Genomic DNA, 56,371 nt, shown 5'->3' with positions numbered 1-56,371 from the left:
CGCGTCGAGCAGCGGGCCGAACTCGCCTTCGTAGCCGAGTTCCGACCACAACTGGAACGCGATGTGCGGCACCACCGGGTAGAGCACGCGCAGCAGCACGCCGAACGTCTCGTTCAACACGCCGACGCCTGCGTTCTTCGCGCCGTCGAGCGCGTTGAGCATCTTCATCGCGGCGGAAACGACCGTGTTGTACTGCAGGCGGCCGTAGTCGAAATCCGCCTGCTTGAGCACGGTGTAGATCTCGCGGCGCAGCGTTTTGTCGGCGTCGTTGAGCGTCGATGCATCGAGCTTCGCGTGCTGGCGCAGCGCATCGGCGTTGTCGTGGGCGAAGTGCCACACGCGGCGCAGGAAACGGCTCGCGCCCTCCACGCCCGCGCCCGACCATTCGAGCGATTGCTCCGGCGGCGCCGCGAACATAACGAAGAGACGTGCGGTATCGGCACCGTATTGATCGATCAAGGTCTGAGGATCGACGCCGTTGTTCTTCGACTTCGACATCTTCTCGACGCCCCCGAGCACGACCGGCTGGCCGTCCGCGTTCAGCGTGGCGCCCGTGGGGCGGCCCTTGTCGTCGTGCGCGACGGTGACTTCGAGCGGGTTGTACCAGGTCTTCTTGCCCGATGCATCCTCGCGATAGAACGTTTCGTTGAGCACCATGCCCTGCGTGAGCAGGTTCTTCGCGGGCTCGCCGAACTTGATGAGGCCCATGTCGCGCATGACCTTGGTCCAGAAGCGCGAGTACAAGAGGTGCAGAATCGCGTGCTCGATGCCGCCGATGTACTGATCCATCGGCATCCAGTAATCGGTGCGCTCGTCGACCATCGTCGTCGCGTCCGGCGCGCTGTAGCGCGAGAAGTACCAGGACGAATCGACGAAGGTGTCCATCGTGTCGGTTTCGCGCTTTGCCGCCGCGCCGCACTTCGGGCACGTGCAATTCAGAAACGCCTCGGACTTCGCGAGCGGATTGCCCGAGCCGTCCGGCACGAGGTCTTCCGGCAGCACAACGGGCAGATCCTTCTCCGGCACCGGCACGTCGCCGCAGCTCGGGCAGTGGATGATCGGAATCGGCGTGCCCCAGTAGCGCTGACGCGAAATGCCCCAGTCGCGCAGACGCCACGTGACCTGCTTGTCGCCCAGGTCTTTCGCTTTCAGGTCGACGGCGATCGCGTCGATGGCCTGCTCGGTCGTCATGCCGTCGTACTTGCCACTGTTGACGAGCTTGCCCGCGGTCTTGTCGCCGTACCACTCTTCCCAGGCGTCGGTCGAATAGGTCTTGCCCTCGACGTCGATCACCTGGTTGATCGGCAAGCCGTATTTCTTCGCAAACGCGAAATCGCGTTCGTCGTGCGACGGCACGCCCATCACCGCGCCTTCGCCGTAGGACATCAGCACATAGTTGCCGATCCACACTTCGACCTGCGCGCCCGTCAGCGGATGCGTGATGAAGAAGCCCGTGGGCACGCCCTTCTTTTCCATCGTGGCGACATCGGCTTCCGCCACGCCGCCGCGCTTGCATTCGTCGATGAACGCCTGAAGTTCCGCGTTGTCGCGCGCGAGGCGCGTAGCCAGCGGATGCTCTGCCGCGACCGCCGCGAAAGTGACGCCCATGATCGTGTCGGCGCGCGTGGTGAACACGCGCAAGAGCTTCGCTTCGCCGTCGATCTCATACGGGAAGCCGAAGTTCACGCCGAAGCTCTTGCCGATCCAGTTCTGCTGCATGACCTTGACGCGTTCGGGCCAGCCGAGGCCTTCCAGATCGTCGAGCAACTGGTCCGCGTAATCGGTGATGCGCAGGTAGTACATCGGGATTTCGCGCTTTTCGACGAGCGCGCCCGAGCGCCAGCCGCGTCCGTCGATGACCTGCTCGTTCGCGAGCACCGTCTGGTCGACCGGATCCCAGTTCACGGTGCCGGTCTTTTTGTACGCGATGCCCTTTTCAAGCATCTTGAGGAACAGCCACTGGTTCCACTTGTAGTAGTCCGGCGAGCACGTGGCGACTTCGCGCGACCAGTCGATGGCGAGGCCCATCGACTGCATCTGCTTCTTCATGTACGCGATGTTCTCGTACGTCCACTTTGCCGGCGGCACGTTGTTCGCCATCGCCGCGTTCTCGGCGGGCATGCCGAACGCGTCCCAGCCCATCGGCATCAGCGTGTTGTGGCCGTTCATGCGCAGATAACGGTACATCACGTCGTTGATGGTGTAGTTACGCACGTGCCCCATGTGCAGCTTGCCCGACGGATACGGCAGCATCGAGACGCAGTAGAACTTGGGCTTGGCCGACGTCTCGGTCGTCCGGTAGACGTCGTTCGCGCGCCAGTTGCTCTGCGCGGCGGATTCGACGTCGGCGGGTACGTATTTATCGTGCATGGTGTGGTTTGGCTTTCGGCAAATGCTGGGAACGGACCTCGGAACCTGCCGCTTTCGCTGTGAGCGGCGAGTCCTTGCGCGGCGCTAGTGTCATGACCCTGAGCGCTGACACGGCGCGGCGTCGGATTTCGGGTCTGCCTGGCTCGGGCAGGCCCGCCGAACGGGGAAATGGCGATTATACCGTCCCGTTTACCTGCGCTGTCGCGTGGTCCGGCCTTCAAAACGTAGTTTCCGCACGAACGCGAACATCGGCAATTCGGCCATTCGGCATAGGCCGAATCTGAGCGCAACGGGCGTCAGCGTGCCGGCTGCGCGCCTGCTGCCGGCTGCGTGACGAAGCCGATGCGCTCGAGCCCCGCCTGCTGGGCCACGGCCATCACCTGCGCGATGACGTCGTAGCGCGTGGCGCCCGACGCGCGCAGATGCAGCTCGGGCTTGCTGTTCGGATCGGCGACCTTGCCCGCGTCTGCGAAGCGCGCGCGCATCTGCTCGAAACTGACGGGCCTGTCGTTCCAGAAAAGCTTGCCGGCGTCGTCGATGGAAAGCGTGATGGTTTGCGGCGTCTCGCGCGCGGGCTGCGACGAGACCTTCGGCAAGTCCAGCCGGATCGCGTGGGTGAACAGCGGCGCCGTGATGATGAAGATGACGAGCAGCACGAGCATGACGTCGATCAGCGGCGTCATGTTGATGTCGGCCATGGGCGAGCCGTTGGGCTTCTTTTCGAGTCCGCCGAAGGCCATCGCCGCGCGCTCCTATTCGGCCGGGCCGCAGACGAACGTGTGCAGATCGTGCGCGAAGCCGTCGAGCTCCTCGGAAATCTGCCGCACGTAGCGGCCGAGAATGTTGTACGCGAGCACAGCCGGAATCGCGACGACGAGCCCGAACGCCGTCATGATGAGCGCCTCGCCGACGGGCCCGGCGACGTTTTCGATCATCGCCTGTCCGCTGGTCGCGATACTCGAAAGCGCGTGATAGATGCCCCACACGGTGCCGAGCAGCCCGACGAAAGGCGCCGTGCTGCCCACCGATGCGAGCAGAACCTGTCCGAATTCGAGTCGTCGTTGCGATCGGAGCAATGCCTGGCGCAGCGCGCGCAGGACACGCTCGCGATGTTCGACGCGCGCGAGCATCGCGCCGGGCATGTCGGCTTCGGACGCGCGCCACGCGGCTTCGGCGAGCGGCAGGAAAACGCGCTCGCGATCTTCGCGCTGCAAGGCGCCGATGCCGTCTTTCAAACTCGCCGCCTGCCAGAAACGCTGCAACGCCCGCGGCCCTTGCCACTTGGCGCGCGCGAGAATCCACGCCTTCACGAGCAGAAAGCACCAGCTCGCGAGCGACATCGCCAGCAGCAGGCCCGCGACCGCGTGCGTGACGGCGTCGCCGGATTGCAGGTAGTGGATGACGCCTGTTTCTGCCATCGTCGAAGAAACGATCAGCGCAGGCCGAGCACGTCCTGCATGTCGAAGAAGCCTTTGTCGTGCCCTTGCAGGAAGCGCGCGGCGCGCAGCGCGCCTTGTGCGTAGGACAGACGGCTCGCCGACTTGTGCGTGATCTCGACGCGCTCGCCGATGCCCGCGAACAGCACCGTGTGATCGCCGACGATATCGCCGCCGCGAATGGCGGAAAAGCCGATGGTCGACGGATCGCGCTCGCCCGTCACGCCTTCGCGCGCATACACGGCGCAATCCTTCAGATCGCGGCCGAGCGCCTTGGCGACCACTTCGCCCATCGCGAGCGCGGTGCCCGACGGCGCGTCGACCTTGTGCCGATGATGCGCCTCGATGACCTCGATGTCGTAACCCGTGGCGAAATGCTTCGCCGCGAATTCGAGCAGCTTCAACGTGACATTCACGCCGACGCTCATGTTCGGCGCGAACACGACGCCGATCTTCTCGCCGGCCTTGCGCAACTGCGCCTTCTGCTCGTCGGAGAAACCGGTCGTGCCGATGATCATCTTCACGTCGTGGCGCAGCGCCGCGTCGAGATGCATCATCGTGCCTTCGGGGCGCGTGAAGTCGATCAGATAGTCGGCGTCGGCGAACACGCGCTCGATGTCGTCGGTCAGGAGGACGCCCGTCGTCTTGCCGAGGAACGCGCCCGCGTCCTGCCCGAGTTGCGGCACGCCGGGCCGGTCGAGCGCGCCGACGAGCTGTGCGTCCGGATCGTTGAGAACGGTTTCGATCAGCATCCGGCCCATGCGGCCCGATGCCCCGGCGATGGCGATCTTCATGGCAGTCTCGTGTTGAACCGCGCGCCGAACGCGCGATGGAATGATACGGATGGCTGTGCGGCCGAAGCGGCGCCCGGTCGGGAAACCCGGCGCGGCTTCGGCCGCAAACGGCTGAACGGCTTACTGACTCTGCTGCGGCAGATAGAACTGCGCCTGACCGCCCGCGTTGGCCGGCGCCGGCGACGTGCCCGCCGGACCCACCGCGCTGCTGTCCGGAATGTTGATCGTCTGCGGCCGGCGCTTCAATTGAATCTGCGAATTGCCGCCGCTCTGCGCGCTCGACCCGGGCGCGCCGCCCGCGCTCTGCGGCACGTTCACGCGCACCGACGACTGACTGCGGCCCGTGGGCATCTCGACCTGCGCGGTTGCGCGGTTGGCGGCCTGCGCGGCTTCCTGATTGGCGTCGCCCGCGAATGCGGCTGCCGTGTTCGGCTGCGTCGACGGCTCGCCGACCGGCGCAGTCACCGCCGCCGTCGACGCCACCGGCGCCGATGCCGCCGCAGTCGCGACGGGCTTCGCGACCTTGACGCCCTTGTCGCCGTCGATTTCCGCGAGCAGTTCCAGGTTCGACGGCAGGTTCTCGCCGCCCGACCAGCTCACGACGCGATCGCTCGCGAAGTTCACGACGAAGTCACGCTGCTGCACGACGGAGGTCGATCCGCGCTTGAAATAGAACACGTAGTCCCAGCGTTCGGCGTGGAACATGTCGGTCAGAAGCGGCGTGCCCAGGAGTTGTTTCACCTGATCGCGCGACATGCCGACCTGCATCTGATTCGCCGCTTCCTGAGAAACGAAGTTGCCTTGCACGACCGTGATTCGATACGGTGTGATGCTTTGCGCGATCTTCTGCGTGACGCTGTCGTACGCCGTGCAGCCGGCGAGCAATGCGGCCAAGGTTGCTGCGATGACGGTTCCCCGCATACGACGGCTCTCCCTGCAATTCGATAAAGATTTTGAAAACATTTCACCTTTCACGCGAGGCGCTCCAAGGCCGCGCTTTGTTCGCCCGACTCGCCTCGAAACCGCCCGGGATGTCGGGAATCGTAAAAACGCATTACTATGAGAACCTTGAATTGTACTCTAGGGATGCCTAGCCATGACCAATCCCGCCGATCTCAAGAATATCGGGCTCAAGGCGACCCTGCCCCGCCTCAAGATTCTCGAAATTTTCCAGCACAGCACGGTGCGCCATCTGACCGCCGAAGACGTGTATCGAAGCCTGCTCAACGAAGAGCTGGATATCGGCCTCGCGACGGTGTATCGGGTGCTCACGCAGTTCGAGCAGGCCGGCCTGCTCACGCGTAGCAATTTCGAATCGGGCAAGGCCGTGTTCGAGCTCAACGAAGGGTCGCACCACGATCATCTCGTGTGTATCGACTGCGGCCGCGTCGAGGAGTTCTTCGACGCGGAGATCGAACGCCGCCAGCAGTCCATCGCGAAGGAACGCGGCTTCAAGCTCCACGAGCATGCGCTCGCGCTGTACGGCACGTGCACGAAGGAAAACTGTCCGCATCGCAAGCACTGAGCCGCGCGTGACCTCGCGCCGGCTTTGAGGCGCGCCGATGAAAAAAACCGCCGTCCATCGGCTTCGATGGACGGCGGTTTCGTTTCGCCTGCACATTTCGGGATTCGCTTCTGCGACCGGAACGCGGTCGCATGCCGATTCGCTTTTTACGCAGCGCGGGCGGACGGCCCGATCAGCGTATATCGTTCGGGCAGATCGATCTCGTCGCAATTCGGCAGATCGCCGCCGCGATCCACGACGATGAAATCGCCCGCCTTGTCGAGCACGATGAGCGGGTGATGCCACACGCCACGCGCATAGTTCACGCCCTGCCAGCCGCGTGCGAAAAACGCCCGCAGGCCGGCAGGATCGAACTCGCCCGCCGGCGCGACGACCACCAGATAGCGCACATCGCCGAGCGGCACGAACGCCTGAGACCCGAGCGGATGCCGCTCCATCATCGAGATCACGACCGGCTGCGGGCGCGGCTGGCCGCGAAACACGTTGATGAGCGGCCGCCCGCCGCTCTCGAAGCCGACCTCCACCGTCGCGAGATCGTGAAAGCGCTCAGTCGTGCCCGCGTTGATCGGGAAGTGGCGCGCGCCTTCGAGTTCGATGACATCGCCGAACGGGGCGAAGGCTTCGCGCGTCAGCGGTTCGAGTGTGAGCGTTTTCATTCGCGAGTTCATTCGATTTCCCCGAAGATGCGCAGCCGCGACACGCCGCCATCCGGATAGATGTTGAAGCGCACGTGCGTCACCGGCCCGAGCGCCGCGATCTCCTTCTCGAAGCGATGCACGTTGTCCATCGAGAGCTTCTGCTCGTCGAGCAGTACGGGCCAGAACATCGCCTGCGTGACGAGGGATTCATCCGTGCCGCCCTCCACGCGCGCCGCCTGCAGCGAGCAGCGGTCCGGATAGTTGCCCTTGAAGTGCGCAGTATCGACTTCGATCGCGCGGATCACGCCGGGATTCGCCAGCGCGACGATCGCCCAGTCGTTACCCGGCTCGCGACGCCGGCGCGTTTCCCAGCCGTCGCCCATGTTCACGCCGCGCCCGGGCATCAGCATTTGCGATGCCGGCCCGAAGTGCTGATTGTTCGCCGCGACGAGATACGCGCCGTTTTCGATCGCCGCGAGATCCAGCAGCGTGCCGCGCTCGACGCGCGAGAAATCCGTCTTCGGCTGGCCATAGACCCGCAGCCGCGCGATGCCGCCATCGGGATAAATGTTCACGCGCAGATGCGTGTAGGCGCGCGTGTCGGCGATCTCGAGATAGTGGTGATGATTCCCCTGGAGCGTCGTCGACGGCACGATCTCGCGCCAGTCGCCGTCTTGCTGCGGATTGGCGCTCTCGCTGTAGCACGCTTCGATCGACGCCGCCGGCGGAAAATTGCCGGTGAAGTGACTCGTGTCGATGTCGATGCCGTGAATCACGCCCGCGCGCGCCAGCTTGACGATGCAATAGTCATAGCCCGTCGTGCGCTTGCGGCGCGTCTCCCAGCCGTCCATCCACTTGCCGTGCTCGTCGTATTTGCCGGGGATGAACACCGCCGGCTGCGGCTCCAGCATGCGCTCCTTCGGCGCGAAGAATTCGTCGGTGGCGAAGAGCGCCTGCGCGCCGAGCCGCGGGTCCGCGAGGTTCATGTAGCGGCGGGCGAAAGCGGGAGCGTCTGCGTCGAGAATCGGGTTGGCCATTTCAGTTTCCTTCGGTTGAACGTGGTTCGATGCGTGGTTTGCTATGAATCAGAGTGCGTGCGCGCCTTCATGACCGTGCGAGTGCGACGGTTCCGGCGCGGCAGGCACGAAGCGGTATTCGGCGTCCTGGTCGAGCACGCGCTTGGCGCGCGCCCGGTCGATATCGTTCTCCCACACGGCCACGACCACCGTCGCCACGCAGTTGCCGATCAGATTCGTAACAGCGCGCGCGATGCCGACGAACCAGTCCACCGGCAGGATCAGCACGAGGCCGAGCACGGGAATCGCGGGAATGGCCGAGAGCGTCGCGGCGAGAATCACGATGGCCGAACCCGGGATGCCGTGCGCGCCCTTCGACGTCACCAGCGAAACGAGCACGACGACGATCAGGTCATGCATCGACAGCGGCGTGTTGGTCGCCTGCGCGATGAAGATCACCGCCAGCGTCAGATAGATCGAGAAGCCGTCGAGGTTGAACGAGTAGCCGGTCGGAATCACGAGACCGACGGTCGAATCCTTCACGCCCATCCATTCGAGCTTGCGCATGATCTGCGGCAGCACGGCGTCCGAAGAAGCGGTGCCGAGCACGATCGACAGTTCCTCGCGCAGATAGCGCACGAGCTTGAAGATCGAGAAGCCCGCGAGGCGCATCACGACCGCCAGCACGACGAATACGAACAGGAAGCAGCTCGCGTAGAACACCATCACGAGCAGACCCAGTTGCTTGAGCGACGCGACGCCGTACTGGCCGGTCGTGAACGCGATGGCGCCGAGCACGCCGAGCGGCGCGAGCTTGATGATGAACGCCATGATGCGGAAGAACACGTTCGACAGCTCTTCGATGAAGACCGTCACGCGCTGCGCCTTTTCACCGAGCATCGAGAGCGCCGCGCCGAACAGGATGGCGAACACGAGCACCTGCAGGATGTCGCCCTTCGCAAAGGCGTCGATCGCGGTGTCGGGGATGATCTTCAGCAGGAAGCCCGCGGTGTCCTTCAGGCTCTTCGCGTGCTCCGTGTAGGTGGAGAGCGAAGCGGCATTGAGCGTGTGCAGATCGATGTTCATGCCGACGCCCGGACGCGTGACCCACGCGAGAATCGCGCCGATCACGAGTGCGAGCGTCGTCATGATCTCGAAGTAGATGACAGCCTTCAGCCCGACGCGCCCCACTTTCTTCAGATCGCCCGCGCTCGCCATGCCGCTCACGACGACGCAGAACACGATCGGTCCTATCACCATCTTGATGAGCTTCAGGAAACCGTCGCCCAATGGCCGCAATGACTGGCCGAAATGCGGAAATAGCGCGCCCACCACAACACCGATGACCAGCGCAATCATCACCCTGCCGAACAGCGAATTCAGAAATCTCGACACGACCGTCTCCTCGTGTAATGTCTCAGGACCCGAGCAACTGTTCCGACTGGTCGGACCAGTGCTGTGATGGGGAATATTAGAAAGTCGATATACGCTCGTCAAGGAAGTGTTCGTACCGGTTTACCCTGTTCAGACCAGGCACGAAAATCGATGGAGAATGGTCGTTCACACGCGCGCGCGGCACGCGCATACAATGGCGGTCAGACCGGCCAATACTGTTTTCTTCCTATGAAAAACGTCCCGCACACCGTGACCGATGCCGCGATCGCGACGATTCGCGAGCGCATCGAATCGAGCATGTATCCGGTGGGGAGTCTGCTGCCGGCGCAGCGGCAACTATCGGAGGAACTGGCGATCAGCCGGGCGTCGCTGCGCGAGGCGTTGTCGACGCTCGAGGCGCTCGGCATGCTGCATATCCGGCCGGGCAAAGGCGTGTATGTCAGCAGCGCGCAGGCGAGCAACGCGCATCCGTGGCGTTTCGCGGATCAGGCTTCGTTGCCGGACACGTATCAGATGCGCTTCGCGCTGGAGGGCTTCGTCGCGCGGCTCGCGGCGCATTCGATCGGCGATGCGGATATCGACTGGCTCGACGACAACCTCGATTCATTGCACGGCGCGCTGATGGAATCCGCGCTCGAAGAAGCCGCGCAGCTCGACTTCGCGTTCCACATGCGCATCGTGAGTCTCGCGGGGAATGCCGCGATCGAATCGATCCTGCGCGGCAGCGCCGACATCATGAAGGAAAGTCAGCGCCTGCCGTTTTATCGGCGGGAGCTGGTGTTGTCGACGTATCACGAACACGCGGTGATCATCGAAGCGTTGAAAGCGCGCGACGGGGAAAAAGCCGGCAAGGCGATCGAAGGCCACATCGTCAACGCGGCACAGCGCGCGGGCGTGCATTTTCCGATTCCGCACAAGTAAAACCGGCACTTCCCGACGCATTCGCGGTCTCAGCAAGGGCCGTGAGTGCAGAAAATTTCTATCCGCTTGCGCTGCCCTGCATTTATCGAACATCAAGAGGAGCAGCGCCGATGGACATGCAACAACTCGTTTCGGAATTTCTCTCTTCGGAGCACGGCGCGCAAGCGACGCAAGCGCTGACCAACCAGGGCTTCAGTCCCGAAGACAGCCAGCAGATGCTCGGCACCGCCGCGCAAACCGCGCACGCGCACGCTGAAGAGCAAAACCAGGGCTTGCTCGGGGACCATCCCGGCAAGAGCTTCTTCGCCGCGTTCGCAGCAGGGCTCGTGCGAGGCGACGGTTTCCTGAAATCGATGGAGGAAGGCGGCGAAGGCATACTCACCGGGCGCGTCGCCGAATCGCTTGCGGTGCGCATGGGACTGGACCCGGCGACGGCATCGACAGTCGCGGCAGCCGCCACGCCTTACGTCGTGTCGTTCCTGCGCGAGAAGCTCGCGTAAGACAGCCGAGCACCAAAAAACAAAGCCGCTCCGAAGAGCGGCTTTGTTCATTTCGAGAGGCGTTGACGCTTACTTCGCGTTGGCGAGCGCCACTGCCGTATCCAGCATGCGGTTCGAGAAACCCCACTCGTTGTCGTACCAGCTCGACACCTTCACGAGACGGCCCGACACCTTGGTCAGCGTCGAGTCGAACGTCGACGAAGCCGGATTGTGGTTGTAGTCGATCGAGACCAGCGGCGCATCGTTGTAGCCGAGCACGCCCTTCAGCTCGCCTTCCGACGCTTCCTTCATGATCTTGTTGATTTCCTCGACCGTCGTGTCGCGCGCGGCGATGAACGACAGATCGACCACCGACACGTTGATCGTCGGGACGCGGATCGCGTACCCATCCAGCTTGCCGTTCAGTTCCGGCAGCACGAGGCCGACGGCCGATGCAGCGCCGGTCTTCGTCGGGATCTGGCTATGCGTGGCCGAGCGCGCGCGGCGCAGATCTTCGTGATAAACGTCCGTCAGAACCTGGTCGTTCGTGTACGCGTGGATCGTGGTCATCAGACCGTTCACCAGACCGATCTTGTCGTTCAGCGGCTTGACGAGCGGCGCGAGGCAGTTCGTCGTGCACGATGCGTTCGAGATGACCGTGTCCGAAGCCTTCAGCACGTTGTGGTTCACGCCGTACACGACGGTCGCGTCCACGTCCTTGCCGCCCGGCGCCGAGATGATGACCTTCTTCGCACCGCCCTTGATGTGCGCGCTCGCCTTCTCCTTCGTCGTGAAGAAGCCCGTGCACTCCATCACCACGTCGACCTTCAGCTCGCCCCACGGCAGTTCGGCCGGGTTGCGGTTCGCCAGCACGCGGATCTTGTCGCCGTTGACGACAAGGTAATCGCCGTCCACCGACACTTGCCCCGGGAACTTGCCATGCGCCGTGTCGTATTGCGTCAGGTGCGCGTTGGTCTTGGCATCGCCCAAGTCGTTGATGGCGACGATCTCGATGTCGTGCTTCTTGCCGTTCTCGTACAAGGCGCGCAGCGTGTTGCGGCCGATCCGGCCGTAGCCGTTGATTGCAACGCGAATCGTCATGGTCTATCTCCTGTGGCTAAAAAAAACCTTGCTTCGCTGACGTCAGTGCTTACGCGGCCAGAACGGACTTCGCCGTCTTGACGACGTTCTCCACCGTGAAGCCGAAATGCTTGAACAGCGCGCCCGCCGGGGCCGACTCGCCGAACGTGTCGATCCCGACCACGCCGCCTTCGAGGCCGACGTACTTGCGCCAGAAATCCGTCACGCCCGCCTCGATCGCCACGCGCGCGACGCCCTTCGGCAGCACGCGCTCGCGGTACTCGGCGTCCTGCTTGTCGAAGACGTTCGTGCAGGGCATCGACACGACGCGTGCGCCGATGCCTTCCTTCGCGAGCGCCTCGACCGCTTCCATCGCGAGCTGTACTTCCGAGCCGGTCGCGATGAGGATGATCTTGCGCGCGGGAATGTCGTCGTTCCAGTCGCGCAGCACGTAGCCGCCCTTCGCGATGTTGGCGATCTGGATGTCGTTGCGCGCCGAGAATTGCAGGTTCTGACGGCTGAAGATCAGCGTCGACGGGCCGTTGTGCGCGATGGAATGCGTCCACGCGACCGCCGTTTCGACGGTGTCCGCCGGGCGCCACGTCTGCAGATTCGGGATCAGTCGCAGGCTCGACACGTGCTCGATCGACTGGTGCGTCGGGCCGTCTTCGCCCAGGCCGATGGAATCGTGCGTGAACACGAAGATCGAGCGCGACTTCATCAGCGCGGCGACGCGGATTGCGTTGCGGCTGTAGTCCGAGAACGTCAGGAACGTGCCGCCGAACGGACGATAGCCGCCATGCAGCGCGATACCGTTGATGGCCGCGGACATGCCGAACTCGCGCACGCCGTAGTTGATGTGATTGCCCCACTGGATGCCCGCGTGATCCGGGTTCGCGTTCTCCGCGTCGCCGGCGGCGCGAACCGGTTTCGATGCCTTCCAGTTGGTGAGGTTCGAGCCCGTCAGATCAGCGGAACCGCCGAGCAGTTCCGGCAACGCGGCCGCGAGACCTTCGATGGTGTTCTGCGATGCCTTGCGCGTCGCGACGGTTTCGGCCTTTTGATTCGCGTCCTCGATGATCTTTGCTACCGCTTCCGTCCAGTTCGCGGGCAGTTCGCCGTTCATGCGGCGCGTGAATTCGGCGGCTTCCGTAGCGTACTTCGCCTTGTATGCGTCGAACGCCTTGTTCCATTCGCCTTCCACGTGCGTGCCTTGCTCCTTCGCACTCCACGCTGCATAGACTTCCTGCGGAATCTCGAACGGACCGTAGTTCCAGCCGATGGCCGCGCGCGTCGCCGCGATTTCCTTGTCGCCGAGCGGCGCGCCGTGCGCGTCGTGGCCACCCGCCTTGGTCGGCGCGCCCTTGCCGATGACCGTGCGGCAGCAGATCAGCGTCGGCTTGTTCGACTTCTTCGCTGCGGCGATGGCTGCATCGACCGCATCGACGTTGTGACCGTCCACGCCGCGGATGACGTTCCAGCCGTACGCTTCGAAGCGCTTCGGCGTGTCGTCGTGGAACCAGTGCTCGACGTGGCCGTCGATCGAAATGCCGTTGTCGTCCCACAGCGCGATCAGCTTGTTCAGCTTGAGCGTGCCCGCGAGCGAGCAGACTTCGTGCGAGATGCCTTCCATCAGGCAGCCATCGCCGAGGAACGCGTACGTGTAGTGATCGACGATCTTGGCGTCCGCCTTGTTGAATTCGGCGGCGAGCAGCGCTTCGGCGAGCGCCATGCCGACCGCATTGCCGATGCCTTGGCCGAGCGGGCCGGTGGTCGTCTCGACGCCCGCCGTGATGCCGTATTCCGGATGGCCCGGAGTCTTCGAATGCAACTGGCGGAAATTCTTGAGCTCGCTCATGGCCAAGTCGTAGCCGGTGAGGTGCAGGAGCGAGTACAGCAACATCGAGCCGTGACCGTTCGACAAAACGAAACGGTCGCGATCGAACCAGTGCGGATTCACCGGATTGTGCTTCAGATGGCGCGACCACAGCGCGACGCCGATTTCCGCCATGCCCATCGGCATGCCCGGATGACCGGAGTTGGCTTGTTGAACGGCGTCCATGGCAAGCGCGCGGATTGCGTTGGCCATGAGGGCGGTCTGGCTGGAGGTCGGGATCGTCATTGTCGAGTCTGGGGCAGGTCCTGAAATGATCCGCGATGCTTCTCATGCAGTACTTCTCACTCGAGCCGGACCCGCGGGACACAACGTTTTCAGGACCGGAACGACGAGAAACGACGAGGATCGGGAGGCCGTCATTCTAACAGACCGGTCCGATTGACACGTACCTGTAAGGCGCGCGTCCGGTGCGGCAGACAGTCCGGCGCGCGGGCATGTTCCGTGCAAAAGACGGGCGGCGATTCGCGGGAACATCGCGGCGCCGCGTGCGTCGCAAGCGTTACAGCAGTGTCACGACATCGTGACAACGCGTGACGTTACACGGGAATGCGCGCCGTCGACGGACGTTCATACGGCGAAATCCGACCGGCGCGCCGACTGATTTGCAAATTCCTTGCCGGTCCATTGATCGTACGGCTTCATGGCAAAATGTTCTTCAATCCGCAGCAGCAAGGTTTCAAGGAGTGCTTTCGATGACCGACCCTCGCCCCGCCAATGTGCCCTGGCTGACTCCGTATCTCACGGTGCGCGACGCGCGCGTGAGCATCGCGTTCTATGAAAAGGCGCTTGGCTTCGTGGTGCGCGACAGCGTGAACGACGACGGCACGATCATCCATGTCGAGATGACGTATCACGGGCAGTTGATCGTGATGTTCGCACCCGAAGGCGCGTACGGCTCACAGGCGCGCACGCCGAAGAGCGCCGGTCTGATGGCGCCGCAGTCGTTCTATTTGTATGTCGATGACGTCGATACGATCTTCCGGCAGGCGCTCGCCGTCGGTGCGAAGCCGCTCATCGAGCCGCAGGACCAGTTCTGGGGCGACCGTTTCGCACAGATCGAAGACCCGGACGGCTATCGCTGGGCGATCGCGCGGCATCTGAGCTGAAGCGCCGCACCGCCCGCGCCGCCGTTACGTTACGTTACGTTACGCATCACCACTATCCGCGGGCAGGACGTCCGCGATCGATCACTCATGCCACGTTTCTATGTCGACGGTCCGCTTTTCGTGGGCCAAACCCTCCCCCTCCCCGACGACGTCGTGCGCCACGTGCACGTCCTGCGCCTGCAAACCGGCGATTCGATCACGCTCTTCGATGGCCGCGGCGGTGAATATCGCGGCGAGCTCGTCGATATCGCGAAGCGCGCGGCGACGGCGCGCATCGACGAACACAGCGATCGCGAAGCGGAGCCGCCTTATCGCGTGACGCTCGCGCAAGGCGTCGCGGGCGGCGACAAAATGGACTGGCTGATCGAAAAGGCGGTGGAACTCGGTGTCGCGGGCATCGCGCCGATTACCGCCGAGCGCGGCGTCGTGCGTCTCGCCGGCGAGCGCGCACTGCGGCGTCAGGCGCATTGGCAGGCGCTCACGCGCGCCGCCTGCGAGCAGTGCGGACGCAATCGCGTGCCCGATGTCGCGCCGCCGCGCGATCTCCACGCCTGGCTCGCCGACCTCCCCGCCGCCACCGATGGCGAATTGCGCCTTCTGCTCTCGCCGCGCGCCGACGTGAGCTTCGCGTCGCTGCCCGCCGATGCGCCGCGCGGACCGGTCACGCTGCTGATCGGACCCGAGGCGGGCTTCTCGCCCGCCGAGGAAAACGCCATCATCGACGCGGGATTCGCCGCGCTCGGGGTCGGCCCGCGCGTGTTGCGCACGGAAACGGCGGGCATCGCGGTGCTCGCGGCGCTGGCCGCGCGCTGGGGCGGATGGTGATTCCCCGGACGCACCAACGAAAACAGCCCGATGGCCGCGCCTTTCGGCTACGCCCATCGGGCTGTTGCATGTTCTGACCGGCGCGCTCGCGCCGGCCGCGCTGATTCAGACGAACGAATAGAACACGCGGAACGCCACTTTCCGTTCGGCCCAGAATTCAGCCGCATCACGGAAAACGTCGAGCAGCACTTCGCGGCCTTCCTTGTCGAACTTCTGCGCGATCGGCAGTTGCTCGAGCACGATCACGAAACCCGGCTGCGAGCCGGCCTTGTGAACGAGATCGGTGAGCGAATCGTACAGCGCGTCGTAGTTCTTGCCGAAATGCTTGGGAAAAAGGAACGAGAGGGCGATCGTCTCGAGCACTTCCTGCTTGCTCTGCGCCTGTCCGAGATAGGCGTAGAGAAAATGCTGGCCGAGACGATTGGCCTCGTCCGCGAGATCCTGCACGCGGAACGCGCGGATCGACTGCACGATATTCGGCCGGACGGTGGCGAACAGCGCTTCGTCACCCTCTTGCGGATGGAACTCTTCAGGCCTGGTCTCGTCGTCGGGTCTGTTGTCGTGTTCTGTCATGCGTAGCCGCAATACTCGCTGGAACAGGTTGCCATCGCCGGTGGCGAAAAGATCACTCGCGACGCTGTGGTCGTGCGCGTAGATGTTGTCGCTCATGCCGTTAATCCCGTAGTTAATCCGCAATACGCTTGAAAGTGGTGTAGTGGTCGTCTGTGTAGTAGCAATCGCCGGTCTGCCTCTTCGGGCCGCCGCATACGATCCGGCGCGCGCCGCGGTTCCTCGCGCGAGGCGTGGGAACAGTGTATTCGTGGTAATAGCCGCGTGGATGCCGCGGAAGCAAACGCTCGCGATTGCCGAACACGACGCCGTCCTTCTCGAAAGGGAAAGGGCCGCCCGCCTCGATCAGCCGCAATGTCGCGACCGCCTGCCTGGGCAACTGGCCAATGTGGACGGTGGCCAGCCCGTCACGCTCCTGCGCGCTTGTCGCGTCCGGCTGCCGTGCCTGCGCCTCCCGAACCGCTTCCGCCGGCGAGACCGGTGCGGGACTCGCCGCAGCAACCGGTTCCTGCACGCCGCCACGAGGTTCATCCTTGCCGCACGCGCCCAGAAGTACGCCCAAGGCGACGAAAAAGGAAAGAACCCTCGCGCGCATCACCAAACGGTTAACCTCGCGGACACCAAAATCCGACCACCGTGAAAGATGTAAGGGTATCGCTAATGACAGGGCGAAGCAACGTTACGCGAAAATTCGGAAATTTTTTCTCAGTTTGATCGAACCGTGCAATTTCTGGCGGGCGTCCATCGTTAAATTTAGCCTAAATCTGAGAGATTTTTATCTCGAACAGGATAATACTTTGCCCGTGGAATCCCGAAGCCGCTGGACAGGCCGCCTCACCTGTCGCCAGCTTCACGGCAACGCGCTCTGCCGCCGATTCCGCGTTTGTAGGCAAAGGCGACCCTCTCTCGTTGCCTTTTTTCTCGGGCGTGCCGCTGAACCGCGGCACGCCATTTTTTTGCCTCGAATAAAAAACGCGGCGGAGAGCCGCCGCGTTTCCTGACGCCGGGAAGCTGCTGTCAGCGCGCCGCCGACGCATCCGCCACCAGCAAAGCCGTCATATTCACGATGCGCCGCACCGTCGCCGATGCGGTCAGCACGTGCACCGGCTGTGCCGCGCCGAGCAGGATCGGCCCGATCGCGATGTTGTTGCCCGCCGCCGTCTTCAGCAGGTTATACGAGATGTTCGCCGCGTCGATGTTCGGCAGGATCAGCAGGTTCGCGTCGCCCTCGAGCGTCGATTCGGGCAGCACGCCCTTGCGCAGACGCGCATCCAGCGCGACATCGCCGTGCATTTCGCCATCGACATCCAGATCCGGCGCGCGCTCTTTCAGGATCGCGAGCACATCGCGCATCTTCTGGGCGCTCGGCGCATTGCTCGTGCCGAAGTTCGAATGCGACAGGAGCGCGATCTTCGGCATGATGCCGAAGCGCTTCACCTCTTCCGCCGCCATGATCGTGATTTCGGCGAGCTGCTCGGGCGTCGGATCCACGTTGACGTGCGTATCGACCAGGAAAATCTGGCGGCCCGGCAGCACGAGCGCGTTCATCGCCGCGTACACCTTCGCGCCTTCCTTCTTGCCGATGACCTGATCGATGAAGTGCAGATGGCGATGCGTCGTGCTCACCGTGCCGCAGATCATGCCGTCGGCTTCGCCCTTCTTGACGAGCATCGAGCCGATCAGCGTCGTGCGGCGGCGCATTTCGAGCTTGGCCATCTGCTCGCTGATGCCCTTTCTCGCCATCATCTTGTAATAGGTCTGCCAGAAGTCGCGATAGCGTTCGTCGTGATCCGTGTCGACGACCGTGAAATCGGTGCCCGGATTGAGGCGCAGGCCGAACTTCTGGATGCGCTGCTCGATGACCGCCGGCCGGCCGATGAGAATCGGCTTCGCGATCTTCTCGTCGACGGCGATCTGCACCGCGCGCAGCACGCGCTCTTCCTCGCCCTCCGCGAACACGATGCGCTTCTTCTCCGGCTCCACGTTGCGCGCGAGCTGGAACACGGGCTTCATCGTCGTGCCGCTGTGATAGACGAATTGCTGCAAGTGCTGCTCGTACGCTTCCATGTCTTCGATCGGACGCGTGGCGACGCCGCACTCCATCGCCGCTTTCGCGACAGCCGGCGCGATCTTCACGATCAGGCGCGGATCGAAGGGCTTCGGAATCAGATATTCCGGACCGAAGGACAAGTCCTGAATGCCGTAAGCCGTCGCGACGATATCGCTCTGCTCCTGACGCGCCAGTTCGGCGATCGCGTTCACCGCCGCGATTTCCATTTCCTTCGTGATGACGGTCGCGCCGACATCGAGCGCGCCGCGGAAGATGAACGGAAAGCAGAGAACGTTGTTGACCTGGTTCGGGTAATCCGTGCGGCCGGTGGCGAGCACCGCGTCCGGACGCACTTCGAGCGCCAGTTCCGGCAGGATTTCCGGCGTCGGATTCGCGAGCGCGAGAATCAGCGGCTTCGCGGCCATCTGCTTGACCATGTCCTGCTTGAGCACGCCGCCCGCCGACAGGCCGAGGAACACGTCCGCGCCTTCGATCACTTCGGCGAGCGTGCGCGCGCTGGTTTCGCGGGCGAACAGTTCCTTGTCCGGATCCATCAGTTCCGTGCGGCCCTTGTACACCACGCCGGCCAGATCCGTCACATAGATGTTCTCGCGCTTCATGCCGAGATCGACCAGCAGATTCAGGCAGGCGAGCGCCGCCGCGCCCGCGCCCGACGCGACGAGCTTCACTTCGCCGATGTTCTTGCCGACGACCTTCAGACCATTGGTGACCGCCGCCGCGACGACGATGGCCGTGCCGTGCTGGTCATCGTGGAAGACCGGAATCTTCATGCGCTTGCGGCACTCGCGCTCGACGATGAAGCAGTCCGGCGCCTTGATGTCTTCCAGATTGATGCCGCCGAAAGTCGGCTCGAGTGCCGCGATCACATCGACGAGCTTGTGCGGATCGGTTTCGTTCAGCTCGATATCGAACACGTCGATGCCGGCGAACTTCTTGAACAGCACGGCCTTGCCTTCCATGACCGGCTTCGATGCGAGCGGCCCGATGTTGCCGAGGCCCAGCACGGCCGTGCCATTCGACACGACGCCCACCAGATTGCTGCGCGCGGTGAAGCGCGCGGCGTTCAGCGGGTCTTCAACGATCGCTTCACACGCGAACGCGACGCCCGGCGAGTACGCGAGCGCGAGGTCGCGCTGGTTGATCATCTGCTTCGTCGGCGCGATCTGGATCTTGCCGGGAACGGGGAATTCGTGATAGTCGAGCGCGGCTTCGCGCAGCTTGGCATTGGCGTCGGAGGTCGTCATAAGGCGGGCTAGCAGTGCGGGATTTAGAATGGATATTCGAACGCATTGTAGCGCCAATCAGTGTCAGTTTCGGACCGGTCTCCATGCATTTCGGCTACAGGTGCCGTGACTGGAAAACGTCTGATCGCCCGGCGGGGCAAGGCTCGCGGCGCGTCGTTCGTTATTTTTCGATACAGGATGCGGATGCTTTCGCGGCCCTTGCCGCGTGCAATACCGTTATCTTGCAGCGCACAAAACCACCACCATTGCCGACGATGCTCTCCGAGTTCTCCCTGATCGACCGCTTCTTCGCACGCCGCGCGACGGCGCCATCGCCACGTCACGACGACGAAGCCGCGACGCCGCTCGGCATCGGCGACGACTGCGCGCTCATCGCGCCGCCGCCGAAGCATCAGCTCGCCATTTCGACGGACATGCTGGTCGAAGGCCGGCACTTCTTTGCCGATGTCGATCCGCACGCGCTCGGGCACAAGGCGCTCGCGGTGAATCTGTCGGATCTCGCGGCGATGGGCGCGAAGCCGCACGCGTTCACGCTCGCGCTGGCGTTGCCGCGCGCCGACGAAGCGTGGCTCGAAGCCTTCAGCGACGGTCTTTTCGCGCTCGCCGAACGTCACGACTGCGCGCTCGTCGGCGGCGATACGACGAGCGGGCCGCTCAACATCTGCATTACGGTGTTCGGCGACGTGCCGCATGGTGCGGCATTGCGCCGCGACGCCGCGAAGCCCGGCGACGACATCTGGGTATCCGGCACCCTGGGCGATGCCCGCGCGGGTCTCGGCGCGCTGCGCGGCGAATGGCGCGCGCCGGACGATGCCGTCGCGGTCGCCTGGCGGCGCGCACTGGAGCGCCCCGAACCGCGCGTCGCGCTCGGTCTCGCGTTGCGCGGCGTCGCCCACGCGGCGCTCGATATCTCCGATGGCCTCGCGGGCGATCTCATGCACATCCTGAAGCGCTCGGGCGTGCGCGCCGTCGTCGATGCCGATGCCGTGCCGTGCTCGGACGCCGTGCGCGCGCTGCCCGGCGCCGCGCGCCGCCAGTGCACGCTCGCCGGCGGCGACGATTACGAACTCTGCTTCACCGCGCCTCAGTCGGCGCGCGCCGCGCTCGCGGATATCGCGACGAGCGTGAATGTGCCGCTGACACGCATCGGTACAATCGAATCATCCGGCGCGCCCGCGATCGCCTGGCGCGATGCCGCGGGCGCCCCGCTCTCCCTGACGTTGCAAGGCTTCGATCATTTTCATGCAGACTGACCCGACTCTCGCGGGCGATGCCAACGCGCCGCGCGCCAAGCCACGCAAGGCGAGCGCGCGCTTCATGCTCACGCATCCGCTCCATATTCTCTCGCTCGGCTGCGGCAGCGGGCTGTCGCCCATCGCGCCCGGCACGGTCGGCACCCTGTTCGCGTGGGTGTCGTTCGTCGTGTTCAACCAGCATCTGACGGTCGCGGAATGGGGCGCGCTGATCGTCGCCGGTTTCATCGCCGGATGCTGGTTCACCGGTTTCACCGCGAAGAAGATGGGCGTCGCGGACCCGTCGCCGGTGGTGTGGGATGAAATCGTCGCGTTCTGGCTCGTGCTGCTGCTCGTCACGCCCGCCACGTTCACGGGCCAGTTGTGGGCGTTCATCGTGTTCCGCTTCTTCGACATGGTGAAGCCGCCGCCGATCCGCTATTTCGATCGCCATTTGAAAGGCGGCTTCGGCATCATGTTCGACGATCTTGTCGCGGCATTCTTCACACTGTTCGTGATCGCGCTCTGGCGCATGACCATCTGAATTTCATCTCCATTCTTTCGAGAACACCGCCATGGCAACCGACAGCGTCGTTCACCAACTCGCAATTCGCGTCAGCAACAAGCTGCGCGACGAACGGCTGATGCTCGCGACCGCCGAATCGTGCACGGGCGGCATGGTCGCGACCGCGATCACGGATATTTCGGGCAGCAGCGCGTGGTTCGAACGCGGCTTCGTTACCTATTCGAATCTCGCGAAGACCGAGATGATCGGCGTGCCCGCCACGTTGATCGAACAGCACGGCGCGGTGAGCGAACCCGTCGCGAAGGCGATGGCCGAAGGCGCGCTGCGCAACAGCCGCGCGCAGGTCTCGATCGCGATCACGGGCGTCGCGGGACCGGCGGGCGGCAGCGAGGCGAAGCCGGTCGGCACGGTGTCGTTCGCGTGGAGCAACCGGCTGCATACCGGCGTCGAGACGCAGCATTTCAAAGGCGACCGCGAGCAGGTCCGCACGCAGGCGGCCGCGCACGCGCTGCGCAAGCTGCTGGAGTTTCTGGAACAGCGCGAGCGGTGAGCCCGCGGATTCATGAACAATCGACAAAACCGCGCACCCGATCGGACGTCGTTCAGCAAGGATCAGGTGGCACGCTGGATGGGCCCGAAAACATTCGACAAAGCCCACGACTACGTTCATGCCGTCCGCGATATCGGCTGGACGGGCGACGTCCTGCGCGCGCGCGTTGCAGGCACGCAGCCCGAGCCGTACTCGGTGGATATCTCTTTCAGAGCCGACGAGCCGCAGGGCTATTGCTCGTGCCCCGTCGGTTACGCGTGCAAGCATGTGGCCGCCACGCTGCTCGCTTATCTGGAGCATGAGGAGCAGGCCGACCGTACCGGCGTGAGTCTGGAAGTCTCACAGTGGCTTTCGCGATTTCGCGCCAGGGTGGAGGCAACGCGGCAAGCTCAGGCAAAAGCGGCCAGACCCGCGGCCGGCGTGAGTCACCGGATTCTCTACGTGCTCTCGCCTTCCGTGTACGAGACCTTGTCATTCGAAGTGACGATGCTCAAGGCCCGGCTCGGCGTCGACGGCGCGATCCGCGCGACCGAAGTCTGGTATCCGAACTACGCGGCCTGGAGCAACCCGCCCAAATTCGTCGACAAGGACGATGAGGCCATCGTTCGAACGCTCAGAACCGAGCGCGGCTTTTCAGGCGATCGCTTTGCATTGCGCGGCAAGAAGGGCGCAGCCGTCTGGCAAATGATGCTCGCGACGGGCCGTCTCTACTTCGAGACGAACCCGCGCGCCGTCGAACTCGTGCAGCCGTTGCGCGAAGGCGCGCCGCGCCGTGGAAACATCGAGTGGATTCCGCACGACGACGACATGCTCTTCGCGTCGCTCGAAACCGAGCCCGAAGCCAATGCCGTTCTGCCGACGGAGCCGCCCTGCTACATCGATCTGTCCACAAACGAAACCGGAACGATAGACGCGCCCATTCCCGACGATCTCCTCGCCGACTATCTGGCGATGCCCGTTCTCACGCTCGAAGAGGCGGACGCGGTGCGGGCGGCGCTCGGCGAATTCGCGCCCGGGCTGCCCGCGCCGCCCGCGAACGGCGACACAGGAGTACGCACGCTCGACGCCGCGCCGGTGCCCGTGCTCACGCTGGACACGCTTCAGATCGACACGCCCCGCAAGCTGAACGCGCCCGCGATGGAGCTCGACATCGCCCTGCTCGACTTCGACTACGGCGATATCACGATCGCGGCCACCAGCCCCCAAGGGCTCGTGCGCCTCGCGGATGGCCAGCTCGCCCGGATCGCGCGCCGCGGCGATCTGGAGGACGCATGCTTCGGGCGCCTGCTGGAGGCCGGGCTGAAATCGGTGTCCAGCGCGCCGGTGAGCCGTGACGAGTCGCCGTACGCGGGCGGTTTCATCATGCCCGGACGCGATGCGTGGCCGGCATTCATTGCCGCGCAGGTGCCGGCGCTGCGCGAAGCAGGCTGGCGCGTCGTCATCGCGCCCAATTCGCGTTTCGATGTCGTCGAAATCGATGAGATCGACGCCGCTGCGCACGCTGAGGGGAATGGCTGGTTCGACCTCGAACTCGGCATCGCGGTCGAACAGGAACGCGTGCGTCTCGAGCCGCTTCTCGCCGAACTCTTCGCGCGCGACCGCCGCTGGCTCAACGGCGCGATCGATACCATCGACGACGCCCATGCCGTCGAGTTCCGCACCCGCGAAGGCAGACGCTTCATCCTGCGCGCCGGGCGGATCAAGCCGCTCGTGCGCGCTCTGATCGATCTGTTCGACCGCACCGTCTGGGAACCCGATACTCCGTTGCGGCTGACGACGCTCGAAGCCGGCCGTCTCACGGCGTCGGACGAAAAGTTGCGCTGGCAGTTCCACGGCGATGCCTCCGTCATCGAGCTCGCACAGCGGCTACGCAACGCCGCCGCGCCGCTCAAGATCGTCCCGCCACGCGGCCTGAAAGCGATGTTGCGCGATTATCAGCGCGAGGGCGTCGACTGGATGCAGTTCCTGCGCGAACACGATCTCGCCGGCGTCCTCGCCGACGACATGGGCCTCGGCAAGACCGTGCAGACGCTCGCGCACATCCTTGTCGAAAAGGCGGCGGGCCGTCTCACGAACCCGGCGCTGATCGTCGTGCCGACGACGCTCGTCAACAACTGGCAGGAAGAAGCGCGGCGTTTTGCGCCGGAACTCAAGGTGCTCGATCTGCACGGACCGCTGCGTCGTGAGCGCTTTGCGCACATCGCCGAACATGATCTGATCGTCACGACCTATCCGCTCGTCTGGCGCGACCACGAAGCACTGGCCCGCCATGAATATCACCTGGTGATTCTCGATGAAGCGCAGCATGTGAAAAACGCGTCGAGCAAGGCCGCGGGCGCGATACGGGCGCTACGGGGACGGCATCGGCTGTGCCTCACCGGCACACCGCTGGAAAATCATCTCGGCGAGCTTTGGTCCCAATTCGACTTTCTGCTGCCCGGTTTCCTGGGCACGCAAAAGGAATTCGCCTCCCGCTGGCGCAAGCCGATCGAGAAGCAGAACGATCGCGCACGCCGCGATCTGCTCGCACGCCGCATTCGCCCATTCATGCTCCGTCGCCGCAAGGACGATGTCGCGACCGAATTGCCGCCGAAGACCACCATCGTACGCAGCGTGGAGCTTGCGGACGCACAGCGCGATCTCTACGAAACCGTGCGCGCGGCGATGCAGAAAAAGGTGCGCGACGCCATCGCGACGCAAGGCTTCGCGCGCAGCCACATTCTGGTGCTCGACGCACTCCTGAAGCTGCGGCAGGTCTGTTGCGATCCGTCGCTCGTCAAATTGACGGACGCGCGGAAGACGGAGGGTTCGGCGAAGCTCGCGCTTCTGCTCGATATGCTTCCGAACCTGATCGAAGAAGGACGGCGCGTGCTCGTGTTCTCACAGTTCACCGGAATGCTCGCGATCATCGCGGCCGCGCTGGACGACGCGGGTCTGGGGTATGTCACGCTGACCGGCGATACGGTCGATCGCAAGACGCCGGTCAAGCGCTTCCAGGCGGGCGAGGCGCCCATCTTCCTGATCAGCCTGAAAGCGGGCGGCGTCGGCCTGAATCTGACCGCCGCCGATACCGTCATTCACTACGACCCGTGGTGGAACCCGGCCGCCGAGAACCAGGCGACGGATCGCGCGCACCGCATCGGGCAGGAGAAGCCGGTGTTCGTGTACAAGCTCATCGCCACCGGCAGCATCGAAGAGAAGATTCTCGAGATGCAGGAGCGCAAGGCCGCGCTCGCGGCCGGCATCCTGTCGGCGGACGCGCGCGCCGTCGAGAAGTTTTCCGCCGAAGACCTCGACGCGCTGTTCGCGCCGCTTCCGCTCAATTGAGCGGCGCGCTTAACGATACTGATTGATCGAATCGCGCGTCTTCTTTGCCGCTTCCGCCGCGGCTTGCGCGTAGTCGTCGCCCTTGCCGGCGTAGATGATCGCGCGCGACGAGTTGATCAGCATGCCCGCGCCGTTCGCGGTACGGCCCGCGCGCACGGTCGCTTCGACATCGCCGCCTTGCGCGCCGATGCCCGGAATCAGCAGCGGCATATCGCCGACGATGCCACGCACCGTTTCGATTTCCTTCGGAAACGTGGCGCCGACGACGAGCCCGAGCTGTCCGCTCGCGTTCCACTTTTGCGCCGCGAGGGTGGCGACGACCTGATACAGCGGCTTGCCGTCGGTCGTGAGAAATTGCAGGTCGGAGCCGCCCGCGTTCGAGGTGCGGCACAGCACGATCACGCCCTTGCCTTCATGCGCGAGGTACGGCTCGATCGAATCGAAGCCCATGTACGGATTGACCGTCACGGCATCGGCTTGATAGCGCTCGAACGCTTCCTTCGCGTATTGCTCGGCCGTGCTGCCGATGTCGCCGCGCTTCGCATCGAGAATCACGGGAATGCCGGCGTGTTTGTCGTGGATATGCGCGATCAGCGCTTCGAGCTGATCTTCCGCGCGATGCGCCGCGAAGTACGCGATCTGCGGCTTGAACGACGATGCATACGGCGCGGTTGCATCGACGATGGTCTTGCAGAATTCGAAGATCGAATCGGCGCGGCCTTTCAATGCGCCGGGAAATTTGGACGGCTCGGGATCGAGGCCGACGCAGAGAAGCGATTGCGTGCGCGTCCACGCGGCGTTGAGAGATTCGATGAAGGACATGGCGGGGAGAGTCTGAGAACGTCGATGCCATGCATTTTAACGTGCACGGCATCGCTTCCCTTGCCGCATCAGCGCGATGCACTCCGTTCGCGCGCCCTCGCACCCGCCCGCGTGCGCGGCCTTGCGCGCCGCGCAGCCTCCCCCGTGCGCTCGACAGTGAATCGAAACTCGCGCGACAACCGCTCCCCCGGTTCGAGCACCGTCATCCCGTTCGCCTCGCCGCCGCCCGGCAGATTCACGGCGTTGATCGGATGATCGACCGGCTCGAAGCAGAAAAAGCCTTCGCCGGGCGGCGCATACAGCACGTAGTAGTCGGTATCGGCGGCGATCGTCAGCGACAGGCGCCGCTTCGGCCACAGCACGCTCGTGCGGCCGCTCCATCCCGTGAACGCGTTGTTCACCATCTCCGATGGCATCGGATACGCGACGCCGAACTGCCACGCGGGCGGCGTCGGCACGTGTCGCACCGGAAGCCAGTCGTCGCCGCAAAGCCAGACGCCGCCCGCCGCCGCCGACAATTCCGTATCCGCCTCGCGCATCAGAAACGGATGCAGCCCGAGGCCGAACGGCAGCGCTTCGTTGCCGGTGTTCTGCACGTCGAGGGTGACGATGAGCGTCGCGTCATCGAGCGCGTACGTCTGCGCGGCGCGGAACGAATACGGCTCGCCGCCGCTGCGGTCGAGCGTCAAACGGGCGCGCCCCGCTTCTTCCTCTTCGACTTCCCACACGCCGAGCCAGCCGTCGCCGTGCAGCGGGAGCGGTTCGCCCGGGCGGTTGCACGGCACGTCGATGGAACGTCCGGAGAACTGAAAACGCCCGTCGCCGATACGGTTCGAATACGGCAGGAGCGGATAGCACGCGAGCTGGTTCGGATCGGTGTCGGGGCCTGGCTCGACGCATGGCCGGAAGATCGGCACCAGCGTGCCTTCGTGACGCCAGTCGAAACGCGTGATGCCGCCGCCGAGCGACGGCGCGAGTTCGAGCCGCAGATGCGCGTTGGCGAGCGTGATGCAGCCTTCGACTTCCGGTCCGCCGATCGCGACGGCGGCCGTCGAAGGTCCTGGCCGGATGGGCGGCTCGGCCGCGGCGGCCAGCCTGGAGCGGCGGGCGTTCGCCTGCGCCGTGGACGTCGAAACAGGATTCGGTCTTTGCTCTGTGCGCGCGACTGCCATGACTCGTGCTCCATCGAGAGGCGAAAGACCCGGCGCGGCCGGGGCGTGTCGGGCGGTGCGTCGTTGCGCGCCGCCTCGGTGTTGTGTGCGTTACGCCTTGCCCGCGAATACGGCTTCCGCGATACCGCGCGCGCCGGGCGTCGCGGCGAACACGCCGCCTGCGTGCGCGTCGCACTTCAGCGTGTCATCGTCGAGGCCGATGCGCGCGCTCGTCACGTACAGCGTGCCGAAGTCCGCGCCGCCAAACGCGACGCAGCTCGGCTGCGCGGTGGGCACGTCGAGGCGCGCTGTCTCGCGGCCGTCGCGCCCGTAGCGCACCACGCGCGCGCCGCCCCACTGCGCATTCCACAGGCCGCCTTCGGCATCGACGATGGAGCCGTCGGGCACGCCGCTCGCATCCGTCAGCTCGACGAACACACGGTCATTCGCGAATGTCGGATAGTCGCACACGCGGATCTGGCGCGTCGGCGAATCGCAGTAATACATCGTGGCGCCGTCCGGCGTAAAGCCGATGCTGTTCGAAATTGCGCAGTTCCCGAGCGGCAGCCGTTCGAGCGACAGGTCACGGTTCAGCCGATAAAACCCGCCGATCGCCTCCGCATCGTCGACATCATGCTTCGTGCCGAACACGAAACGGCCTTCGCGGTCGCAGCGGCCGTCGTTGAGGCGCGTCGGCAGACCGGCTTCGACTTCCATGATCGTGTCGATGTTGCCCGTCGCGATCTCATAGAACGCGAGCCGCGACGCGAGACCGAGCAGCAGGAATCGCGCGTCGGCGCACGGCGTGAAGCAGGCGAGCCGCTCGGGCATCGGGAACGATTCGCTCTTTTGATCGCGCGAATCGTAGCGCCATAATTTCTCGCCTTCGATATCGGTCCACCAGAAGCGGCCGCTCGCGGCGCACCATGTGGCGCCTTCGCCGAGCGAGCATTGGCTGTCGATCAGAAGTTGCGCGCGAGTCGAGTTCATCAGGCCCATCCTCCATCGACGATCATGTCCTGCGCCGTGATCATGCTGCTGTCGTCCGAGGCGAGAAAGAGCGCCGCGCGCGCGAGATGCGCGGGCAGCAGTTCGCCGTCGATGCACTGGCCCTGCTTGATCGCTTCCTTTCCGGCATCGTCGAGCCACAGACGTTTTTGCTTCTCGGTCATGACCCAGCCGGGCACGAGCGTATTCACGCGGATGCCGAACTTGCCGAGGTCGCGCGCGAGGCCGCGCGTCATGCCCTGCACGGCCGATTTCGACGTCGTGTAGACGGGGAAATTGCCTTGCTTGAGCATCCAGCTGATCGAGCCCAGATTGATGATCGAGCCGCCGCCCAGTTGCTTCATGTCCGCGATCACGGCCTGCGCCGCGAAGAACTGATGGCGGATGTTGACCGCGATGCCCGCATCGTAGGACTCGGGCGTGACGTCTTCGATGGCGTGGCGCTTGTCGTTGGCCGCGTTGTTGACGAGCACGCCGATCGGGCCGAGCGCGGCTCTTACGTCTGCGATGCCTTTTCTCAATGCGTCGATGTCGGTGAGGTCGACATTGAGAAACATCGGGCGGGTCTGGTCCTGGCGCAACGCCGCGCCGAGGCGGTCGGCGAGGGATTCGCCAGCGTCGGTGTCGATGTCGAAGAAGGCGACTTTCGCGCCTTGATCGAAGAAATGTTCGACGAAACCCGCGCCGATGCCGGTTGCACCGCCGGTGATCAGGACGGTCTTTCTTGCGAGGCTGGGATATCTTGCGAGGTTCTTGTCGATGGTGGCCATGGTTTTTCGTCTCTGTGCTTTTGGGCTTTCGCCGGATCCCAATTTCGCGTCGGTTTATTAGCGTTGCCCCTGTGCGGGGCGGCAGTCACTTTCTTTGCTGCTGCAAAGAAAGTAACCAAAGAAACAGCTATCCCCATCCAAAGTACTTCACACCGGCCCCGGCACAGAAGCACTCTCGTGGACCGGCAGTAGCGAGTGCCCTCACAAAACTCTCCGGGCTTGGATCGCGCACGGTCTGTCACATCGCACCACTTGACTGACTGGTAAGGCGCCAAATAGCTCCGGCCCGCTTCGCGGCCGACCGGTCCATCGGGTCGGCACACACGTCCTTGCTAACGCTTCTATCTCACTGCATTGGCCGTAGCTTGGTTTCCCTTGCATACCCGTCGGCAGCGCGTAGCGCTGTGCCGGAGCTATTTGGTGCTGAACCAGCGCCCTTAATGGTCTAGCTTGTCAGACCGTGCGCGGTCCATGCCCGGTTAGGCCTATGAGGGCACTCGCTACTGCTGGACCACGTGCGAAGTTCTGTGCCGCGGCCGGCCTGAAGTGCTTAGGCTGGGGAAAGCTGTTTCTTTGGTTACTTTCTTTGCAGCAGCAAAGAAAGTGACTGCCGCCCCGCACAGGGGCAGTGCAAATAGACCGACGCGAAAGCGGGATTCCACGAAGGCCCAAGCGCACCACCCGAAACCGAAAACCTAATCCCGCGCTCCACGATTCTTCAACTGATCGAGCAAGACAGCAGCAAGCAAGATAGCGCCCCGCACGAGGTACTGATAGAACGCGTCGATATTGAGCAGGTTCATCACGTTCTCAACAGTACCCATGATCAAAACACCGATCACGACGCCGGAGATCGTGGCCCTGCCGCCGAGCAGCGAAACACCCCCCAACACGCAAGCCGAAATCACGTTCAACTCGAAGCCCTGCGCCGCGTTCGGCTGCCCCGACGTGATACGCGAAGCGAGAATGACCCCGGCCAGCGCAGTCACCGCGCCCTGGATCAGAAAGATCCACACCCGAGTGCGCTCGACATTGATCCCCGCAAGCCGCGATGCCTCCGGATTCCCACCGATCGCCAACGTGTTACGCCCATAAACCGTCTGGTTGAGCAATACGCCAAAAACGATGAAGCACGCAAGCGTGACCCAGATAGGCAGGGAAATCCCGAGCATCGACAAGCCGCCGAGCGCAATGAACGTATCCGACGACACGCCCACCGCCTGCCCGTGCGACACGATGAATCCGAGCCCGCGCACGATCTCCATCGTCGCGAGCGTGGTGATCAGCGCGTTGATGCGCAGATACGCGATCACCGCGCCGTTCACGAAGCCGATCACCGCGCCCGCCGCCACCGCCGCGATGATCGCGATGAACGTGTTGTCGGTCGCGTTCAGCACCATCGCGCACAGCACGCCGGCAAACGCGATCGTCGAGCCGACCGAAAGATCGAAGTCGCGCGATGCGAGGCAGAACATCATCGTGCACGCGACCATGCCGATCTGCGAGATCGACAGCGCAAGGCCGAGCATGTTCTCGATCGAGAAAAAGTGATCGACGGTCAGCGACATCGTCAGGAACATCACGATGAAGATCACGATCAGGCTGTATTCCGTGATCTGCTGCCACCACTTCTGCTTGTCGCCCTTTTGCGGGATCAGCACGTTCGCGACGGTTTCCGTCGCCTGCCCCACGATGTTTTCTCTTGCTTCCATGATTCGCTCCTCTTTTTTTACGCCGCCTGCGCGACGGTCTCCGCCTGCGGCAGCGCGAGACTCAGCACCGCCTGCTCGCTCGCCTTCTCGCGCGGCAACTCGCCCGCGATACGCCCCTGCCGCATCACGACGATCCGGTCGGACACGCCGAGCACCTCCGGCAACTCCGACGAAATCATCACGATCGCGCAGCCGCGCTCGGCAAGCTGATAGATCACGTTGTAAATCTCATGCTTCGCGCCCACGTCGATGCCGCGCGTCGGCTCATCCAGAATCACGACTTTCAGATCCGGCTCCGCGAGCCAGCGCGACAAAATCGCCTTCTGCTGATTGCCGCCCGACAGAAAGCGGATGCGCTGCCTGCGGCTCGGCGTCTTGATCTTCAGCAGCTGAATGAAGCGCTCGGCCGTCTGCGCCTCCTTCTTGCGATCGAGAAAAATTCCGCCGCGCAGATAGTGACGCCGGCACGAGATGTTGATGTTCTCCGCGACCGTCGCCATCGCGACGATGCCCTCTTCCTTGCGATCCTCCGGACACAGCACGATGCCGTAACGGATCGCCTCGCCGGTGCTGCGGATCTTGATCGGCTGGCCATCGAGCGTGATGTCGCCGCCCTTCTTCTTGTCCGCGCCGTAGACGAGATGCATCAGCTCGCTGCGGCCCGCGCCGACGAGCCCGAAAAACCCGACGATCTCGCCGCGCTTCACATCGAAGCTCGCGGGTGCGGAGAGCGCGTCGCCCTGCACGTTCCTGACCGAGAAGCGCACCTCGCCCAAAGGACGCGCGCGATAGTTGTAGATATCGCTGATCTCGCGGCCGACCATCTCCTGCACGAGCGTCTCGCGCGGCACGTCCGCGAGCGACAGATGCGACGCGATCTTGCGGCCATCGCGGAAGATCGTGCACGCATCGCACAACTCGTAGATCTCGTCCATGCGATGCGAGATGTAGATCAACGCGCGGTTATCGGCCTTCAGATCGCGCACGAGCTTGAAGAGCACTTCCGTCTCGCGGTGCGAAAGCGAGCTCGTCGGTTCGTCGAGCGCGATCACGCGCGCATTGCGCAACAGCGCCTTGCAAATCTCCACCATCTGCCGCTGCGCGATGGACAGCCTGCGCAACTTCGCGTTCGGATCGAGATCGACGCCCATCGCCGCGAGCCTTTCGCGCACGTGCTTCTTCGCCGCGCGCTTGTCGACCCAGCCGAGCCGGTTCGGCAGCGCGCCGAGCAGCAGGTTCTCGGACACGGTCAGGTCCGGCACGTACTGCAATTCCTGGTGAATCACCGCGATGCCCGCCGCGATCGACGCGCCCGCACTCGCGAAATGCACTTCCTTGTCGTCGATGAGCACGCGCCCCGAATCGGGCTGATACTCGCCGCCGAGAATCTTGAGCAAGGTCGATTTGCCGGCGCCGTTCTCGCCCATCAATCCGTGAACTTCGCCGGCGTTGACGTCGAACGACACGCCGTCGAGCGCGCGCACGCCTGGAAACACCTTGCCGATATTGTCAAAACGCAGCGTCGCTGACACATCGCCTCCTATTTCCGCGCGGGCCGCGCTTCGTCGGCACGGCCCGCCATTGCACTTTAGTTCGATGCCAGTCCCATCTGCTGACGCACCGACGCCACGTTGTCACGCGTGGCCAGCATGCCGGACGTGAGCGTGAGCGCCGGCGGCGCCTTGCCGTCCTTGATCCATGCGTACATCAGCTCGGCCGTCTCTTCGCCGTGGCGCTTCGGGCTGATGATGACGGTGCCGTAGAAGCCCGTCGGGTTCGGCTTCTTGAACTCGTTCAGCGCCGAATCCGATCCGCCGATGCCGATGCCGATCATGTTGTCGGCCTTGAAGCCGCGGCCTTCGGCGGCGCGCACCGCGCCGAGCACGGCTTCGTCGTTCAGGCCGTAGGCGACCCAGTGCTTGAACTGCGGATTCTTCGTGAGCGCGATGTTCGCGGCGTTAAACGCGTTCTCGGTGTCGGTCTTCGCCTGCGGCGCCGCGATGATGTTCGCCTTCGGGAAGCCCGCGGCGACGAGCGCGTCGGTGGCGCCCGCGGTGCGGTCATGCGCGGTCGGCAACTGCTCGTAGGTCACGTCGATCGCGCCGACGTCCTTCATGTCCCAGCCGCGCTTCTTGATCTCGGCGGCAATGCCGTCGCCCACCTGCTTGCCGATGTTGTACGCCGAAATGCCCATGTGCGGCACGGACTCGATGGGCTTGCCCGAGCCGTCGACGAGGCGGTCATCGACCGTCATCATCTTGAGCTTGTCGGCCTTCGCCTTCGCGACGATGCCCGGTCCGAGCTTCACGTCGGGCGTGCAGATGATGAAACCCTGCGCCTTCTGCGCGGCCAGATTGTCGATCGCGCTCATCACCTTCTCGCCCGACGGCGCGCCGATCTTCACGAGCGTGAAGCCCTTGTTCTTCGCGGCGATTTCGGCGAACTTCCATTCGTCCTGGAACCACGGCTCTTCGGGCTGCTTCACGAGGAAGCCGATCTTGACGTCGTCGGCGGCCTGCGCGACAGGCGCAGCGATCATGGACGCGCTCGTTGCCGTGGCGGCGGCGATCAGCGTGAGGAACAGTCTGCGTTTCATCTTTTGTCTCCCGACCTTATCCGTTGTCTCAAAATGCCCGCGCGCGGGCGATACGAAGGTGTGTGGCCGCTTTCTTGTCGATTGATGCCGCACAGCGGCCAGTGCGTCATTCTTCTGTGTTCAGTCGTGATAGAGCGCCGAGCGCCCGCCATCCACGGTGATGCAGCTCGCATTGATGAACGGCGCCTCGTCGGATGCGAGGAAGACCGCCGTCATCGCAACCTCCTCCGGCTGGCCGATGCGTTTCATCGGCTGGAGATCGAGCGTCGCCTGGCGCGCGGCCTTCGGGTCGGGCTGCGCGTTCCACCAGTCCAGCGTCAGTTGCGTTTCGATGTAACCCGGCGCGATCGCATTCACGCGCACATGGTTCGGCGCGTATTCGATGCCGAGCGCACGCGTGAGGCCGATCACGCCGTGCTTCGCCACCGGATACGGAAAGCAGCCGGGAATGATCTTGAACGCGTGCGTCGACGCGATGTTCACGATGCTTCCGCGCCCGCGCCCGACCATGCCCGGCAGCACCGCGCGGCAGCCGTTCCACACGCCGTCGAGATCGACGGCGAAGCAGCGCCGCCAGTCGTCGTCGGTCATCGTGAGCGGATCGCAGAATACGTTGATGCCCGCGTTGTTCACGAGGACGTCGAGCGGTCCGATGGAAGCTTCGATGTGCTCGACCGCCTGCTTCACCTGCGCGCTTTGCGTCACGTCCGTCGGCACCGCGATCACGCGCGCGCCGCTCACTTCCGACCTGATGCGCTCCGCCGTCGCGTTCGCGGTGTCGATGTCGAGCTCCGCCAGCGCCACCGCTGCGCCCTCGCGCGCGAACGCCAGCGCGATCGCCGCCCCGATGCCGCGTCCCGCGCCCGTGACCATCGCGACTTTGCCGGCGAGGCGGTTCATTGGCTTTCGCCTCGCGCGGCCGCGAGGCCGTCGATGAACGCCTTCGCGTGCGACGCCGTCACCTCCGCGCTCTGCCCCGGCTTGTACAACGCGGAGCCGAGGCCGAAGCCGTTCGCGCCCGCGGCGAGAAATGGCCCCATGTTGTCCGGCGCAATGCCGCCGACCGGCACGAGCGGCACGTCCTTCGCGATCACCGCGCGCCATGCCTTCGTGATCGTCGGGCCGAGCTGTTCGGCGGGGAACATCTTCAGCACGTCGGCGCCGTTCTTCAGCGCGAGAAACGCCTCGTTCGGCGTCGCGACCCCCGGCGCGCACGCGAGCCCTTGCGCCTTCGCGGCGCGCACGACATCGGCGTCGCTGTGCGGCATCACGATCAGCTCGCCGCCCGCGGCCTTCACGCTCTCGACGTAACTCGGATGCAGCACCGTTCCCGCCCCGACGATGGCATCGGCCGGCAGCGCCTGACGGATCGCCGCGATGCTGTCGAACGGCTGCGGCGAATTGAGCGGCACCTCGACGATGCGAAAGCCCGCTTCGTACAGCGCGCGGCCGTGATCGGCCGCTTCGGCCGGCGTGACGCCGCGCAGGATCGCGATCAGCGGACACGCGGCGAACGCCTTCGCAAGACCGGCGTGCATGCCGTACGGCGCGGGCAGATTAATGGGAGGCTGCATCGTTTTCGCTCCTGTTCAGGCGGCGCGCACGGGCGCGTGAGGTTGCGGGACGAGCCCGGCCTGTGCGGCGATTCGGTAAAGGCCGCGCTCGGTGGCATGAGCGACCGTCGCGGCATCGTGGCAGCCGAAGCGCGCGAGCGCGGCGCGATAGCGGTCGCAGAGCGCATCGTTGCCGATCAAGCGCAGCGTTCTGCCCGTGAGCGACGACTGCTGGCGCGCGAGCACTTCGTTCAGCCCGCGCAATTCATGGCCGATCAACAGCCCCGACAGATAATCCGCCTGCTGCTCCGCCGATAGCTGGCCGGTCAGGCCGAGCGTGCGCGTGCTGAAGATCGTCGCGAGCACGCCGGGATGACCGGCATCGCGCGCGGTATCGACGCCGCGCTGGAAGGCCGCCTCATCGTGCGTCGCGCTCGGGTGCATCGTGCGGCCGAGAATCGTGTGATCGCGCAGCGCGCCGAAGGCCTCGCCCGTCATGAAGGTGTAGAAGCGCTCGATGCGCGCATCGCTCACGAACGCCCATTTCGCATGCGTGCCCGGCAAACCGATCAGCGCGCCGCCTTGTCCCTGAAGCGATGCATCGCTCGCGAGCGCGCCGAAGATCTGCGTTTCCTCGCCGCGCATCACGTTGGGGAGCGCGCCGCGCTCCAGCACGCCCGGCACGACATGCACCGTGACGCCGCGCGCTGTCTTCACGTTGACGATGCCCGCGACGAGCGCTTCCGCGCCAGCGGGCGTTTCCACATACGGCGCTTCGATCCAGCCCTGCGCGCTGCCGACCATGCCCGCTGCAATGACGGGCAGTTGCGCATGCACATCGAGCCATGCGCCGCAGGTTTCCTCGAACGCCTGATCGAAGCCGCCCGTTGGCAGCTTCATGATGCCCGCCGACGAGGCCCGCGTATCGAGCGCGAGGCCGTCGGCGCCGAGCAGATAGGCGCGCAAAGAGGTCGTGCCCCAGTCGAGCGCGATCAGTGCCGGCGTGGATGCGGATGATGTCATCGCTTGATCCTGCGCGATGCCTGCGGCGCACGCCAGCCGAGTTCCTCGGAGATCGAGCGCGCCTCGCGCTGCACGACCGGAATCAGCTCTTCCATGCGCTCATGCGGCATATAGGGAATCGTGCTCGCCACCGATAACGCCGCGACGATCGCGCCCGACGCATCGCGCACGGGCGCCGCGACGCAGCGGATCGACGCTTCGTTCTCTTCGAGATCGAAGGTGAAGCCGCCTTGCGAGTAGCGTGTCATGCGCTGTTGAAAGGTGTCGAAATCGGGACGGTTGTCCGGCTTGAAGCTCGTCTTCGCGAGCGCGCGGTGCGACGCTTCGAGCAGCTTCTTCCACGCGTTCGCTTCGAGGTCGAGCATCATCGCCTTGCCGATGCCGGTGGACGCGAGCGGCATGCGGTGGCCTACGCGCGAGCGCATCTCCAGCCCGCGCGTGCCGGGAATCTTGTCGATGTAGAGGACGTCGTCGCCGTCGCGCACGCCGAGGTGGATGGTGTCGTGCGTGTGATCGGCGAGCGCCTGCAAGTGCGGGCGCGCGACTGCGGTGAGCGGCATCTGCTCCAGCGCGATCGTGCCCAGCTCGATCAGCTTCGGCCCGAGCAGATACCCGCCCTGCACCTGCCGCAGATAGCGCGCCTGCACGAGCGAACTGACCAGCCGATGCGTCGTGCTGCGCGTCGTGCCGAGCGCCGCGCCGAACGCTCGCAGGTCGCGCGCGCCGTTCGCGGCGGCTTCGAGAATCGCGAGGCCGCGCAGCAGCGTCTGCGTGCCCGCCTGCTGCGGCGTGATGTCGACGAGCGCGCTCGGCAAGGCGATCGCGTCGGGATCGGGCGTGTGCTTCGAAGCCGTCGCGCCGTTGCTTTTTGCGCGCGGGCCGGCCGCGCGCGCGGATTGCGCTTCGGCGGCGTCCGTTTCGGGATTCTGGAGTTTGCTCATGGCACGGGCCTCCGGGCGGTCACGATGCGCGCCGGGCAGCGCATGCGGGCGCTGCCGCGCCTGTTGTCGAACCAGCGTGCGAATCGTGCGAATCGTGCAATGAGGCCCGCGAGCGCGGGCGAGCGATCGAATGCATCACGTGTCTCCTTGTTCTGGTCGTGCGCGCCGGAGGCTCTCTCGGTCGACGCGCGCATGTCCCGTTTTCGGGCTTGGTCGGATTGTAGTTCCGCCTCTCAAAATTATTCAATATGTGATCGCACTGTTCAGATAATGGGAAGAAGCCTGACAGCCGAAAGCATTCTGAAAACAAAAAAGCCCTGATAAATCAGGGCTTTGCATTGTTTAGCTTCGCAAACTAAATTTCATTGCGGCAGTTCCGCCGCCCCCATCCGGCGCGCGATGACACCCGCTCGCTGCGACAGATACGGCACGTTGCGATGATCGTCGAAATACTTGGGCCGCGGCAGCATCACGGCGAGCCGCGCGCTCTGCCAGGCGGTCAGCTTCGCCGCCGACGTCTTGTAGTAATAATGCGCGGCCGCTTCCGCGCCATAGACGCCGTTGCCCCACTCCACCGAATTCAGATAGATCTCGAAGATGCGTTCCTTGTCCATCCAGAATTCGAGCATCGCCGTGATGACGAGCTCCTGCGCCTTGCGGATATAACTCTTTTCGCGCGACAGGAAGAGATTGCGCGCGAGCTGCTGCGTGATGGTCGAACCGCCTCCGACGATCTTCCCGCGCGCCTTGTTCTTTTCCCACGCCTGAAGAATGGCGTCGGTTTCGTAGCCGTTGTTGTTGACGAAGTTGGAATCCTCGGACGCGATGATCGCGCGCTTCAGGTTGCGCGAAATCTGGTCGTACGGCACCCACGTGCGCTGCAGCGTGACGCCGGGATGCGTCTTCGCGAGCGTCCACGCATCGGCGCGCATGAACGCGGTCGGGCCGGGATTCACAACCGTCCAGATGCCGATCTGCGCGAAGAAATAGAGCTGCGTCGCGATGAACGCGATGCCGAGCACCGACACGCCATACGCGATCCAGCGCGCCGGTCCGAGCCGCACCGCTTTGTGCACGCGCGGCGTGCGGCTCCCGATCGGCGCGGTGGTCATCAGGCTTTCGCCGCCAGCATCTCGCGCAATTCGCGCAGCACCGCGCCGCCGTCCGGACGCACGCCGCGCCAGATGAAGAACGATTCGGCGGCCTGCTCGACGAGCATGCCGAGACCGTCCGATGCGCGCGCGCCGAGCTTCGACGCATGCTGCATGAAGACGGTCGCCTGCGCGCCGTACATCATGTCGTAGGCGAGCGTGCCCGCGCCGAACGCGCTGTCGTCGCAATCGGGCAAGGCGGCGTCGAGGCTGCCGGCGGTCGCGTTGACGATGACGTCGTAACGGCCCGGCTCCACGCTGTCCGCGCCGCCGCCCGAGAGGCGCACGCCGCATTCGGTTGCGTTCTGCGCGAACTGGTCGACGAGCTGATGCGCCTTCGCCGCCGTGCGGTTGACGATGGTGAGCGCAGCCGGCGCGCGATCGAAGATCGGCAGCACGACGCCGCGCGCGGCACCGCCCGCGCCGAGCAGCAGAATGCGCGCGCCCTTCAGACTCACGCCGAGATTCACTTCGATGTCGCGCACGAGCCCGAAACCGTCGGTGTTGTCGCCGCGCACGCCATCGGGGCCGAAAGCCAGCGTGTTCACCGCGCCCGCCGCCGCCGCGCGCGGCGACAGCGAATCCGCGAGCGCGTGCGCTTCGAGCTTGAACGGCACGGTGACGTTCATGCCGCGTCCGCCCGACGCGATGAACTGCTTCACTTCGCGGTCGAAGCCATCGAGCGGCCCGAGAATGCGGCCGTACTCGATCGGCTCGCCGGTCTGCTCGGCGAACTTCGCGTGAATCCACGGCGATTTGCTGTGCTCGATCGGATTGCCGATCACCGCGTATTGGTCTTTCTGGCTCATGATCCGGTCGGCTCGGTGGATTGCTTCGCGTCGCCGGACTGCTCCGGCTGCGGTTCGGTGGATGCTTCGGCGGACGCTTCGGCTTGCGCTTCCGCTTCGCTTTCGGCGGAAAGATCGGTCGTCTCGATGATTTCCTCTTCCGCTTCGTCTTCCTCGGCCGGCGCGCTCGCGGAAGGCGCGTCGATCACATGCAGCAGCCGGCACGACGCTTCGACCGTCAGCTCGTCGATCGACACGACTTCGAGCATCAGGCGCGTGCCGCGCGCATGCACGCCCAAACCGGGCACGTGCAGGATCAGCGGAATTTCTTCCAGACGCACGAGATCGTCCTTGATGACCGACGCCGGAACCTGCTTCTTGTTCTCCTGCTTCAGCCAGCGCAGGCACCAGAAATATTCCATGCGGCGCTGATGATCGGCGTAGGCGGTGTACGTATCGTCGAAGCCCTGCACGACGGCGAAGAGATCCGCGTCCTTCGGCTTGAACGGCGCGGCGAGCTTGGCCGTCACGCCGTGCTGCACGCACGCGAGCAGTTGCCACTGATTGACGAGGTCGACATACCGGCGCAGCGGCGACGTGCTCCACGCATATTGCGCAACGCCCAGACCTTCGTGCGGCGCGGGCGTCGTCTGCATGCGCGTGCGCTTCGGGCCCGGGCCGCCGAAGCCGCGCTGCGAGCGATAGATGCCCGGCACGCCGTGATCGTTGAGGAACGCACCCCACGACGAATTCGCGAGAATCGCGAGCTCCGCGACGATCAGATCGAGCGGCGATCCGCGACGGCGCGGCGTGATCGTGATGTGCTCGCCATCGACATAAAAGTTGAAGTCGTTGTTGCGCTGCACTTCGCGCTTCAGGCCGTACGTGGCGCGCGCCTGCTGACGCTTCTCGAAAAGCGCCTGCGCGAGCGGCCACAGCACCGCGATGTCTTCCTTGTGCGGATACTCGCCCGTGCCGGCGGCGAGGCTTTCCTCGGTGACGTGCTCGTCGAGATGGTTGTGACGCAGGTTGCTCTTCACGAACACGCGCTCGGCGCGCGTCTCGGTCGCGACGATGTCCTGCGTCTCGCGATTCACGATGATGTACAGCGACAGCGCCGGGCGCAGCCCGCCTTCGCCGAGCGTGAACACCTCGACGACGTTGTCGGGCAGCATCGTGATCTTGTCGCCGGGCATATAGACGGTCGACAGACGCCCGCGGGCGATCGCGTCGATGGCGTCGCCGCGCGCGATGCCGAGCGCCGGCGCCGCGATGTGGATGCCGATGCGCACGCGGCCATCGGAAAGATGCTCGACGGAGAAGGCGTCGTCGATTTCGGTCGTGGTGACGTCGTCGATGGAGAAGGCTTCGACGTCGGCTTCGGGCAAATCATCGGGCAACGCTTCCGGCTGCACCGACGGAAAGCCGATCCCATGCGGAAAGTACTCCGACAGAAACTTCGCTTCATGCAACTGACGCGGCGACGCGATGCCGCCGCATTCGAGCATGAGCCGCGCCTGCGAGATGCCGCGCGCCGCCGCCGCCGCTTCGAGCGCCTTGTATTCGATGGAATTCTTGTCCGGCTTCGTGAGCAGGCCGATCGCCTTGCCCTTCAGCGCCTCGGGCAGTTTGCCCGCCTTCAGTTCCTCTTCCCAGCCCTGCTGCACGAGCGCCTGCTGGCGCTTGCGCTCCAGCGAAGCGAGCGCCATCTGCAACTGCTCCTGCGGCGCGCGCTGATACTGGCCGCGCCCCTTGCGGCGGAAGTAGACCGGCGCGCCGTGCATGCGCAGGACGAGCGCCGCGCGCTCGGTCGGGCCGAACTTGTCGCCGAAATAATCCGCGCCGAGCGCGGCGAACGGAAACTCATCGTCGGGCGCACATTCCCACAGGAAGTCGAGATCGATTTCCTGCGCGATGGCATCGGCTTCCTGCATCAGGTCGCCGGCGGCGGGCTTGTCGAACTCGATCAGCACGTCTTTCGCGCGCACCTTCGCGCGCCGCCCGCCCGGCAACTCGACCTGGAACGCGTCGCCCTGCTTGGACAGCACCGATCCGGCCTTGAAACTACCCGATTCCTCGAAGAAAACGTTCACTCAATACTCTCGTAAAACGGTGGACCGGATCGCGCTCGGTTGCAGCACGCGCGCCGGTGGTTGAATGGGCTCGACGCCGGACTCACGCGACGGCCGGCGCGACGAGCGCGGGCGGCGCCTGATCGCAGAACGCGATGACATCGGCAAGATAGGCCGGAAAATCGCTGATCGCGTGATCGCCGCCCTGGATCAGCGTGGTCCGCACGCCGGGATAGTGGTCGAGCATCGTGCGGTAGTCGAGCACTTCGTCGCCCGTCGCCGCGATCAGATAGTAGCGCTCGGGCCGTGTGATCGACTCGACCGCGAGTTCGCGCAGTTCATCCAGATGCCGCGGCAGCACGGTGATACTGCCGCCGCCATGCCATAAAGGCTGCTCGCCGAGAAAGTGGCTCAGATCGCGCTGCGGCACGACGGCGGGATTGAGCAGCACCGCGCGCCAGCCGTGCTTTTCCGCGAGATACGTGGCGTAGTAGCCGCCGAGCGAGCTGCCGACGACGGTGACATCGCTCTTCTTTTCACCGGCCGCGACCGATTCCGCCAACGCGACGGCTTCGCCGGGCGAAACCGGCAGCGTCGGGCACTGCCATTCGCCGAGCCGCCCCAGTTCCGCGAGCCGCGCGTGCATCACGCGCGCCTTGAACGATTGGGGAGACGAGCGAAAGCCGTGCAGATAGAGAATCACGAATGTCCTCCGGCGTCACGCGCCGAGAGCGCGTCGAGCAGTTTCTGGTGGACGCCGCCGAAGCCGCCGTTGCTCATCACGAGCACGTGGTCGCCGGGACGCGCGGCGGCCGTGACCGCCTTCACCAGGGGTTCGATCTCGTTGAATGCCCGCGCCTTGTCGCCGAGCGGGCACAGCGCCTCGGCGAGATCCCAGCCGAGCTTGTCGCGGCCATCGCGCGCGCCGTAACCGAATACCAGATCCGCGCCCGCAAGACTCGCGGGCAACTGCGCCTTCATCGTGCCGAGCTTCATCGTGTTGGAGCGCGGCTCCAGCACGGCGAGGATGCGCGCGTCGCCGATGCGCGTCCGCAGTCCGGCGACGGTCGTATCGATCGCGGTGGGATGATGTGCGAAGTCGTCGTAGACAGTGACGCCGTCGACGCTGCCCTTCACTTCCATGCGCCGCTTGACGTTGCGGAAACCCGCTAGCGATTTGACCGACTGCGCCGCCGGCACGCCGACCGAGCGCGCCGCCGCGATCGCCGCGAGCGCGTTCATGCGATTGTGCTCGCCCTGCACCTCCCAGCCGACGACGCCCTGACGCTCGCCTTCCCAGTACACGGCGAACTGCTCGTCGACGGTTGCGCCTGCCTCGACGGGCAGCGCCTGCCAGCCGCCCTCGACGCCGAAGCGCTCGACGCCCGACCAGCAGCCGCGCGTGAGCACGCGCTCGAGCGCCGCCTCGCGCCCGTTCGTGACGATGCGCCCGACACCGGGCACCGTGCGCACGAGGTGATGAAATTGCGTTTCGATGGCGGCGAGATCGGGGAAGATATCGGCGTGATCGAATTCGAGATTGTTGAGCACGGCCGTGCGCGGCCGATAGTGAACGAACTTCGAGCGCTTGTCGAAGAACGCGGTGTCGTACTCGTCGGCTTCGATGACGAAGAAGCTCGAATCGGTCAGGCGCGCCGAAATGCCGAAGTTGAGCGGCACGCCGCCGATCAGGAAGCCCGGGTTCATGCCGGCGTCCTCGAGCAGCCACGCGAGCATGGAGCTCGTCGTCGTCTTGCCGTGCGTGCCGGCGACCGCGAGCACCCATTTGCCGTTCAGCACGTGCTCGCCGAGCCATTGCGGACCGGACGTATACGGCAGGCCGCGATCGAGGATGGCCTCCATCAGCGGATTGCCGCGGCTCACCACGTTGCCGATGACGAACAGATCCGGCTCGAGCGCGAGCTGCTCGACGCCATAACCTTCGATCAGCTCGATGCCCTGCGCTTCGAGCTGCGTGCTCATCGGCGGGTAGACGCCCGCGTCGCAGCCGGTGACCTTGTGGCCCGCTTCGCGCGCGAGAACCGCGAGCCCGCCCATGAAAGTGCCGCAGATGCCGAGGATGTGGATGTGCATAAAACGTGTCGCGCCGCGCGGGCGATTGAGATGCGGAAAACAGGGAACGGCGCCGTACGGGAGACCTTAGGGCAAACCCGTGCAGAAAGGCGCCTGAAGGCGCATATTGTAACCGAGCAGGCTAAGCGTTCTTTCGCCCGTGCAAGCGTGCGGAGCGCTGCCCCGAAAAGGGCCGTCCGACGTTATCTAGTATCATTCCGGCATGGTTCGCAAATCACATTTCGATCCGCAGCGCGTGCGCGAGGAAATCGCGATTGCGGCTGCGCGGATGATCGCCGAGGATGGCCTCGACTACTCCACCGCCAAGCGCAAGGCCGCGAAGCAGGTGGTCGGCGAGGCGAAGATCGGCGGCGAGTTCCTGCCCGATAACGACCAGATCGAAGAGGAAATCCGCGAGTATCAGGCGATTTTCCAGAGTGACAGCCAGCCGGCGGTGCTACGCCGCATGCGCGAAGTTGCGCTCGAATGGATGGAGCGGCTCAAGGCGTTCGGTCCTTATCTCACGGGCGCGGTGCTCAATGGCACGGCGGGCGAGCATTCGGATATTCATCTGCAATGCTTCTGCGACAATCCGAAGGAAGTCGCGATTTATCTGCTGAACGCGAACGTGCAGTACGACGTATCGGAGACGCGGCATTTCGCCGGGCGCGGCTACGTCGAGACGTTGAGTTTTCTGCATCGGTTGCCCGGCGAGGAGCCCATCGGCGTGCATATCGCGCTCTACGGCACCGACGACCTTCGCGGCGCCGTGCGCGCGGATGGCCGCGGCCGCCTCGCCCGCGCGAACGCAGCAGCCGTTCGCTCGCTCCTCGATCATCCCGATGCCCCGCCGCTCGAAATCGGCGGCTGATCTTTCTTCTGGACGCTCATGAAAAGCACACGCATTCTGGCGGCCCTCGTGGTCGCGGTCGCTGCGACCGTCGGCGGCTTCTACGCGGGACACGTGTTCACCGGCAGCGATACCGTGGCCGCGACCCAGGCGAGCGGGAACGCCGTGGATCAACTCTGGAAGTCGACGCCGCCCGGCGCCTCCGGCACCGCGCAACCGCTCGCCGCGTTCAAGGGCAAGCCGGTCGTGGTGAACTTCTGGGCGTCGTGGTGCGGGCCGTGCGTCAAGGAAATGCCGACGCTCTCCGCCATGCAGCGCGACTACGAGAAGAAGGGCGTCACGTTCATCGGGCTGGGGGTCGATAGTGAAAAGAACGTCAACGACTTCCTGAAGAAGGTGCCGGTCGGCTATCCCGTCTATGTCACCGGATTCGGGGGCGCGGATCTTGCGCGCAGCTTCGGCAATAATGCGGGGGGCCTGCCGTTCACCGTCGTCATCGACGCGAAGGGCCAGGTTCGCTCGACAAAATTGGGCGAGGTCGATCCGGCCGAGCTGAAACACACGCTCGACAGCCTGTAATAATTCGATGTTCATAGACAGCGAATTGCGCTAAGTAAGCGGCGAGTTAGAGCGACAAACGCCGATCTTGCGGCAAGATCGGCTAACCGAACCGGGTAAGGCGGTAATTTGTCCCGCCATTTCAGATTGGTCCGCACGGTAAAACTAGACAAAATTCTCTAAATGGCGCTAAAGTGCGCCGAATTCCGCACAACCCGAAGCGACCCATGACTACTCTGCCGGTGCCACGAGGCTACCTTGCCGCCGAGACCGACATCCGGAAAACCGGTGTCGGCCTGGGCGGGGCATCCGCAGCAGTCAGGCGCGTGCAGTTCGGGCGCGCGCTTCAAAGCGACCACGCCGATGCGTTCGACATGAACGCCCGCGGCGTGCCGACCGATTCTGCCGCCGTAGTTGCCGCCGGCGCATGCACGGGCGCGGCAGTGCGCTGCGGGCGCGCGCGCGTCGGACGGCTGGCCGCGCCGGCTCGCGGCTGAGCAGTCAGAACACCCACAAATCAAGTCAAGTGCCGGGCCAATCCCGGTCTCCAAGTATTGAAAGGGGATTTTTCGATGGACCTTCGTAAACTGAAAACGCTGATCGACCTCGTCTCGGAATCCGGCATCTCGGAGCTGGAAGTGACGGAAGGCGAAGGCAAGGTTCGCATCGTCAAGAACGCAGCGCCGGTCTACATGCAGGCACCGCAGCAATACGCGCCGCAAATGCAGGCGCCGGCCGCGCCCGCCGGCGCCGCCTTGCCGCAAGGTCACATCGTGACCTCGCCGATGGTCGGCTCGTTCTACCGCGCGCCGTCGCCGGGCGCGGACCCCTTCATCCAGGTCGGCGATACGGTCAAGGAAGGCCAGACGCTCTGCATCATCGAAGCGATGAAGCTCTTGAACGAAATCGAATCGGACAAGGCCGGCGTCGTGAAGGAAATCCTCGTCGAGAACGGCCAGGCGGTCGAGTACGGCCAGCCGCTCTTCGTGATCGGCGACTAAAGGCGCATCGGACCGTGCCGCGGATGCGCCTCGCCGCCGCCGCCCGGCTTCACGCGCTGGCGCGCTTCGTGCGGCATCGATCCGTCGAAGCGCGCCGCCGATTGGATCCCCGAGGGCCGCTCGCGCGAGCCCGTTGATGAGCCGACCCACTATGTTTGAAAAAATTCTCATTGCGAACCGCGGCGAAATCGCGCTTCGCATCCAGCGCGCGTGCCGCGAACTGGGCGTCAAGACAGTCGTCGTCTATTCGGAAGCCGACAAGGAAGCGAAGTACGTCAGGCTGGCCGACGAAGCCGTGTGCATCGGACCGGCGCCTTCGAATCTCTCGTACCTGAACATGCCGGCGCTCATCAGCGCGGCCGAAGTCACCGATGCCGAAGCCATCCACCCCGGCTACGGCTTCCTCTCCGAGAACGCGGATTTCGCCGAGCGCGTCGAGCAATCGGGCTTCACGTTCATCGGCCCGCGTCCCGAAACGATTCGCCTGATGGGCGACAAGGTCACCGCGAAGCAGACGATGATCAAGACCGGCGTGCCGTGCGTGCCGGGCTCGGAAGGCGCGTTGCCGGACGATCCGCGCGAGATCGTGAAGATTGCGCGCACGATCGGCTACCCGGTCATCATCAAGGCGGCGGGCGGCGGCGGCGGCCGCGGCATGCGCGTGGTGCACACGGAAGCGGCGCTCGTCAACGCGGTCAACATGACGCGCGAAGAAGCGGGCCGCGCCTTCGGCAACCCGCAGGTCTACATGGAGAAGTTTCTCGAGAACCCGCGTCACATCGAGATCCAGGTGTTGTCGGATTCGTTCCGCAACGCGATTTGGCTCGGTGAGCGCGACTGCTCGATGCAGCGCCGTCACCAGAAGGTGATCGAGGAAGCGCCGGCGCCGGGCATTGCGCGGCGGCTGATCGAGCGCATCGGCGACCGCTGCGCCGACGCGTGCAAGAAGATGGGCTATCTCGGCGCGGGCACCTTCGAGTTCCTGTACGAGAACGGCGAGTTCTACTTCATCGAGATGAACACGCGCGTGCAGGTGGAGCATCCGGTGACGGAGCTCATCACGGGCGTCGATATCGTGCAGGAGCAGATCCGCATCGCGGCCGGCGAGAAGCTTTCGATCCGCCAGAAGGACATCGTGTTCCGCGGCCACGCGATCGAATGCCGTATCAACGCGGAAGATCCGTTCAAGTTCACGCCGTCGCCGGGACGCATCACGTCGTGGCACACGCCGGGCGGTCCGGGCATCCGCGTCGATTCGCACGCTTACGCCAGCTACTTCGTCCCGCCGAACTACGATTCGATGATCGGCAAGCTGATCGCCTACGGCGAAACGCGCGACCAGGCCATCAACCGCATGCGCATCGCGCTGTCGGAAATGGTCGTGGAAGGCATCTCGACCAACATCCCGCTGCATCGCGAGATGATGATCGACGCGAAGTTCGTCGAAGGCGGCACGAGCATCCACTATCTCGAGAACAAGCTCGCCGCGCGTCAGGCGGCTGTTGCCGAAGAGTCCTGAAGCACGCTTCAAGTTGCATTGAGCAGGGAAAGAGCATGAGTTACCGGGAACTGATCGCCGAACTGGATCGCGAGCACGCGGAAGCGCTGTCGGACGCGCTGCTTGAAGTCGGCGCATTGTCGGTGTCCGTCGAGGACGCCGACGCCGACACGCCCGACGAGCAGCCGCTCTTCGGCGAGCCGGGGCTCGTGCCCGAAAAGAGCGCGTGGAATCGCTCGCGCGTCGTCGCGCTGCTCGCCGAGGATGCCGACGCGGCCGTGTTGCTCACGGCCGCGGCGAACGAAATCGGCTTGCAGCACGCGCCGTCGTTCACGGTGCGCGAAGTCGAGGAGCAGGATTGGGTGCGCCTCACGCAGGCGCAGTTCGATCCGATTTCCATCGGCGAGCGCATCTGGGTCGTGCCCTCGTGGCACGACGCCCCCGATCCGGACGCGCTCGTGCTCGAACTCGATCCGGGCCTCGCATTCGGCACCGGCAGCCATCCGACCACGCGTCTGTGCATGGAGTGGCTTGAGCAATCGGTGAAACCGGGGCAATCGTTGCTCGATTACGGCTGCGGCTCGGGCATCCTCGCGATTCTCGCGAAGAAGTGCGGCGCGGATCCGGTCGTCGGCATCGACATCGATCCGCAGGCGGTCGAGTCGGCGCGTCAGAACAGCGAGCGCAATCGCGCGGACGTGACCTACGGTTTGCCCGACGCGTGTCCCGCCGGCGAGTTCGATATCGTCGTCGCGAACATCCTCTCGAATCCGCTCAAGCTGATGGCGTCGATGCTCGCCGCAAAGGTGAAACCGGGCGGCAGAATCGCGCTGTCGGGCGTGCTCGCGCGGCAGGCGGACGAGGTCGCGGCGGTCTATGCCAAGTGGATCGACATCAGCGTCTGGCGCGAGCACGAAGGCTGGGTGTGCCTTGCGGGAACCCGGCGCGAAAGCCTTTAGAATAGCGCCATCCTCCACGATCAGGCCGTCAGGCCAACGGCACTTCTTATATGGCGCTGGCAACCCGCTGCCCCCACTGCGAAACCGTATTCAAACTCGACCCGCATCTGCTCGCGCCGCATGACGGCCGCGTGCGCTGCGGACACTGCCAGGAAGTTTTCGACGCCGCGCATCATCGCTTCGAGCTGCCCGATGAACCGGCCGCGGCTGGCATCGCCCAGCATGCCGCAATCATCGACGATGAAGCCGCCGTCGGTCCCTCGACCGGTTCGGGCGCGGGTGCCCCGCCCTCCGCCGATGTTCCCGCCCCGCCCGACGCACCGTTGAAGCCGCGGCCGTTCGCGCCGCGCAATCTCGATCTCGGCGCGACGGGTCCGGCAAGACTTGCGGATGCGCCTTCGCCCGCCGCGAGCACGAGTCCGGGCGAAGACAGCGAACGCACGGTCTACGCCGACTCTCCCGCATTCGCGAGCCCGTCGGCGCCACCGCGCTCAGCGCCGCCGCGCGCCGAAGCATCGCAGGCAGCGCCGTCCGATGCGGCGAACGAGCCCTCCGCGCTGCCCTCCGAACCGGCTCGCCTGAAGCAGTTCATCCGCGTGGGCGCGCCGCACGCCGATGCCGCGAATTCCGCGCAAGGCGGCGCCCATATGCCGCTCGGCGAACCGCCCCCGCCGCCGTTCATCGGCCCTGTCGACGATCGCGCCGAGCCGTTCATCGGACCGCTTCGTGATCCGGACGCGCCGCCCCCGCGCCCCGTGCCGCCGCCGGCCGCATCCGCATGGCGCGACGACGACGAACCCGGCTTCAGCGGCAAACCGCCCCCCGGCGCCCATGCCGGCCCTCGTCGCACGAGCGCGAACGAAGCGTTTCCGGTCATCCGCGAATCGCGCGCGCCTGCGCGTGCCGCTGCTTCTGCGGGTGTCGGTGCCGGTGCGTTTGCCGGTGCCAGCAAGGGCAAGCGCATCGTAGGCATTGTCGTCGCCGTGCTGCTGGCGTTGCTGTTGCTCGTGCAGCTCGCATGGTGGCAACGCGAAACCGTGATGGTCATCGTGCCCGGCTCGCATGCGCTCTATTCGCAAGCCTGCGAGCAGATCGGCTGCACGATCTCGCCGCCGCGCGACATCGACGGATTGCAGATCGAGAGCTCCGGCCTGCGTCAGGTGGACGGCCCTCACAAGCTCGAATTGAAGCTGCAGCTGCGCAATCGGCTGGATGTCGCGCTCGCGTATCCGGCGCTCGAACTCACGCTGCTCGACGACAAGAACAACGTCGCCATTCGGCGCGTGCTCTGGCCGCAGGATTACGCGCGACCGGGTACGATATTCGCCATCGGCCTGCCGCCGCAGAGCGCGCAGCCGGTCGTCGTCCGGCTGGATACCGGCGACGCGGTCGCCGCGAATTACCGGGTTCAGGTCTTTTACCCGTGATGACGGACGGGCGCGCGAACGCCGCCTGTCCCTATTCCATACGACGCGCGTAACGGCCCTCGCGGCTCAGGCACGCGCGATTTTCCCGTCAGCATCTGACAATTCTCTGGAGCGCAACATGAGTCAAGTTACCCTCGGCGGCAATCCCATCGACGTCAGCGGCACCTTTCCGGGCGCAGGGCAGCAGGCACCCGAATTCACGCTCGTCGGCACGGATCTCGGCGACGTCAAGCTCGCGAACTTCGCGGGCAAGCGCAAGGTGCTGAACATCGTGCCGAGCCTCGACACGCCGACCTGCGCCACCTCGACGCGCAAGTTCAACGAAGCCGCCGGCAAGCTGGACAACACCGTGGTCGTGGTCGTCTCGGGCGATCTGCCGTTCGCGATGAAGCGCTTCTGCTCGACTGAAGGCATCGAGAACGTGACGTCGGCATCGACCTTCCGCGGCCATGAATTCGCGCAGGCCTATGGCGTCGACATCACCAGCGGCCCGCTGCGCGGTCTGACGGCGCGCGCCGTCGTCGTGCTGGACGAGAACAACAAGGTGCTGCATTCGGAACTGGTGTCGGAAATCAAGCAGGAACCGAACTACGACGCAGCGCTCGCCGCACTGAAGTAATTCCTCGCGCGGACCGCTGTTTCGCGAAAGCGGTCCGCGCATACGAGGCGCGGTGAATCGCTCGCCGCGCGCCGTATGCGCATTCTCTTATCCCGGATCCCCACGTAAAGGACGTTCGCCTTGGCTACGCTCATCTGCGGCTCGCTCGCCTACGACAACATCATGACTTTCCAGGGCCGCTTCGGCGACCACATCCTGCCGGACCAGGTGCATATGCTGAACATCAGCTTCCTGGTGCCGACGATGCGGCGCAACTTCGGCGGCTGCGCGGGCAACATCGCCTATGCGCTCAAGCTGCTCGGCGGCGATCCGAAGATCATGGCGACGCTCGGCGCGGCCGATTCGCAACTCTACGTCGACCGTCTCGATGCGCTGGGTTTGTCGAAGGAATACGTGCGCGTGCTACCGGACCAGCACTCCGCGCAGTGTTTCATCACGACCGACCTCTCGAACAATCAGATCACCGCGTTCCATCCCGGCGCGATGATGGAATCGCACCTGAACCGCGCCGATGAAGCGCAAGGCATCTCGCTCGGTATCGTCGCGCCGGACGGTGCTCAGGGCATGCGCGAACACGCCGAAGGCCTGGCTCGCGCGGGCGTGCCTTTCGTGTTCGATCCGGGCCAGGGCTTGCCTATTTTGGAAAGCGTGGAACTTCGTCGCATGATTGAACTCGCCACCTACGTGGCGGTCAACGATTACGAAGCCAAGTTGTTGAGCAACAAGACCGGCTGGTCGATCGAAGACATCAAGAGCCGCGTCGATGCCCTCGTGGTGACGCGTGGCGAACACGGCGCGCAGATCTATCATGAAGATGGCGTGCTCGAAGTGCCCTCCGTGAAAGCGCGTCAGGTGGTCGACCCGACCGGCTGCGGGGACGCATTCCGCGGCGGCCTGCTGTACGGCATCGAAAACAAGCTTGGCTGGGAGAAAACGGGTCGTCTCGCGAGTCTGATGGGTTCGCTGAAAATCGAACATCAGGGGCCGCAAACCTACGCGCCGACGCGCGCCGAAATCGAAGAGCGTTTCAAGCAGGCTTTCGGAACCAGCCTGTTCTGAGTGACTGGAGTAAAGGAATGAAAACGGTAAGTCGTATCGCGCTGGCCATGGCGCTCGTCGGCTCGGTGGCGCTGACGGGCTGCGCGTACAACAGCAGCTCTTCGGACGTCTACACGGCGTCGCAGGCGCAGCGCGAGGAAACGGTGCGCATGGCAACCGTCGAAAGCGTGCGCGGCGTGAAGATCAGTTCGAACAACGGCCAGCCGACGGGCCTCGGCACCATCGGCGGCGGCGCACTGGGCGGCGTCGCGGCGGCGAGCGCGATCGGCGGCGGCAATGGCTCGATCATCGCGGGCATCATCGGCGGTCTTGCCGGTGCAGTCGCGGGCAATGCGGTCGAGAACAGCGTCGCGATGAAGAACGGGCTCGAGATCACGGTCCGCCTCGAAAACGGCGACCTGCGCGCCATCACGCAAACTGCGAACGGCGAAGTGTTTCAGGCGGGCGAGCGAGTCCGTCTGTTGTCGAGCGGCGGCGTCACGCGCGTTACTCACTGACCGATTCAACTGAGGATTAGGCGTAGCGTCTCAACGCGAGCGTCGTTCCGACAAAAGCGCATGTATCGAAAGATGCATGCGCTTTTTCATTGGCGCACGGATTCGAGTGACACACGCTCGATGAAATTCGTTGGCCGAAACGAAAAACCCGCCGCCAGGTTGCCCCGGCGACGGGTTCAGGCCGGGTAGGATTACCCGGACTAAGGGCACAGCGCACTGTGCCTGGATGCTGCGTACTGCGAGCGCTTACGGACGGCTGCCCGTCGGGAACGGCCATGCTGCAGCCGGGTTCAACGCCGTCTTGACCGCAGCGGCCGGAGCCGGAGCAGGCGCCGAAACGGTCGTTGCCGTCGTTGCGGGAGCGGCGGCCGTGGTCTTCTTCGCAGCAGCGGCCTTCTTGGCCGGAGCTTTCTTCGCGGGGGCCTTTTTCGCAGCGGGAGCAGGCGCAGCGGCTGCGGTCTTCGCAGCAGCCTTTTTCGCGGGAGCCTTTTTCGCAGCGGCCTTCTTCGCAGGCGCCTTCTTCGCGGCGGCCTTCTTCGCAGGCGCCTTCTTCGCGGCGGCCTTCTTCGCAGGCGCCTTCTTGGCAGCAACCTTCTTCGCCGCTACCTTCTTGGCTGCGACTTTCTTCGCCGCTGCTTTCTTCGCAGGCGCCTTCTTCGCCGCGACCTTCTTTGCTGCTACTTTCTTCGCGGCCACTTTCTTTGCAGCGACCTTCTTCGCCGCTACCTTCTTCGCCGCGACTTTCTTGGTTGCCACTTTCTTCGCTGCAACCTTCTTCGCTGCGACCTTCTTCGCTGCTACTTTCTTCGCTGCAACCTTCTTCACAGCGACCTTCTTGGCGGCAACCTTCTTCGCCGGAGCGGCCTTCTTGGCGGTGACTTTCTTCGCTGCAGCCTTCTTCGCCGCGGGTTTTTTCTTGGCAACTGCCATGGTTTTTCTCCTTCAGGTTTTCAGATGAGAGTCAGTTCAAACAACACCCTTCGTCAAAACCCGCTTCCCACGCGTCGCCTCTCACAGCGCACGCTACGAAGCGGATTATTCATCGGCGTACGCTGATCCCACCTGCTTACGCTAATGAATACGGCAAGGCGCGCCGTGCCCCGAGGCACCGCGCGCCAAATTGAGTCAGCACCACGTATTCGCGGCGCCGGCCATCGCTTGATCGAGCCAGCGAGCTTGCCGCTGGCATTTTCCGGGGGGAAGTTTGCCCATCCCTTTTCAGGGATCGCAAAACGCCTGTCTTCTATTCGAGCCACTTGGCCCGCCAAGTCAGTAGGCGCACTTTGCATCAGGCGACCGTTCTCCTAAACCTTGTCGGTCAGGCGCGCGTGAGCGACACGCTGCTGCCTGATCGTCCCATCGATTTCGTCTGCAACACGTCCTGGATTTTTATTATTCCCAGGTCAGCGCGCCGCCGGTTTGATACTCAATCACGCGTGTCTCGAAGAAGTTGCGTTCCTTCTTCAAGTCGATCATTTCGCTCATCCACGGGAACGGGTTTTCCTCGTTCGGGAAGAGCGGGTCAAGTCCGATCTGCTGGCAACGCCGGTTGCAGATGAACCGCAAGTAGCTCTTGAACATCGACGCATTCAGGCCGAGAACCCCGCGCGGCATGGTGTCTTCAGCGTAACGATACTCAAGATCGACAGCCTGCTTGAAGAGCTCGCGGATCTCGGCCTTGAACTCGGCGGTCCACAGTTGCGGCTCTTCCAGCTTGATCTGGTTGATGAGGTCGATGCCGAAGTTGCAGTGCATCGATTCATCGCGGAGGATGTACTGGTACTGCTCCGCCGCGCCCGTCATCTTGTTCTGGCGACCCAGCGCCAGAATCTGCGTGAAGCCTACATAGAAGAACAGGCCTTCCATGATGCAGGCGAACACGATCAACGACTTCAGCAATTTCTGGTCCGCTTCCAGCGTGCCGGTAGTGAAGGCCGGGTCCGTCAGCGTATTGATGAACGGGATGAGGAACTCGTCCTTGTCACGGATCGACTTGACTTCGTGATACGCGTTGAAGATCTCGCTTTCATCGAGACCCAGCGATTCGACGATGTACTGGTACGCGTGCGTGTGGATCGCCTCTTCGAACGCCTGGCGCAGCAGGAACTGGCGGCACTCCGGAGCGGTGATGTGACGGTACGTGCCGAGCACGATGTTGTTCGCGGCGAGCGAGTCCGCCGTGACGAAGAAGCCGAGGTTGCGCTTGACGATGCGGCGCTCGTCGTCCGACAGACCGTTCGGGTCTTTCCACAGGGCGATGTCGCGCGACATGTTCACTTCCTGCGGCATCCAGTGGTTCGCGCAGCCGGCGAGGTACTTCTCCCACGCCCACTTGTACTTGAACGGGACGAGCTGATTGACGTCCGTCTTGCCGTTGATGATGCGCTTGTCGGCGACATTGACACGCGCTTCGCTCTGCGCGGCGATCGCGCCGGCCGATGGCGTCGCGGCTGCGGGCGGAACGAAACCATCGGAGAAGATGTTCGTCGTGTTCGCCTGAGCGGTCTGATGGGCAGCTTGATGAGCGTGCGCAACTTGCGTTGCACTCTGCGTACCGAAAGTCGTGCCTTGAGCGTGACGCAACGCGTTCTGTTGCGAAGCGCTCGAGGGAGCTACGGCAGTGGTCTCGTCATCCCAGTTGAGCATAAATTCTCACCATCAATTTAGATCGGTTTGTACCATCTTTTCATGAGCGATAAAAGAGTTTGCTCATGAAAATTCTCGTTTTCATGCGATTTAGATTCGACGTTGCTACCTGCATACAACACTTGGCTCGCTGCTGTGTGCGTGAAGCGCGATGCGAGAGCTGTTGAATCGTGTGTGAAGCGGTCCTGATCGTGTGACTCCGAAGGCATCGCAACGTGCTTGCGACTGACTTCATCGATGCCTTGGAAGCCTTGCCGCATAAGGCTTGGCGGCCGACGCACGATGCATGATGCGAAGCGCGGCGCGCTTCACCGCAAGCATCGACTCGACGATCAGCGTGCGATCTCGAACATATCGAAGCGTGACTCGCTTCGGTCATCGATCGCTGTCTCTCGATGACACTCGATGCGATGCGAAACATGCGTCGTGAAGCGATGGACTTGCTACCTTCGCTCGCTCTCTTCGATGACCTTCGATGCGTGTCATCGAACACATGCCGCGCCACTCGAAGACCAAGCGCGCGGACATGCTGAACCGCGCTCTACTGCCTGCTGCATGCTTCGAATTCGTTGCCGAAGTTTAGCATTTGATGTCTCGCATTTCCACAATATCTTGTGCACTCGAATCTTGTCGATACAACCTATAGCGTGTAAACGCAACGGCTCGTTTTAGGGCGAAACGCGCTTCCGCGGCCTCATCGGCCGCGCAAAGGATCGAGCAGCGAGCGCAGGTTGTTGTGATCGATCTCGTGCATCAACGCGAGCAGCTTGCCGAGCTTGCCCTCTGGAAAACCCTCACGCGCGAACCACGCGAGATAGTGACCAGGCAGATCGGCGATGAGCCTGTCCTTGTACTTGCCATAGGGCATCGTCTGCGTGACGAGACGTTGCAGGTCCTGCGGATCCATCGCTTCTTCACTCCTCGTTCAATGTTCATCGCACCACGCAATGCGCGTCGATCACTCAGCGACTGCTCCATATCGATGCCATAATCGCCGCTCTTGCCGCCAAGAGTTGATCGCGATTCACCATGCCGCTTGCCGTCAAAGCTTTCATTGCCCCTCTCATCGTCGCGTGTGCGATGTTCATGGAAAGCGTCGACGCCAATGTCATCGTCACCGCGATTCCCGAAATGGCGCGCGCCTTTGGACGCGATCCCGTCACGTTGAAGGTCGCCGTCACGAGCTATGTGCTCGGGCTCGGCGTCTTCATTCCGATCTGCGGCTGGGTCGCCGACCGCTTCGGCGCACGCGCCGTGTTCCGCACGGCCATCGGCGTGTTCGTCGTCGGCTCGCTGCTCTGCGCGGCCTCCACGTCGCTCGGCCCTTTCACCGTCGCGCGCTTCATCCAGGGCGTCGGCGGCGCGATGATGGTGCCCGTCGGCCGCATCATCATCTTCCGCTCGGTGCGTCGCTCGGAGTTCATTCGCGCGATGAACTATCTCTCGGTGCCCGCAATGCTCGGACCAGCGGTCGGACCGCTGCTCGGCGGCTTCATCACCACCTACCTGCACTGGCGCCTGATCTTCTTCATCAACATCCCGATCGGCATCGCCGGTATCTGGCTGACCAACCGCTACATCGCCAACTCGCACGAGGAGCATCCGGGCCGGCTCGACTGGTTTGGCTTCTTCCTCTCGGCGAGCGCCGGCGTGTTGCTGATGCTCGGTCTCTCGCTCGTCGGCGGTGAACTGATTCCTCAGGGCACGGCCTACGCGATGTGCGCAGCCGGCGCGCTGCTGGTCATGCTGTACTGCGTCCACGCGCGCCGCGCGGAGAAGCCGCTGCTCGACCTGCGCTTCTTCCGCGTGCCGACGTTTCAGGCGAGCGTGCTCGGCGGCTCGATGTTTCGCATCGGGCTCGGCGCCGTGCCGTTCCTTCTGCCGCTCGCGCTGCAGGAAGGTCTCGGCATGACTGCGTTCAAGTCCGGCGCGATCACCTGCGCGTCCGCGTTCGGCGGCATGTTCATGCGCTCGCTCGCATCGCGCGTGCTGCATCGCTTCGGCTTCCGTCAGACGCTCTTCTACAACGCGGCGCTGTCGGGCATCGCTATCGCGGCATGCGGCGCGTTCTTTCCCGGCACCCCGACGTGGGTGATCTGGGCCGTCGTGCTGCTCGGCGGCTTCTTTCCCGCGTTGCAGTTCACGAGTCTCAACTCGCTTGCGTATGCGGAGATCGAAACACGCGATGTCGGCCGCGCGACGAGTCTCGCGAGCTTCGTGCAGCAGGTGTCGCTTGGTCTCGGCGTGACCGTCGCGGGGATTACGCTCGAGCTCTCGCAATATCTGAACGGTCATGCGAGCGTGCAATGGTCCGACTTCTGGCCCGCGTTCGTCGTCGTTGGGTTGTTCTCGTTTCTTTCGATGCCGATTACTGCGCGGCTTGCGCATGATGCTGGAACCGAGATTTCGCGTGGCACGCGGGGGTGAGGTTTGATGCTGCCTCTGGGGCGGGTGTCCCTGCGTGCGCTTTCATGAAATCCTGTTTTCTTAGTGGTCTATTAGCGTTGCCCCTGTGCGTGGCGGCAGTCACTTTCTTTGCTGCTGCAAAGAAAGTAACCAAAGAAACAGCTATCCCCATCCAAAGTACTTCACACC

General features: G+C 64.2%; 52 protein-coding genes and 1 pseudogene (1 of these 53 cut by a window edge). 20 read left to right on the top strand and 33 right to left on the bottom strand.

Annotation, left to right across the window (positions count from 1 at the left end; all coding sequences use genetic code 11):
* From leuS to AWB78_RS14400, 5 genes are all read right to left on the bottom strand, one after another.
* A protein-coding gene (gene leuS, locus AWB78_RS14420) for a leucine--tRNA ligase (protein ID WP_062605278.1) crosses the window boundary here: on the bottom strand, positions 1-2,370 show its 5' portion. 225 nt of this gene lie to the left of the window's left edge; 2,370 of the gene's 2,595 nt are visible here — the first part of the coding sequence; the start codon lies at positions 2,368-2,370; the stop codon falls past the left edge of the window.
* A gap of 296 nt (positions 2,371-2,666) precedes the next feature.
* The gene (locus tag AWB78_RS14415; protein WP_062605277.1) at positions 2,667-3,110 is read right to left on the bottom strand and encodes an ExbD/TolR family protein; all 444 of its coding nucleotides are present in this window, start codon (positions 3,108-3,110) and stop codon (positions 2,667-2,669) included.
* A 12-nt stretch (positions 3,111-3,122) separates the two neighbouring features.
* The gene (locus tag AWB78_RS14410) at positions 3,123-3,788 is read right to left on the bottom strand and encodes a MotA/TolQ/ExbB proton channel family protein (RefSeq protein ID WP_062605276.1); all 666 of its coding nucleotides are present in this window, start codon (positions 3,786-3,788) and stop codon (positions 3,123-3,125) included.
* A 14-nt stretch (positions 3,789-3,802) separates the two neighbouring features.
* Positions 3,803-4,600, bottom strand: coding sequence for a 4-hydroxy-tetrahydrodipicolinate reductase (gene dapB / locus AWB78_RS14405; protein ID WP_062605275.1), 798 nt, complete (start codon positions 4,598-4,600; stop codon positions 3,803-3,805).
* A 120-nt stretch (positions 4,601-4,720) separates the two neighbouring features.
* Entirely contained in the window at positions 4,721-5,521 is an 801-nt protein-coding gene (locus AWB78_RS14400) for an outer membrane protein assembly factor BamE (protein ID WP_062605274.1), read from the bottom strand.
* Between the two features lie 175 nt (positions 5,522-5,696).
* Between AWB78_RS14400 and fur the strand changes: the two genes are divergently transcribed.
* Positions 5,697-6,125 (top strand): ferric iron uptake transcriptional regulator, encoded by a 429-nt coding sequence (gene fur, locus AWB78_RS14395; RefSeq protein WP_062605273.1) that lies wholly within the window; start codon positions 5,697-5,699, stop codon positions 6,123-6,125.
* Between the two features lie 146 nt (positions 6,126-6,271).
* On the opposite strand, the gene AWB78_RS14390 is transcribed toward fur, so the two are convergent.
* From AWB78_RS14390 to AWB78_RS14380, 3 genes are read right to left on the bottom strand one after another with little or no spacing between them, the layout of a single operon-like run.
* Positions 6,272-6,781, bottom strand: coding sequence for an ureidoglycolate lyase (locus AWB78_RS14390; RefSeq protein WP_062605272.1), 510 nt, complete (start codon positions 6,779-6,781; stop codon positions 6,272-6,274).
* Positions 6,782-6,789: 8 nt separating this feature from the next.
* Entirely contained in the window at positions 6,790-7,800 is a 1,011-nt protein-coding gene (gene alc / locus AWB78_RS14385; RefSeq protein ID WP_062605271.1) for an allantoicase, read from the bottom strand.
* 48 nt (positions 7,801-7,848) lie between these two features.
* Positions 7,849-9,174: a C4-dicarboxylate transporter DctA gene (locus tag AWB78_RS14380; RefSeq protein WP_062605270.1), complete on the bottom strand. Its 1,326-nt coding sequence runs from the start codon at positions 9,172-9,174 to the stop codon at positions 7,849-7,851.
* A 228-nt stretch (positions 9,175-9,402) separates the two neighbouring features.
* On the opposite strand from AWB78_RS14380, the gene AWB78_RS14375 reads away from it, so the two are divergent.
* Together AWB78_RS14375 and AWB78_RS14370 are read left to right on the top strand one after the other, a co-directional pair.
* Positions 9,403-10,095 carry a FadR/GntR family transcriptional regulator gene (locus tag AWB78_RS14375; protein WP_062605269.1) on the top strand — a complete coding sequence of 231 codons (693 nt, stop codon included), beginning with the start codon at positions 9,403-9,405 and terminating at the stop codon, positions 10,093-10,095.
* A 110-nt stretch (positions 10,096-10,205) separates the two neighbouring features.
* Positions 10,206-10,595 carry a hypothetical protein gene (locus AWB78_RS14370; RefSeq protein ID WP_062605268.1) on the top strand — a complete coding sequence of 130 codons (390 nt, stop codon included), beginning with the start codon at positions 10,206-10,208 and terminating at the stop codon, positions 10,593-10,595.
* Positions 10,596-10,664: 69 nt separating this feature from the next.
* Here AWB78_RS14370 and gap read toward each other — a convergent pair whose 3' ends face one another.
* Both gap and tkt read right to left on the bottom strand, forming a co-directional pair.
* On the bottom strand, positions 10,665-11,675 hold the full coding sequence (gene gap / locus AWB78_RS14365; protein WP_062605267.1) for a type I glyceraldehyde-3-phosphate dehydrogenase: 1,011 nt from the start codon (positions 11,673-11,675) through the stop codon (positions 10,665-10,667).
* Between the two features lie 49 nt (positions 11,676-11,724).
* The gene (gene tkt / locus AWB78_RS14360; RefSeq protein ID WP_062605266.1) at positions 11,725-13,776 is read right to left on the bottom strand and encodes a transketolase; all 2,052 of its coding nucleotides are present in this window, start codon (positions 13,774-13,776) and stop codon (positions 11,725-11,727) included.
* 467 nt (positions 13,777-14,243) lie between these two features.
* On the opposite strand from tkt, the gene AWB78_RS14355 reads away from it, so the two are divergent.
* Both AWB78_RS14355 and AWB78_RS14350 read left to right on the top strand, forming a co-directional pair.
* On the top strand, positions 14,244-14,657 hold the full coding sequence (locus AWB78_RS14355; RefSeq protein ID WP_062605265.1) for a VOC family protein: 414 nt from the start codon (positions 14,244-14,246) through the stop codon (positions 14,655-14,657).
* An 87-nt stretch (positions 14,658-14,744) separates the two neighbouring features.
* Positions 14,745-15,482, top strand: a complete 738-nt coding sequence (locus AWB78_RS14350; RefSeq protein WP_062605264.1) for a 16S rRNA (uracil(1498)-N(3))-methyltransferase — start codon at positions 14,745-14,747, stop codon at positions 15,480-15,482.
* A 105-nt stretch (positions 15,483-15,587) separates the two neighbouring features.
* On the opposite strand, the gene AWB78_RS14345 is transcribed toward AWB78_RS14350, so the two are convergent.
* The 3 genes from AWB78_RS14345 to AWB78_RS14335 form a co-directional block, all read right to left on the bottom strand.
* On the bottom strand, positions 15,588-16,151 hold the full coding sequence (locus AWB78_RS14345) for a barstar family protein (RefSeq protein WP_062605263.1): 564 nt from the start codon (positions 16,149-16,151) through the stop codon (positions 15,588-15,590).
* A 16-nt stretch (positions 16,152-16,167) separates the two neighbouring features.
* A complete protein-coding gene (locus tag AWB78_RS14340) occupies positions 16,168-16,650 on the bottom strand; it encodes a guanyl-specific ribonuclease (RefSeq protein ID WP_062605464.1) in 483 nt (160 codons plus the stop codon).
* Between the two features lie 419 nt (positions 16,651-17,069).
* Positions 17,070-19,367: an NADP-dependent malic enzyme gene (locus AWB78_RS14335; RefSeq protein ID WP_062605262.1), complete on the bottom strand. Its 2,298-nt coding sequence runs from the start codon at positions 19,365-19,367 to the stop codon at positions 17,070-17,072.
* 254 nt (positions 19,368-19,621) lie between these two features.
* On the opposite strand from AWB78_RS14335, the gene thiL reads away from it, so the two are divergent.
* The 4 genes from thiL to AWB78_RS14315 are packed head-to-tail and all read left to right on the top strand — an operon-like array spanning position 19,622 to position 25,002.
* Complete coding sequence (gene thiL, locus AWB78_RS14330) at positions 19,622-20,620, top strand: thiamine-phosphate kinase (RefSeq protein ID WP_062605261.1); 999 nt, start codon at positions 19,622-19,624, stop codon at positions 20,618-20,620.
* Positions 20,610-21,143: a phosphatidylglycerophosphatase A family protein gene (locus tag AWB78_RS14325; RefSeq protein WP_198399270.1), complete on the top strand. Its 534-nt coding sequence runs from the start codon at positions 20,610-20,612 to the stop codon at positions 21,141-21,143. The genes thiL and AWB78_RS14325 overlap by 11 nt, the downstream gene beginning before the upstream one ends.
* A gap of 31 nt (positions 21,144-21,174) precedes the next feature.
* Entirely contained in the window at positions 21,175-21,675 is a 501-nt protein-coding gene (locus AWB78_RS14320) for a CinA family protein (protein WP_062605260.1), read from the top strand.
* Between the two features lie 12 nt (positions 21,676-21,687).
* The gene (locus AWB78_RS14315; protein WP_062605259.1) at positions 21,688-25,002 is read left to right on the top strand and encodes a DEAD/DEAH box helicase; all 3,315 of its coding nucleotides are present in this window, start codon (positions 21,688-21,690) and stop codon (positions 25,000-25,002) included.
* A gap of 9 nt (positions 25,003-25,011) precedes the next feature.
* On the opposite strand, the gene pyrF is transcribed toward AWB78_RS14315, so the two are convergent.
* The 16 genes from pyrF to mpl all read right to left on the bottom strand — a co-directional run bounded on the left by pyrF (position 25,012) and on the right by mpl (position 42,683).
* Positions 25,012-25,824, bottom strand: a complete 813-nt coding sequence (gene pyrF / locus AWB78_RS14310) for an orotidine-5'-phosphate decarboxylase (protein ID WP_062605258.1) — start codon at positions 25,822-25,824, stop codon at positions 25,012-25,014.
* A 68-nt stretch (positions 25,825-25,892) separates the two neighbouring features.
* Entirely contained in the window at positions 25,893-26,996 is a 1,104-nt protein-coding gene (locus AWB78_RS14305; RefSeq protein ID WP_062605257.1) for an aldose 1-epimerase, read from the bottom strand.
* Between the two features lie 90 nt (positions 26,997-27,086).
* Positions 27,087-27,974, bottom strand: a complete 888-nt coding sequence (locus AWB78_RS14300) for an SMP-30/gluconolactonase/LRE family protein (protein ID WP_062605256.1) — start codon at positions 27,972-27,974, stop codon at positions 27,087-27,089.
* On the bottom strand, positions 27,965-28,753 hold the full coding sequence (locus AWB78_RS14295; protein WP_062605255.1) for an SDR family NAD(P)-dependent oxidoreductase: 789 nt from the start codon (positions 28,751-28,753) through the stop codon (positions 27,965-27,967). Before AWB78_RS14295 ends, AWB78_RS14300 begins: the two co-directional genes overlap by 10 nt.
* 695 nt (positions 28,754-29,448) lie before the next feature.
* Entirely contained in the window at positions 29,449-30,465 is a 1,017-nt protein-coding gene (gene araH / locus AWB78_RS14290; protein WP_062605254.1) for an L-arabinose ABC transporter permease AraH, read from the bottom strand.
* Positions 30,466-30,482: 17 nt separating this feature from the next.
* Positions 30,483-31,997 (bottom strand): L-arabinose ABC transporter ATP-binding protein AraG, encoded by a 1,515-nt coding sequence (araG, locus tag AWB78_RS14285; RefSeq protein ID WP_062605253.1) that lies wholly within the window; start codon positions 31,995-31,997, stop codon positions 30,483-30,485.
* A gap of 56 nt (positions 31,998-32,053) precedes the next feature.
* Positions 32,054-33,061, bottom strand: a complete 1,008-nt coding sequence (locus AWB78_RS14280; protein WP_062605252.1) for an arabinose ABC transporter substrate-binding protein — start codon at positions 33,059-33,061, stop codon at positions 32,054-32,056.
* A 120-nt stretch (positions 33,062-33,181) separates the two neighbouring features.
* Entirely contained in the window at positions 33,182-33,961 is a 780-nt protein-coding gene (locus AWB78_RS14275) for an SDR family oxidoreductase (RefSeq protein ID WP_062605251.1), read from the bottom strand.
* The gene (locus tag AWB78_RS14270) at positions 33,958-34,635 is read right to left on the bottom strand and encodes a 2-dehydro-3-deoxy-6-phosphogalactonate aldolase (protein ID WP_062605250.1); all 678 of its coding nucleotides are present in this window, start codon (positions 34,633-34,635) and stop codon (positions 33,958-33,960) included. Before AWB78_RS14270 ends, AWB78_RS14275 begins: the two co-directional genes overlap by 4 nt.
* Positions 34,636-34,650: 15 nt before the next feature.
* Entirely contained in the window at positions 34,651-35,637 is a 987-nt protein-coding gene (locus AWB78_RS14265; RefSeq protein WP_082883311.1) for a 2-dehydro-3-deoxygalactonokinase, read from the bottom strand.
* Complete coding sequence (locus AWB78_RS14260) at positions 35,634-36,578, bottom strand: IclR family transcriptional regulator (RefSeq protein WP_062605248.1); 945 nt, start codon at positions 36,576-36,578, stop codon at positions 35,634-35,636. The genes AWB78_RS14265 and AWB78_RS14260 overlap by 4 nt, the downstream gene beginning before the upstream one ends.
* A gap of 362 nt (positions 36,579-36,940) precedes the next feature.
* Positions 36,941-37,690, bottom strand: coding sequence for a monofunctional biosynthetic peptidoglycan transglycosylase (gene mtgA, locus AWB78_RS14250; protein ID WP_062605246.1), 750 nt, complete (start codon positions 37,688-37,690; stop codon positions 36,941-36,943).
* A complete protein-coding gene (gene aroE / locus AWB78_RS14245) occupies positions 37,690-38,538 on the bottom strand; it encodes a shikimate dehydrogenase (RefSeq protein WP_062605245.1) in 849 nt (282 codons plus the stop codon). The genes mtgA and aroE overlap by 1 nt, the downstream gene beginning before the upstream one ends.
* Positions 38,535-40,610 carry a ribonuclease catalytic domain-containing protein gene (locus AWB78_RS14240; RefSeq protein ID WP_062605244.1) on the bottom strand — a complete coding sequence of 692 codons (2,076 nt, stop codon included), beginning with the start codon at positions 40,608-40,610 and terminating at the stop codon, positions 38,535-38,537. Before AWB78_RS14240 ends, aroE begins: the two co-directional genes overlap by 4 nt.
* A gap of 82 nt (positions 40,611-40,692) precedes the next feature.
* A complete protein-coding gene (locus tag AWB78_RS14235; protein ID WP_062605243.1) occupies positions 40,693-41,292 on the bottom strand; it encodes a YqiA/YcfP family alpha/beta fold hydrolase in 600 nt (199 codons plus the stop codon).
* Positions 41,289-42,683, bottom strand: a complete 1,395-nt coding sequence (gene mpl, locus AWB78_RS14230) for a UDP-N-acetylmuramate:L-alanyl-gamma-D-glutamyl-meso-diaminopimelate ligase (RefSeq protein WP_062605242.1) — start codon at positions 42,681-42,683, stop codon at positions 41,289-41,291. Before mpl ends, AWB78_RS14235 begins: the two co-directional genes overlap by 4 nt.
* A 202-nt stretch (positions 42,684-42,885) precedes the next feature.
* Between mpl and AWB78_RS14225 the strand changes: the two genes are divergently transcribed.
* The 10 genes from AWB78_RS14225 to AWB78_RS14185 all read left to right on the top strand — a co-directional run bounded on the left by AWB78_RS14225 (position 42,886) and on the right by AWB78_RS14185 (position 51,130).
* Positions 42,886-43,533 (top strand): hypothetical protein, encoded by a 648-nt coding sequence (locus AWB78_RS14225; RefSeq protein WP_062605241.1) that lies wholly within the window; start codon positions 42,886-42,888, stop codon positions 43,531-43,533.
* A gap of 18 nt (positions 43,534-43,551) precedes the next feature.
* A complete protein-coding gene (locus AWB78_RS14220) occupies positions 43,552-44,091 on the top strand; it encodes a TlpA family protein disulfide reductase (RefSeq protein WP_062605240.1) in 540 nt (179 codons plus the stop codon).
* A gap of 206 nt (positions 44,092-44,297) precedes the next feature.
* Positions 44,298-44,567, top strand: coding sequence for a hypothetical protein (locus tag AWB78_RS46505; protein ID WP_157697510.1), 270 nt, complete (start codon positions 44,298-44,300; stop codon positions 44,565-44,567).
* Positions 44,568-44,642: 75 nt separating this feature from the next.
* On the top strand, positions 44,643-45,071 hold the full coding sequence (accB, locus tag AWB78_RS14215) for an acetyl-CoA carboxylase biotin carboxyl carrier protein (protein ID WP_062605239.1): 429 nt from the start codon (positions 44,643-44,645) through the stop codon (positions 45,069-45,071).
* Between the two features lie 151 nt (positions 45,072-45,222).
* Positions 45,223-46,590 carry an acetyl-CoA carboxylase biotin carboxylase subunit gene (gene accC / locus AWB78_RS14210; protein ID WP_062605238.1) on the top strand — a complete coding sequence of 456 codons (1,368 nt, stop codon included), beginning with the start codon at positions 45,223-45,225 and terminating at the stop codon, positions 46,588-46,590.
* A 35-nt stretch (positions 46,591-46,625) separates the two neighbouring features.
* Positions 46,626-47,528, top strand: coding sequence for a 50S ribosomal protein L11 methyltransferase (gene prmA / locus AWB78_RS14205; protein WP_062605237.1), 903 nt, complete (start codon positions 46,626-46,628; stop codon positions 47,526-47,528).
* 50 nt (positions 47,529-47,578) lie between these two features.
* Complete coding sequence (locus AWB78_RS14200) at positions 47,579-48,955, top strand: DUF3426 domain-containing protein (RefSeq protein WP_062605236.1); 1,377 nt, start codon at positions 47,579-47,581, stop codon at positions 48,953-48,955.
* A gap of 118 nt (positions 48,956-49,073) precedes the next feature.
* Complete coding sequence (gene tpx / locus AWB78_RS14195; protein ID WP_062605235.1) at positions 49,074-49,574, top strand: thiol peroxidase; 501 nt, start codon at positions 49,074-49,076, stop codon at positions 49,572-49,574.
* A 120-nt stretch (positions 49,575-49,694) separates the two neighbouring features.
* Positions 49,695-50,633, top strand: coding sequence for a carbohydrate kinase family protein (locus tag AWB78_RS14190; RefSeq protein WP_062605234.1), 939 nt, complete (start codon positions 49,695-49,697; stop codon positions 50,631-50,633).
* Positions 50,634-50,650: 17 nt separating this feature from the next.
* Positions 50,651-51,130 (top strand): outer membrane lipoprotein, encoded by a 480-nt coding sequence (locus AWB78_RS14185; RefSeq protein ID WP_062605233.1) that lies wholly within the window; start codon positions 50,651-50,653, stop codon positions 51,128-51,130.
* Between the two features lie 246 nt (positions 51,131-51,376).
* On the opposite strand, the gene AWB78_RS43455 is transcribed toward AWB78_RS14185, so the two are convergent.
* The 4 genes and pseudogenes from AWB78_RS43455 to AWB78_RS14170 form a co-directional block, all read right to left on the bottom strand.
* The gene (locus AWB78_RS43455) at positions 51,377-52,060 is read right to left on the bottom strand and encodes a histone H1-like DNA-binding protein (protein WP_074173444.1); all 684 of its coding nucleotides are present in this window, start codon (positions 52,058-52,060) and stop codon (positions 51,377-51,379) included.
* Positions 52,061-52,091: 31 nt separating this feature from the next.
* Positions 52,092-52,419, bottom strand: a pseudogene (locus AWB78_RS48290) (hypothetical protein).
* 103 nt (positions 52,420-52,522) lie between these two features.
* On the bottom strand, positions 52,523-53,776 hold the full coding sequence (locus AWB78_RS14175) for a ribonucleotide-diphosphate reductase subunit beta (protein WP_062605231.1): 1,254 nt from the start codon (positions 53,774-53,776) through the stop codon (positions 52,523-52,525).
* A gap of 694 nt (positions 53,777-54,470) precedes the next feature.
* A complete protein-coding gene (locus tag AWB78_RS14170) occupies positions 54,471-54,683 on the bottom strand; it encodes a DUF3820 family protein (protein WP_035507762.1) in 213 nt (70 codons plus the stop codon).
* 122 nt (positions 54,684-54,805) lie between these two features.
* On the opposite strand from AWB78_RS14170, the gene AWB78_RS14165 reads away from it, so the two are divergent.
* On the top strand, positions 54,806-56,203 hold the full coding sequence (locus AWB78_RS14165) for an MFS transporter (protein ID WP_062605230.1): 1,398 nt from the start codon (positions 54,806-54,808) through the stop codon (positions 56,201-56,203).
* The last annotated feature ends 168 nt before the right edge of the window (positions 56,204-56,371 follow it).

It is taken from the genome of Caballeronia calidae (assembly GCF_900044055.2).
GTDB lineage: Bacteria > Pseudomonadota > Gammaproteobacteria > Burkholderiales > Burkholderiaceae > Caballeronia > Caballeronia calidae.
Note: the sequence above shows the minus strand (reverse complement) of the source record. Positions and strands in the feature narration are given on the sequence as shown.

Excerpts from the sequence above, each read along its gene's own strand:
- AWB78_RS14305 (WP_062605257.1), bottom strand. The coding sequence starts at position 26,996 with ATGGCAGTCGCGCGCACAGAGCAAAGACCGAATCCTGTTTCGACGTCC.
- prmA (WP_062605237.1), top strand. The coding sequence starts at position 46,626 with ATGAGTTACCGGGAACTGATCGCCGAACTGGATCGCGAGCACGCGGAA.
- AWB78_RS14415 (WP_062605277.1), bottom strand. The coding sequence starts at position 3,110 with ATGGCCTTCGGCGGACTCGAAAAGAAGCCCAACGGCTCGCCCATGGCC.
- AWB78_RS14265 (WP_082883311.1), bottom strand. The coding sequence starts at position 35,637 with ATGACATCATCCGCATCCACGCCGGCACTGATCGCGCTCGACTGGGGC.
- AWB78_RS14270 (WP_062605250.1), bottom strand. The coding sequence starts at position 34,635 with ATGCAGCCTCCCATTAATCTGCCCGCGCCGTACGGCATGCACGCCGGT.
- AWB78_RS14375 (WP_062605269.1), top strand. The coding sequence starts at position 9,403 with ATGAAAAACGTCCCGCACACCGTGACCGATGCCGCGATCGCGACGATT.
- AWB78_RS14350 (WP_062605264.1), top strand. The coding sequence starts at position 14,745 with ATGCCACGTTTCTATGTCGACGGTCCGCTTTTCGTGGGCCAAACCCTC.
- AWB78_RS43455 (WP_074173444.1), bottom strand. The coding sequence starts at position 52,060 with ATGGCAGTTGCCAAGAAAAAACCCGCGGCGAAGAAGGCTGCAGCGAAG.
- accC (WP_062605238.1), top strand. The coding sequence starts at position 45,223 with ATGTTTGAAAAAATTCTCATTGCGAACCGCGGCGAAATCGCGCTTCGC.
- AWB78_RS46505 (WP_157697510.1), top strand. The coding sequence starts at position 44,298 with ATGACTACTCTGCCGGTGCCACGAGGCTACCTTGCCGCCGAGACCGAC.
- pyrF (WP_062605258.1), bottom strand. The coding sequence starts at position 25,824 with ATGTCCTTCATCGAATCTCTCAACGCCGCGTGGACGCGCACGCAATCG.
- AWB78_RS14260 (WP_062605248.1), bottom strand. The coding sequence starts at position 36,578 with ATGAGCAAACTCCAGAATCCCGAAACGGACGCCGCCGAAGCGCAATCC.
- AWB78_RS14335 (WP_062605262.1), bottom strand. The coding sequence starts at position 19,367 with ATGACGACCTCCGACGCCAATGCCAAGCTGCGCGAAGCCGCGCTCGAC.
- aroE (WP_062605245.1), bottom strand. The coding sequence starts at position 38,538 with ATGAGCCAGAAAGACCAATACGCGGTGATCGGCAATCCGATCGAGCAC.
- alc (WP_062605271.1), bottom strand. The coding sequence starts at position 7,800 with ATGGCCAACCCGATTCTCGACGCAGACGCTCCCGCTTTCGCCCGCCGC.
- gap (WP_062605267.1), bottom strand. The coding sequence starts at position 11,675 with ATGACGATTCGCGTTGCAATCAACGGCTACGGCCGGATCGGCCGCAAC.
- fur (WP_062605273.1), top strand. The coding sequence starts at position 5,697 with ATGACCAATCCCGCCGATCTCAAGAATATCGGGCTCAAGGCGACCCTG.
- AWB78_RS14295 (WP_062605255.1), bottom strand. The coding sequence starts at position 28,753 with ATGGCCACCATCGACAAGAACCTCGCAAGATATCCCAGCCTCGCAAGA.
- AWB78_RS14325 (WP_198399270.1), top strand. The coding sequence starts at position 20,610 with ATGCAGACTGACCCGACTCTCGCGGGCGATGCCAACGCGCCGCGCGCC.
- AWB78_RS14280 (WP_062605252.1), bottom strand. The coding sequence starts at position 33,061 with ATGAAACGCAGACTGTTCCTCACGCTGATCGCCGCCGCCACGGCAACG.
- tkt (WP_062605266.1), bottom strand. The coding sequence starts at position 13,776 with ATGACGATCCCGACCTCCAGCCAGACCGCCCTCATGGCCAACGCAATC.
- mpl (WP_062605242.1), bottom strand. The coding sequence starts at position 42,683 with ATGCACATCCACATCCTCGGCATCTGCGGCACTTTCATGGGCGGGCTC.
- AWB78_RS14400 (WP_062605274.1), bottom strand. The coding sequence starts at position 5,521 with ATGCGGGGAACCGTCATCGCAGCAACCTTGGCCGCATTGCTCGCCGGC.
- tpx (WP_062605235.1), top strand. The coding sequence starts at position 49,074 with ATGAGTCAAGTTACCCTCGGCGGCAATCCCATCGACGTCAGCGGCACC.
- accB (WP_062605239.1), top strand. The coding sequence starts at position 44,643 with ATGGACCTTCGTAAACTGAAAACGCTGATCGACCTCGTCTCGGAATCC.
- AWB78_RS14165 (WP_062605230.1), top strand. The coding sequence starts at position 54,806 with ATGCCGCTTGCCGTCAAAGCTTTCATTGCCCCTCTCATCGTCGCGTGT.
- thiL (WP_062605261.1), top strand. The coding sequence starts at position 19,622 with ATGCTCTCCGAGTTCTCCCTGATCGACCGCTTCTTCGCACGCCGCGCG.
- dapB (WP_062605275.1), bottom strand. The coding sequence starts at position 4,600 with ATGAAGATCGCCATCGCCGGGGCATCGGGCCGCATGGGCCGGATGCTG.
- AWB78_RS14170 (WP_035507762.1), bottom strand. The coding sequence starts at position 54,683 with ATGGATCCGCAGGACCTGCAACGTCTCGTCACGCAGACGATGCCCTAT.
- AWB78_RS14200 (WP_062605236.1), top strand. The coding sequence starts at position 47,579 with ATGGCGCTGGCAACCCGCTGCCCCCACTGCGAAACCGTATTCAAACTC.
- AWB78_RS14225 (WP_062605241.1), top strand. The coding sequence starts at position 42,886 with ATGGTTCGCAAATCACATTTCGATCCGCAGCGCGTGCGCGAGGAAATC.
- AWB78_RS14390 (WP_062605272.1), bottom strand. The coding sequence starts at position 6,781 with ATGAAAACGCTCACACTCGAACCGCTGACGCGCGAAGCCTTCGCCCCG.
- araH (WP_062605254.1), bottom strand. The coding sequence starts at position 30,465 with ATGGAAGCAAGAGAAAACATCGTGGGGCAGGCGACGGAAACCGTCGCG.
- AWB78_RS14355 (WP_062605265.1), top strand. The coding sequence starts at position 14,244 with ATGACCGACCCTCGCCCCGCCAATGTGCCCTGGCTGACTCCGTATCTC.
- AWB78_RS14320 (WP_062605260.1), top strand. The coding sequence starts at position 21,175 with ATGGCAACCGACAGCGTCGTTCACCAACTCGCAATTCGCGTCAGCAAC.
- AWB78_RS14175 (WP_062605231.1), bottom strand. The coding sequence starts at position 53,776 with ATGCTCAACTGGGATGACGAGACCACTGCCGTAGCTCCCTCGAGCGCT.
- AWB78_RS14410 (WP_062605276.1), bottom strand. The coding sequence starts at position 3,788 with ATGGCAGAAACAGGCGTCATCCACTACCTGCAATCCGGCGACGCCGTC.
- AWB78_RS14275 (WP_062605251.1), bottom strand. The coding sequence starts at position 33,961 with ATGAACCGCCTCGCCGGCAAAGTCGCGATGGTCACGGGCGCGGGACGC.
- AWB78_RS14370 (WP_062605268.1), top strand. The coding sequence starts at position 10,206 with ATGGACATGCAACAACTCGTTTCGGAATTTCTCTCTTCGGAGCACGGC.
- AWB78_RS14315 (WP_062605259.1), top strand. The coding sequence starts at position 21,688 with ATGAACAATCGACAAAACCGCGCACCCGATCGGACGTCGTTCAGCAAG.
- mtgA (WP_062605246.1), bottom strand. The coding sequence starts at position 37,690 with ATGACCACCGCGCCGATCGGGAGCCGCACGCCGCGCGTGCACAAAGCG.
- AWB78_RS14220 (WP_062605240.1), top strand. The coding sequence starts at position 43,552 with ATGAAAAGCACACGCATTCTGGCGGCCCTCGTGGTCGCGGTCGCTGCG.
- AWB78_RS14345 (WP_062605263.1), bottom strand. The coding sequence starts at position 16,151 with ATGAGCGACAACATCTACGCGCACGACCACAGCGTCGCGAGTGATCTT.
- AWB78_RS14185 (WP_062605233.1), top strand. The coding sequence starts at position 50,651 with ATGAAAACGGTAAGTCGTATCGCGCTGGCCATGGCGCTCGTCGGCTCG.
- AWB78_RS14300 (WP_062605256.1), bottom strand. The coding sequence starts at position 27,974 with ATGGGCCTGATGAACTCGACTCGCGCGCAACTTCTGATCGACAGCCAA.